The 56,421-nt window shown below is 45.5% G+C and carries 62 protein-coding genes and 6 tRNA genes (2 of these 68 cut by a window edge); 52 read left to right on the top strand and 16 right to left on the bottom strand.

Annotation, left to right across the window (positions count from 1 at the left end; all coding sequences use genetic code 11):
- The 4 genes from mreB to recJ form a co-directional block, all read right to left on the bottom strand.
- Positions 1-187, bottom strand: the beginning of a protein-coding gene (gene mreB / locus TPET_RS06365; RefSeq protein WP_004081933.1) for a rod shape-determining protein. 824 nt of this gene lie to the left of the window's left edge; only the first 187 of its 1,011 coding nucleotides appear in the window; it begins with the start codon at positions 185-187; its stop codon lies beyond the left edge, outside the window.
- Between the two features lie 65 nt (positions 188-252).
- Positions 253-328: transfer RNA gene (locus tag TPET_RS06360), tRNA-Arg, on the bottom strand.
- A complete protein-coding gene (locus TPET_RS09330) occupies positions 319-975 on the bottom strand; it encodes a RuvX/YqgF family protein (RefSeq protein WP_128080960.1) in 657 nt (218 codons plus the stop codon). Before TPET_RS09330 ends, TPET_RS06360 begins: the two co-directional genes overlap by 10 nt.
- Positions 936-3,803 (bottom strand): single-stranded-DNA-specific exonuclease RecJ, encoded by a 2,868-nt coding sequence (gene recJ / locus TPET_RS06355; RefSeq protein WP_011943748.1) that lies wholly within the window; start codon positions 3,801-3,803, stop codon positions 936-938. Before recJ ends, TPET_RS09330 begins: the two co-directional genes overlap by 40 nt.
- A 78-nt stretch (positions 3,804-3,881) precedes the next feature.
- On the opposite strand from recJ, the gene TPET_RS06350 reads away from it, so the two are divergent.
- Genes TPET_RS06350 through TPET_RS06340 form a run of 3 tightly spaced genes read left to right on the top strand, consistent with a single transcriptional unit; the run spans position 3,882 to position 7,961 of the window.
- Entirely contained in the window at positions 3,882-5,294 is a 1,413-nt protein-coding gene (locus tag TPET_RS06350; RefSeq protein ID WP_048810878.1) for an HD domain-containing protein, read from the top strand.
- Positions 5,288-7,105 carry a nucleoside-diphosphate sugar epimerase/dehydratase gene (locus tag TPET_RS06345; protein ID WP_011943746.1) on the top strand — a complete coding sequence of 606 codons (1,818 nt, stop codon included), beginning with the start codon at positions 5,288-5,290 and terminating at the stop codon, positions 7,103-7,105. The genes TPET_RS06350 and TPET_RS06345 overlap by 7 nt, the downstream gene beginning before the upstream one ends.
- Entirely contained in the window at positions 7,086-7,961 is an 876-nt protein-coding gene (locus TPET_RS06340) for a glycosyltransferase family 4 protein (protein WP_011943745.1), read from the top strand. Before TPET_RS06345 ends, TPET_RS06340 begins: the two co-directional genes overlap by 20 nt.
- Here TPET_RS06340 and TPET_RS06335 read toward each other — a convergent pair.
- On the bottom strand, positions 7,857-8,747 hold the full coding sequence (locus tag TPET_RS06335; RefSeq protein WP_011943744.1) for a DUF1385 domain-containing protein: 891 nt from the start codon (positions 8,745-8,747) through the stop codon (positions 7,857-7,859). The genes TPET_RS06340 and TPET_RS06335 overlap by 105 nt on opposite strands.
- 76 nt (positions 8,748-8,823) lie before the next feature.
- On the opposite strand from TPET_RS06335, the gene amrA reads away from it, so the two are divergent.
- From amrA to lepB, 22 genes are all read left to right on the top strand, one after another.
- Positions 8,824-9,348 (top strand): AmmeMemoRadiSam system protein A, encoded by a 525-nt coding sequence (gene amrA, locus TPET_RS06330; RefSeq protein ID WP_004081947.1) that lies wholly within the window; start codon positions 8,824-8,826, stop codon positions 9,346-9,348.
- Between the two features lie 12 nt (positions 9,349-9,360).
- Positions 9,361-10,356, top strand: a complete 996-nt coding sequence (gene amrS / locus TPET_RS06325; RefSeq protein WP_004081949.1) for an AmmeMemoRadiSam system radical SAM enzyme — start codon at positions 9,361-9,363, stop codon at positions 10,354-10,356.
- Positions 10,323-11,372 carry an FAD:protein FMN transferase gene (locus tag TPET_RS06320; RefSeq protein WP_011943743.1) on the top strand — a complete coding sequence of 350 codons (1,050 nt, stop codon included), beginning with the start codon at positions 10,323-10,325 and terminating at the stop codon, positions 11,370-11,372. The genes amrS and TPET_RS06320 overlap by 34 nt, the downstream gene beginning before the upstream one ends.
- A 5-nt stretch (positions 11,373-11,377) precedes the next feature.
- On the top strand, positions 11,378-11,728 hold the full coding sequence (locus tag TPET_RS06315; RefSeq protein ID WP_011943742.1) for a NusG domain II-containing protein: 351 nt from the start codon (positions 11,378-11,380) through the stop codon (positions 11,726-11,728).
- Positions 11,725-12,270, top strand: coding sequence for a Gx transporter family protein (locus tag TPET_RS06310; protein ID WP_011943741.1), 546 nt, complete (start codon positions 11,725-11,727; stop codon positions 12,268-12,270). Before TPET_RS06315 ends, TPET_RS06310 begins: the two co-directional genes overlap by 4 nt.
- The gene (locus TPET_RS06305) at positions 12,194-12,808 is read left to right on the top strand and encodes a Maf family nucleotide pyrophosphatase (protein ID WP_011943740.1); all 615 of its coding nucleotides are present in this window, start codon (positions 12,194-12,196) and stop codon (positions 12,806-12,808) included. The genes TPET_RS06310 and TPET_RS06305 overlap by 77 nt, the downstream gene beginning before the upstream one ends.
- Positions 12,735-13,403: a RadC family protein gene (gene radC, locus TPET_RS06300; protein ID WP_011943739.1), complete on the top strand. Its 669-nt coding sequence runs from the start codon at positions 12,735-12,737 to the stop codon at positions 13,401-13,403. Before TPET_RS06305 ends, radC begins: the two co-directional genes overlap by 74 nt.
- Positions 13,400-13,948, top strand: coding sequence for an HD domain-containing protein (locus TPET_RS06295; protein WP_012896413.1), 549 nt, complete (start codon positions 13,400-13,402; stop codon positions 13,946-13,948). The genes radC and TPET_RS06295 overlap by 4 nt, the downstream gene beginning before the upstream one ends.
- A gap of 11 nt (positions 13,949-13,959) precedes the next feature.
- Complete coding sequence (gene deoC, locus TPET_RS06290) at positions 13,960-14,706, top strand: deoxyribose-phosphate aldolase (RefSeq protein WP_011943737.1); 747 nt, start codon at positions 13,960-13,962, stop codon at positions 14,704-14,706.
- Positions 14,696-15,304 (top strand): cyclodeaminase/cyclohydrolase family protein, encoded by a 609-nt coding sequence (locus tag TPET_RS06285; RefSeq protein WP_004081967.1) that lies wholly within the window; start codon positions 14,696-14,698, stop codon positions 15,302-15,304. The genes deoC and TPET_RS06285 overlap by 11 nt, the downstream gene beginning before the upstream one ends.
- A complete protein-coding gene (gene tgt / locus TPET_RS06280) occupies positions 15,289-16,398 on the top strand; it encodes a tRNA guanosine(34) transglycosylase Tgt (RefSeq protein ID WP_004081969.1) in 1,110 nt (369 codons plus the stop codon). The genes TPET_RS06285 and tgt overlap by 16 nt, the downstream gene beginning before the upstream one ends.
- Positions 16,395-17,195 carry a hypothetical protein gene (locus TPET_RS06275; RefSeq protein ID WP_011943736.1) on the top strand — a complete coding sequence of 267 codons (801 nt, stop codon included), beginning with the start codon at positions 16,395-16,397 and terminating at the stop codon, positions 17,193-17,195. Before tgt ends, TPET_RS06275 begins: the two co-directional genes overlap by 4 nt.
- A 4-nt stretch (positions 17,196-17,199) precedes the next feature.
- Positions 17,200-18,006, top strand: a complete 807-nt coding sequence (locus tag TPET_RS06270; protein WP_011943735.1) for a mechanosensitive ion channel family protein — start codon at positions 17,200-17,202, stop codon at positions 18,004-18,006.
- Positions 17,981-18,253: an acylphosphatase gene (locus TPET_RS06265; protein ID WP_004081975.1), complete on the top strand. Its 273-nt coding sequence runs from the start codon at positions 17,981-17,983 to the stop codon at positions 18,251-18,253. Before TPET_RS06270 ends, TPET_RS06265 begins: the two co-directional genes overlap by 26 nt.
- 151 nt (positions 18,254-18,404) lie before the next feature.
- Complete coding sequence (gene ffh, locus TPET_RS06260) at positions 18,405-19,706, top strand: signal recognition particle protein (protein WP_011943734.1); 1,302 nt, start codon at positions 18,405-18,407, stop codon at positions 19,704-19,706.
- A gap of 13 nt (positions 19,707-19,719) precedes the next feature.
- On the top strand, positions 19,720-20,007 hold the full coding sequence (gene rpsP, locus TPET_RS06255; protein ID WP_004081979.1) for a 30S ribosomal protein S16: 288 nt from the start codon (positions 19,720-19,722) through the stop codon (positions 20,005-20,007).
- Positions 20,004-20,231, top strand: a complete 228-nt coding sequence (locus tag TPET_RS06250; RefSeq protein ID WP_004081981.1) for a KH domain-containing protein — start codon at positions 20,004-20,006, stop codon at positions 20,229-20,231. Before rpsP ends, TPET_RS06250 begins: the two co-directional genes overlap by 4 nt.
- Before the next feature lie 4 nt (positions 20,232-20,235).
- Positions 20,236-20,766, top strand: coding sequence for a ribosome maturation factor RimM (gene rimM, locus TPET_RS06245; protein WP_004081983.1), 531 nt, complete (start codon positions 20,236-20,238; stop codon positions 20,764-20,766).
- Complete coding sequence (gene trmD / locus TPET_RS06240; protein ID WP_004081985.1) at positions 20,766-21,503, top strand: tRNA (guanosine(37)-N1)-methyltransferase TrmD; 738 nt, start codon at positions 20,766-20,768, stop codon at positions 21,501-21,503. The genes rimM and trmD overlap by 1 nt, the downstream gene beginning before the upstream one ends.
- Positions 21,497-22,075, top strand: a complete 579-nt coding sequence (locus tag TPET_RS06235) for an RNA methyltransferase (RefSeq protein WP_004081987.1) — start codon at positions 21,497-21,499, stop codon at positions 22,073-22,075. Before trmD ends, TPET_RS06235 begins: the two co-directional genes overlap by 7 nt.
- Positions 22,076-22,077: 2 nt before the next feature.
- Positions 22,078-22,425 (top strand): 50S ribosomal protein L19, encoded by a 348-nt coding sequence (gene rplS / locus TPET_RS06230; RefSeq protein ID WP_004081989.1) that lies wholly within the window; start codon positions 22,078-22,080, stop codon positions 22,423-22,425.
- Positions 22,425-23,345 (top strand): signal peptidase I, encoded by a 921-nt coding sequence (gene lepB, locus TPET_RS06225; RefSeq protein ID WP_011943733.1) that lies wholly within the window; start codon positions 22,425-22,427, stop codon positions 23,343-23,345. Before rplS ends, lepB begins: the two co-directional genes overlap by 1 nt.
- Here lepB and TPET_RS06220 read toward each other — a convergent pair.
- The gene (locus TPET_RS06220; RefSeq protein WP_011943732.1) at positions 23,342-25,153 is read right to left on the bottom strand and encodes an outer membrane protein assembly factor BamB family protein; all 1,812 of its coding nucleotides are present in this window, start codon (positions 25,151-25,153) and stop codon (positions 23,342-23,344) included. The genes lepB and TPET_RS06220 overlap by 4 nt on opposite strands.
- 69 nt (positions 25,154-25,222) lie before the next feature.
- Here TPET_RS06220 and truA point away from each other — a divergent pair, with 69 nt between their 5' ends.
- The 6 genes from truA to prfB are packed head-to-tail and all read left to right on the top strand — an operon-like array spanning position 25,223 to position 33,004.
- Positions 25,223-25,960 (top strand): tRNA pseudouridine(38-40) synthase TruA, encoded by a 738-nt coding sequence (truA, locus tag TPET_RS06215; protein WP_011943731.1) that lies wholly within the window; start codon positions 25,223-25,225, stop codon positions 25,958-25,960.
- Positions 25,957-27,273 (top strand): PQQ-binding-like beta-propeller repeat protein, encoded by a 1,317-nt coding sequence (locus TPET_RS06210; protein ID WP_011943730.1) that lies wholly within the window; start codon positions 25,957-25,959, stop codon positions 27,271-27,273. The genes truA and TPET_RS06210 overlap by 4 nt, the downstream gene beginning before the upstream one ends.
- Positions 27,252-28,055, top strand: coding sequence for a TlyA family rRNA (cytidine-2'-O)-methyltransferase (locus TPET_RS06205; protein ID WP_004081998.1), 804 nt, complete (start codon positions 27,252-27,254; stop codon positions 28,053-28,055). The genes TPET_RS06210 and TPET_RS06205 overlap by 22 nt, the downstream gene beginning before the upstream one ends.
- Positions 28,052-29,278, top strand: a complete 1,227-nt coding sequence (locus TPET_RS06200; RefSeq protein ID WP_004082000.1) for a hypothetical protein — start codon at positions 28,052-28,054, stop codon at positions 29,276-29,278. The genes TPET_RS06205 and TPET_RS06200 overlap by 4 nt, the downstream gene beginning before the upstream one ends.
- Position 29,279: 1 nt before the next feature.
- The gene (gene secA, locus TPET_RS06195; protein WP_004082002.1) at positions 29,280-31,895 is read left to right on the top strand and encodes a preprotein translocase subunit SecA; all 2,616 of its coding nucleotides are present in this window, start codon (positions 29,280-29,282) and stop codon (positions 31,893-31,895) included.
- Positions 31,896-31,900: 5 nt separating this feature from the next.
- Entirely contained in the window at positions 31,901-33,004 is a 1,104-nt protein-coding gene (gene prfB / locus TPET_RS06190; RefSeq protein WP_011943729.1) for a peptide chain release factor 2, read from the top strand.
- Here prfB and TPET_RS06185 read toward each other — a convergent pair.
- Positions 32,996-33,931 (bottom strand): helix-turn-helix domain-containing protein, encoded by a 936-nt coding sequence (locus TPET_RS06185; protein WP_011943728.1) that lies wholly within the window; start codon positions 33,929-33,931, stop codon positions 32,996-32,998. The two genes, prfB and TPET_RS06185, sit on opposite strands and share 9 nt — an antisense overlap.
- 118 nt (positions 33,932-34,049) lie before the next feature.
- Here TPET_RS06185 and TPET_RS06180 point away from each other — a divergent pair, with 118 nt between their 5' ends.
- The 4 genes from TPET_RS06180 to TPET_RS06165 are packed head-to-tail and all read left to right on the top strand — an operon-like array spanning position 34,050 to position 37,346.
- Positions 34,050-35,195 carry an alkaline phosphatase family protein gene (locus tag TPET_RS06180; RefSeq protein WP_011943727.1) on the top strand — a complete coding sequence of 382 codons (1,146 nt, stop codon included), beginning with the start codon at positions 34,050-34,052 and terminating at the stop codon, positions 35,193-35,195.
- A gap of 10 nt (positions 35,196-35,205) precedes the next feature.
- Positions 35,206-35,649 carry a ribonuclease H-like YkuK family protein gene (locus TPET_RS06175; protein WP_004082010.1) on the top strand — a complete coding sequence of 148 codons (444 nt, stop codon included), beginning with the start codon at positions 35,206-35,208 and terminating at the stop codon, positions 35,647-35,649.
- Positions 35,650-35,661: 12 nt separating this feature from the next.
- Positions 35,662-36,744 carry a hypothetical protein gene (locus TPET_RS06170; RefSeq protein WP_004082012.1) on the top strand — a complete coding sequence of 361 codons (1,083 nt, stop codon included), beginning with the start codon at positions 35,662-35,664 and terminating at the stop codon, positions 36,742-36,744.
- On the top strand, positions 36,738-37,346 hold the full coding sequence (locus TPET_RS06165; RefSeq protein WP_011943726.1) for a ComF family protein: 609 nt from the start codon (positions 36,738-36,740) through the stop codon (positions 37,344-37,346). Before TPET_RS06170 ends, TPET_RS06165 begins: the two co-directional genes overlap by 7 nt.
- Here TPET_RS06165 and TPET_RS06160 read toward each other — a convergent pair.
- Positions 37,336-38,589 (bottom strand): glycerate kinase type-2 family protein, encoded by a 1,254-nt coding sequence (locus TPET_RS06160; protein ID WP_011943725.1) that lies wholly within the window; start codon positions 38,587-38,589, stop codon positions 37,336-37,338. The genes TPET_RS06165 and TPET_RS06160 overlap by 11 nt on opposite strands.
- Entirely contained in the window at positions 38,568-39,188 is a 621-nt protein-coding gene (locus TPET_RS06155; RefSeq protein ID WP_011943724.1) for a nitroreductase family protein, read from the bottom strand. The genes TPET_RS06160 and TPET_RS06155 overlap by 22 nt, the downstream gene beginning before the upstream one ends.
- A 420-nt stretch (positions 39,189-39,608) precedes the next feature.
- Here TPET_RS06155 and TPET_RS06145 point away from each other — a divergent pair, with 420 nt between their 5' ends.
- The 10 genes from TPET_RS06145 to TPET_RS06100 all read left to right on the top strand — a co-directional run bounded on the left by TPET_RS06145 (position 39,609) and on the right by TPET_RS06100 (position 42,969).
- The gene (locus TPET_RS06145) at positions 39,609-40,331 is read left to right on the top strand and encodes a GGDEF domain-containing protein (RefSeq protein ID WP_048810876.1); all 723 of its coding nucleotides are present in this window, start codon (positions 39,609-39,611) and stop codon (positions 40,329-40,331) included.
- Positions 40,332-40,364: 33 nt separating this feature from the next.
- Positions 40,365-40,439: transfer RNA gene (locus TPET_RS06140), tRNA-Val, on the top strand.
- A 12-nt stretch (positions 40,440-40,451) separates the two neighbouring features.
- Positions 40,452-40,527 (top strand) — tRNA-Phe (locus TPET_RS06135).
- 189 nt (positions 40,528-40,716) lie between these two features.
- Positions 40,717-40,792, top strand: a tRNA-Ala gene (locus TPET_RS06130).
- A 6-nt stretch (positions 40,793-40,798) separates the two neighbouring features.
- Positions 40,799-40,873: transfer RNA gene (locus TPET_RS06125), tRNA-Arg, on the top strand.
- 21 nt (positions 40,874-40,894) lie between these two features.
- Positions 40,895-40,970, top strand: a tRNA-Lys gene (locus TPET_RS06120).
- Between the two features lie 228 nt (positions 40,971-41,198).
- Positions 41,199-41,633: a translation initiation factor IF-3 gene (infC, locus tag TPET_RS06115; RefSeq protein ID WP_238374294.1), complete on the top strand. Its 435-nt coding sequence runs from the start codon at positions 41,199-41,201 to the stop codon at positions 41,631-41,633.
- A gap of 14 nt (positions 41,634-41,647) precedes the next feature.
- Positions 41,648-41,845 carry a 50S ribosomal protein L35 gene (gene rpmI, locus TPET_RS06110; RefSeq protein WP_011943720.1) on the top strand — a complete coding sequence of 66 codons (198 nt, stop codon included), beginning with the start codon at positions 41,648-41,650 and terminating at the stop codon, positions 41,843-41,845.
- Between the two features lie 13 nt (positions 41,846-41,858).
- Positions 41,859-42,215: a 50S ribosomal protein L20 gene (rplT, locus tag TPET_RS06105; protein ID WP_011943719.1), complete on the top strand. Its 357-nt coding sequence runs from the start codon at positions 41,859-41,861 to the stop codon at positions 42,213-42,215.
- A 10-nt stretch (positions 42,216-42,225) separates the two neighbouring features.
- Positions 42,226-42,969 carry an Mrp/NBP35 family ATP-binding protein gene (locus TPET_RS06100; protein ID WP_011943718.1) on the top strand — a complete coding sequence of 248 codons (744 nt, stop codon included), beginning with the start codon at positions 42,226-42,228 and terminating at the stop codon, positions 42,967-42,969.
- Here the strand turns inward: TPET_RS06100 and TPET_RS09610 are convergent.
- From TPET_RS09610 to TPET_RS06085, 4 genes are read right to left on the bottom strand one after another with little or no spacing between them, the layout of a single operon-like run.
- Positions 42,935-43,666, bottom strand: a complete 732-nt coding sequence (locus TPET_RS09610; protein ID WP_238374293.1) for a GGDEF domain-containing protein — start codon at positions 43,664-43,666, stop codon at positions 42,935-42,937. The genes TPET_RS06100 and TPET_RS09610 overlap by 35 nt on opposite strands.
- 23 nt (positions 43,667-43,689) lie before the next feature.
- Positions 43,690-46,611, bottom strand: coding sequence for an nSTAND3 domain-containing NTPase (locus TPET_RS06095; RefSeq protein WP_238374292.1), 2,922 nt, complete (start codon positions 46,609-46,611; stop codon positions 43,690-43,692).
- A complete protein-coding gene (locus tag TPET_RS06090) occupies positions 46,568-47,569 on the bottom strand; it encodes a DHH family phosphoesterase (RefSeq protein ID WP_011943715.1) in 1,002 nt (333 codons plus the stop codon). The genes TPET_RS06095 and TPET_RS06090 overlap by 44 nt, the downstream gene beginning before the upstream one ends.
- Complete coding sequence (locus TPET_RS06085; protein WP_011943714.1) at positions 47,570-48,367, bottom strand: purine nucleoside phosphorylase I, inosine and guanosine-specific; 798 nt, start codon at positions 48,365-48,367, stop codon at positions 47,570-47,572.
- A 49-nt stretch (positions 48,368-48,416) separates the two neighbouring features.
- On the opposite strand from TPET_RS06085, the gene TPET_RS06080 reads away from it, so the two are divergent.
- Genes TPET_RS06080 through TPET_RS06050 form a run of 7 tightly spaced genes read left to right on the top strand, consistent with a single transcriptional unit; the run spans position 48,417 to position 54,664 of the window.
- Positions 48,417-49,481 carry a lysine racemase gene (locus TPET_RS06080; RefSeq protein WP_048810874.1) on the top strand — a complete coding sequence of 355 codons (1,065 nt, stop codon included), beginning with the start codon at positions 48,417-48,419 and terminating at the stop codon, positions 49,479-49,481.
- Between the two features lie 32 nt (positions 49,482-49,513).
- The gene (locus tag TPET_RS06075) at positions 49,514-50,083 is read left to right on the top strand and encodes an RNA polymerase sigma factor (RefSeq protein WP_011943712.1); all 570 of its coding nucleotides are present in this window, start codon (positions 49,514-49,516) and stop codon (positions 50,081-50,083) included.
- The gene (locus TPET_RS06070; protein WP_148186790.1) at positions 50,064-50,426 is read left to right on the top strand and encodes a hypothetical protein; all 363 of its coding nucleotides are present in this window, start codon (positions 50,064-50,066) and stop codon (positions 50,424-50,426) included. Before TPET_RS06075 ends, TPET_RS06070 begins: the two co-directional genes overlap by 20 nt.
- Positions 50,416-51,198, top strand: coding sequence for a hypothetical protein (locus tag TPET_RS06065; protein ID WP_038052698.1), 783 nt, complete (start codon positions 50,416-50,418; stop codon positions 51,196-51,198). The genes TPET_RS06070 and TPET_RS06065 overlap by 11 nt, the downstream gene beginning before the upstream one ends.
- Positions 51,195-52,850: a radical SAM protein gene (locus tag TPET_RS06060; protein ID WP_011943709.1), complete on the top strand. Its 1,656-nt coding sequence runs from the start codon at positions 51,195-51,197 to the stop codon at positions 52,848-52,850. Before TPET_RS06065 ends, TPET_RS06060 begins: the two co-directional genes overlap by 4 nt.
- A 20-nt stretch (positions 52,851-52,870) precedes the next feature.
- Positions 52,871-53,392 carry a transcription repressor NadR gene (locus TPET_RS06055; RefSeq protein WP_008194872.1) on the top strand — a complete coding sequence of 174 codons (522 nt, stop codon included), beginning with the start codon at positions 52,871-52,873 and terminating at the stop codon, positions 53,390-53,392.
- 3 nt (positions 53,393-53,395) lie between these two features.
- Complete coding sequence (locus tag TPET_RS06050; protein ID WP_011943708.1) at positions 53,396-54,664, top strand: MFS transporter; 1,269 nt, start codon at positions 53,396-53,398, stop codon at positions 54,662-54,664.
- Here the strand turns inward: TPET_RS06050 and pyrH are convergent.
- From pyrH to TPET_RS06035, 3 genes are all read right to left on the bottom strand, one after another.
- Positions 54,661-55,356 (bottom strand): UMP kinase, encoded by a 696-nt coding sequence (gene pyrH, locus TPET_RS06045; protein WP_011943707.1) that lies wholly within the window; start codon positions 55,354-55,356, stop codon positions 54,661-54,663. The genes TPET_RS06050 and pyrH overlap by 4 nt on opposite strands.
- Before the next feature lie 61 nt (positions 55,357-55,417).
- Entirely contained in the window at positions 55,418-56,017 is a 600-nt protein-coding gene (gene tsf, locus TPET_RS06040) for a translation elongation factor Ts (RefSeq protein WP_011943706.1), read from the bottom strand.
- 1 nt (position 56,018) lies between these two features.
- Positions 56,019-56,421 carry the 3' portion of an Rne/Rng family ribonuclease gene (locus TPET_RS06035; protein WP_011943705.1) on the bottom strand. 962 nt of this gene lie beyond the right edge of the window, so 403 of the gene's 1,365 nt are visible here — the last part of the coding sequence; its start codon lies beyond the right edge, outside the window; it ends in the stop codon at positions 56,019-56,021.

The raw sequence follows: 56,421 nt of genomic DNA, 5'->3' as shown, positions 1-56,421 counted from the left end.
TTATCGCTTTGAGGCCTTCTGGAGTTTTACCGAGCATCTTCTTCGCTTCTTCTCCTATGGCGACGATTTCCCCGGTTTTTTCTGAGATCGCAACGACAGAAGGTTCGTGCAGAACAATTCCTTCTCCTCTCTTGTAAACGATTATGGATGCTGTTCCAAGATCTATTCCGATGTCACCTCTTGGCATTTTAAAACCTCCTCGTCATGATATTTCTTCTTCAAAATGTACTTTTCCTAGAAATTAAAAAAATCTGGTGTGCCTGGCGGGACTCGAACCCGCAACCTCTGGATCCGGAGTCCAGCGCTCTATCCGTTGAGCTACAGGCACACCAGTCTACCGTTTTCTTTCAGGTATTTATTCAACTCTTCGCAGTTTTTTCCAGAAATGATCAGGTCGTACTTCTTTTCCCGAAGTTCTCTTTCAACGAAGTATCCATTTTTACTGTAGAAATAAGCAAGAACCGGATTTTTCGTGACCACATCAACTTCTCTTGCTTCGATGTTCAAAGAAGGATCCGGGAACTCGTACAGGAGAACTTCTCCAGTGACTTTTTCCAGAGTCAGATCGACTTTTTTTCTTGGATCTGTGACTTTTTCACATACCGAGGAATTCTCGAAGAAAGACTGAAAAATCAGAGCAGCGCTCACGGCGTCATCTTTTTTCGAGATCCTTTCTCCTATTTTCGTGGTGAGTCTTTCGTCACAGAGATATGTCTCGTACTCTTTTGAAAATTTGAAGGCAACTGCGATTGTTTTGAACGTCTGCTGAGTGTATTTTCCACTCATCGAAAGAGGTAATCCAAAGATTATTTTATCAGGTTTCAGCTTTCTGATGAATTCCTTCAGGTTCTTTGTGGGTATAACAAGACTTTTTTGAGGGAGAATTTCTCCGAATGCGACTCCACATTTCCTTTCTCCGTAATCCACAGCGACTATCACTTTACCACCGTATCCTTGAAAAAGTTGAATATCCACTTCAGATCCTTTGAAAGAACGGAAACCGTCCTTTCGAACTGGGCTATTTCGAGCTCTCTCTCAAGCAATCTCCAAGGTATCCTTTCATCTTCCGAAAAACTCCATCTATCGAAGTTGAACCCGGATTCTTCCAGAAGGTCCAAATAAATCTTTCTCAAAGTGGCACTGCTCAGATCGTACTCGCTCTCCAAAATCTTCTCCAGTTTTTCTTTGTCTTTCAGATTCATCGCTGTGATCGCTATTTCTTTTAGCTTTTCACGATCCGGAAACAGCTTGTTGAGCTCGTATCGACGCTTTTCAATGTCGGAGGAAGAGTAGCAGAGGTTAACCACCGATTTTCTTCTCAAAAGATCCACTATTTCGTAAATGCTGAGTGGGAAGTCGTAAAAGAAGATATCGCCTTTTATGTGGGTCGGAAGCCCATCGGTGTTGCTTGTGATGATCGCTTTTCGAGCAGAACCGCTCTCCATCAAGCTGATTGCCTTTATTTTCTTTTCCACATCCATGCTTGTGTAGTAAACGACCGCATCTTTGCCAATCTTCCGATAAAGATCTGGTATGAGTTTTTTCTCAGAAACAACCACCGCGAAACTGTGAGCGTCCACAAGAGAACCTAAGTCGAAAGAATTTCTCTGATCGGAGAACAGAAATTTCTCCGGTTCGTCGGTTCTCAGCTCAACGACATCGTATTTTTCCTTTTTCAGAAACTCTTCCAGCTCTGGGTGTTCTATCGAGGCAACGAAGATGAATTTTCCTGGGTGTTTGTCGACTATGTCCAGGAAGTTTTTGACCAGTTCGCTGTCGCGATGCGCCAGAAAATCTTGGAACTCGTTCACCACAAATACTTCAAAATCATCCAGACGGTGTTTCTTCAGAAAACCTGCAAGGGTGAAGAGGACAATATCGCTTTCTTCTTCCTTGGAAAAGGTAGAATTTACAAATCCCAAGTTTTTGGAGGTGTAGTACCTCGAAAGGCACCCCAGAATGTTTTGAGTCGTGGCGTTCGTTAAAGAAACGATCGCCAGTTTTCCCTGAAGCTCTTCCTTTATGGACAGCAGAAGCTTTGTTTTTGATGGGTAAGGTACTTTTATCAGTGTTTTTTCTTCTTTAGGTCTACTCAGTATATGACTCACTTCTCTGTTTTTTACAGAAAGAATAGGCTTTACATCCAGCGAGACAAGATAGTAAGAAATTCCATTTCCCATGGGACGTAGATTCACCACAACGTCTCCTCTGGTGGGAGTTACTGGTAATGTAGAGAGAGAACTCGAGAGGTTCTTGAAATTGTATCCCACAACTTCCAGGTTCTTTTCGCCGTTTTTCAGGTGAAGGAACACGTTGCTACCGTCTTCTCCAAAGAAATGAATCTTTTCTATCAGTACGTCTTTGAAGAGAAGAACAGGTTCCGGATTTCCCTGACCGAAGGGCATGAGTTTTTTTATATCTTCAATGAAGCGATCATCAATATCTTCCATTCTGACTTCAGCATCAACGATCACCTTCTCTTCTCGTCCCTCCAGAGAAATGTTTCTGATGTATTCCCTGAACGATTCCAGTTGGTCTCTTTTCAAGGAGAAACCAACCGCTGAAGAATGGCCACCTATCTCCTCGAATATTTTGAGAATATCTTCGTTGAAAATGTTCATTATGTCATAACCGTTGTAGCTCCTTATGGAACCTTTCGCTATCTTCTCGTCCAGAGAGACGACTGCAACGGGTTTTTCATAACGATTTGCCAGTTTGGCAGCGACTATGCCGATGACTCCCACGTGCCAGTTTTCTTTTGCAACGACTATGACGGGATCTTTCCACAGATCGTTTGTCTCGATTATTTCAATTGCTTCTTTGTATATCGCCCATTCTGTTTTCCTTCTGATGCTGTTCAGCTCCATCAACCTATCCACAACACCGTCCGCTTTCGCTGGATCGTTCATTATCAGTAAATTGAAGGCGTCGTTGGCACTGCCCATACGGCCAGCGGCGTTGAGACGGGGAGCTATTTTGTAACTGATATCGTGCGATGTGAGGTTCTTCAGGCCAAGTCTTTCCAGAAGCCTCTTTAAGCCCACGCGTTTTGTGTTTGAAAGCAGTTCTATTCCTTTTTTCACGAAGTATCTGTTTTCGTCAAGGAGGGAGACCATATCAGCGACCGTTCCAAGAGCTACCAGCTCCAAAAATCTCTCGGGATGGGGATAATTGATCGCCTCAGAAATGGCCTGGACGAGTTTGTAGGTTACACCGACACCCGCAAGATCTCTGAATGGGTAGTTCTCTCCAGGTACTTTCGGGTTCACAATGGCATCGGCGGGGGGGAGGTCACCGTTCACCTCGTGGTGGTCTGTGATGATCACTTTCATTCCGAATTTTTTCGCAAGAGCGACCGAATCCAGTGCGGTTATTCCGCAGTCAACCGTTACAAGACAGGAAACGTTGTTCTCTTTAAAAGTCAAGATGTTTTCCAGCTGAATACCGTATCCCTCTTCGATACGGTGTGGAATATAAACATCAACGCGCCAGCCGTTCTCTTCGAGAAATTCCTTCAATATAACGGTGGAAGTTATCCCATCCACATCGTAGTCTCCGTGAATCAGAACGAGCTCGTTCCTGGACCGGGCTTCAAGCAGGGTTTCAACCGCTTTTTCCATATCGTTGAAGAGAAAGGGATTGTGCTGGTGGGATTCATTGATGAACAGGAAAGCCTCTACCGCTTCTCTGGTGGTGAAGCCTCTGTTCACGAGTATTCTCGATGCAATTTCATTGAGACCAAAATACTGAGAAATCTCTGACACAGCCTTCTCATCAGGCTGTGAAAGTTCCCACTTTTTCATCCTCCGCTTCTCCTTTTCTTTTTTAGTAATTTTACCATATTTCCGAGTGATACAATTTAACAGAAGGGTGGTGATAGCGTGTTTAAAAAGGTTTCAAGGGATCCTGTGCATTCGGAAATATATCTCTATCCACTGGAAATACTAGCCACCGACACGAAAGTGGTTCAGAGGCTTCGCTTTCTTTCGCAGTTGGCAGGGGCGACCGTCGTGTATCCCGGCGCGACTCACACACGCTTTGCACACTCATTGGGAACCATGCACGTTGCCGGATTGTACGCGAGGAATCTTTTCAAAGAAAGCGATCGAATAAGGATAGTGCGTCTTGCCGCTTTGCTGCACGACGTTGGACACGGTCCGTTCAGTCACCAGTTCGACGATGTGGTTTTCAAAAGATACGGTTACGAGGATGGTCACGATGAGTTCAGAAACAAACTCATAACGGAAAAGCTTCCTGAAGAGATGATGAGGGTTTTCAACTCATACAACGAAAGATTGAAACAAGCAGTAATCGAAGATATAAGAGAATCGGTGGGAGAGGTTTCCCTGGAAGACGCCTTTCAGGAGATAGCAAAAAGGGTAGTTGAGGTATACAGAGGAGAGGAAACGGGGAGTGTGGATTTCAACATCATCCAGGGACCGCTGGGAGCCGACAGGCTCGATTTTCTGCTGAGGGACTCTTACTACAGCGGAGTGGGGCATTTTGCTCCGATGAACGTGGACAGGGTGCTGAGGAATTCCCTTGTCAAAGAGGTAGATGGAAAAGAGATACTCTGTTACCACGTGAAGGTGGTTGACAACATATATTCGATACTGTTCAGCCGATTCATGATGTACAAAAATGTGTATTTCCACAAAACGTCCCGTGCTGCCGATCTCATGATTCAGGAGATACTCTCAAAGGCCTGTGAGATTCTCGATTTGGAAGAGCGCTTGAAAGATCTCGACGAATTCCTCGAATTGACGGATTATTCCATTCTCAGAGAACTCGAACTGAAGGGGGACAGTGAAACGAAGAAACTCGTGGAGCGGTTCAAAAATCGCGATCTGTGGAAGATGGTGGTTGAGCGTCCTTTCTCCGCTGAAGGGTTTGATCCATCTGAACTCAGCCTGTCTGCAGCCAGAAACCTGATCGATAAGATCGTCGAAAATATCGACCGTGTGCTGTCCAGTGTTAACGTAGAGGATTCAGACAAAAGCATTCTCGAAGAGATTCGTGATTACGGAGAGAGATTCTTCAGGATCGACACACCGTACAAACTCACCATCTTTCATCCCGATGAATTTCTCCAGAACAACGTCTTCCTTTACGACCCCAAACATGATGAGATTCTCACAGTGGACGAGTACGTGAAGAAATACCCTGCATACAGGTTGATGGTGAGCAACATGATTCAGATCGTGAGGGTGTACGTAACCGAGGATGTGCGTGAGGTACTCTTCAAGTACGGAGTTATACCGGAGGATGGGAGAAGGGTGATCACAAGATGGTAAGAAAGGCACTCCTTTTTGTAATCGACGTGGCTCTGACGTACTTTGCGGGTGTAGTGGCGCTCTTTTCGAGGTTTGGTTTTGACTTTCAGGAAATGAGCCGTTATGACGAATCCGTGATCGTATACACCGCTGTCTCGGCTGTTGTCTACATTCTGAACGGAAACTATTCCATCGTGTGGGAATACGCTAATGCCAGAGACTTTCTCATTCTCATAAGAGGAAGCGTTATCTCTTATCTTTCCAACCTTGCGTTTTTTTATGTTTACAGGGGAATAGTTCTTCCCAGATCCGTGGGGTTTGCCACCTTTCTTGGTTCGATGGCCCTTCTTGTGCTGAGCAGGATCACATGGCAGTGGCTGACTGTGAACAGGCTAAGAAAAACCTCAGGGGAGAAGAGAATACTGGTCATAGGGGCAGGAGATGCGGGAGTCTCTATTCTCGAAGAATTTGAGAAACACCCCCATTTAGGAAAAATAGTGGCCTTCGTGGACGATTCTCCCAGAAAGATCGGTCGAAAGGTGAGGGGAGTTCCGGTTTTTGGACCAATAGAGAAAACAATGGAATTCGTGGAGAAAATGAACGTGGACGAAATCGTGATAGCTATACCTTCAGCTTCCAGAGCTGAGATGGAACGAATTCTCAAAAGCATCGATTTGAAAAAGGTCAGAGTAAAGACCCTCCCCAGTGTGAGAGAGCTGATAGAAGGACGTGTCAGGATCTCCCATCTGAAGGAAATATCCATAGAAGATCTTCTGGGTCGCGAAGAAGTGAAGGTGGATTTTCATGAAATAGGAAAATTCTTGAAAGGGAAGAAAATTCTTGTGACCGGAGCAGGAGGCAGTATCGGTTCTGAGCTTTGCAAGCAAATAGCCAGGATGAATCCAGCGGAGATCTTTCTTCTGGGCCACGGAGAAAACAGTATATATCTCATAAACGAGTTTCTCACCGAACACTTTCCGGAGGTGAAGAAAAAAAGGATCATAGCGGATGTTGCCGACAGAAAGATAATGGAACACTGGTTGACCCAGCTGAGGCCGGACGTGATCTTCCACGTGGCAGCACACAAGCACGTTCCTTTGATGGAGGAAAATCCGCTTGAGGCTTTCAGAGTGAACGTTCTGGGAACGATGAATCTCGTGGAACTCTCCGAAAGGCTCGGTGTTAAGTATTTTGTTTTCATCTCGACAGACAAAGCGGTGAATCCCACTTCTGTGATGGGCCTCACCAAGAGGATAGCGGAACTCTACATCCTTTCGAGAGAAAAAAACAGCACGAATTTCTCGATCGTGAGGTTTGGAAACGTTCTTGGAAGCAGGGGAAGCGTAGTGGAAAAATTTCGCCGTCAGATAGAAAAAGGTGGGCCTGTAACGGTGACGGATCCACGAATGAAGCGCTACTTCATGTCCATACCTGAGGCCGTCTCCCTCATTCTCCAGTCCCTTCTCTTCTCTTCCGGAAAGGACCTCTTCATTCTCGACATGGGAGAGCAGATACCCATCCTGAAGCTTGTGGAAACCATGATCATGCTCTCTGGGTACACCCCTTACCAGGACATAAAGATAGTTTTCACCGGAATCAGGCCGGGGGAGAAGATGTACGAAGAGTTGCTCTACCCTTACGAGATGAAAGAGTTGACTCCACACTCGAAAATCTTCAGAGTGAAGACATCCGTTCTTCCAGGGAAAGAGAGCGTAGAACAGGCAATCAACAGAATGAAAGAAGCCTTCGAAAACAGCGACGTAAAAGGACTTCTCACCGAAATGAAAAAATTAGTCCCGGAGGCACAAATAAATGTGGGAAGCGATAATTAGTTTCTTCCTGACTTCGGTGCTGTCTGTTTTTGCGAAGAAGACGGGATTTCTCGATCATCCCGACTCCAGAAAATCCCACGGGAGAGCGGTTCCGCCGGTCGGTGGTGTTTCCATATTCCTGACGCTTCTCATCTTCGAAAGAGACAATCCCTTTTTTCTCTTTTCGATTCCCCTGTTTCTTCTTGGACTTCTGGATGATCTTTTCGACCTCTCCTACAAAATCAAACTCGCTGTGACCACTCTGGTTGCTGTCTGGTTCTCTACCGCTGTGACCATAGAGGTCAGTATCTTTGGAGCGAGGATACATCCTGTCTTTTTCGTGATCTGGTTTGTCGGTATGGTTAACGCGTTCAACGTAGTCGATGGATTGGACGGCCTTTTGAGCGGAATATCTCTATTTTCTTCGCTCATGATTGGAGAAAGGTCTCTTGCGTTTTCGATAATCGGTTTTCTTCCATGGAACCTCCCAGACGCAAAGGTTTTTCTGGGGAACAGTGGTTCGTTTCTTCTTGGAGCTTACCTCTCCACGGCATCGGTGGTTTTCTTCGAGGGAGATCTCGGATACGCCACGCTTTTCCTTGGATTTCCGTTCTACGAGATCGTGTTCAGTTTTGTGAGAAGATTGGTTGTAAAGAAAAACCCGTTCTCTCCGGATGAGAAACATACTCACCACGTGTTTTCCAGAAAGATAGGAAAATGGAAAACACTTTTGATCCTCGTTTCCTTTTCACTGATGTTCAATCTTCTTGGACTATCCCAGAAGTTCTACCTCATCCTCCTTTACGTTGTCCTCTGTTGTGTCCTTCTCTTCACCTACTGCGTACTTCAGCGCGGTGATGGCAACCTCAAGCTGTGAGTCATCTGGTTTTGCCGTGGTCAGGTATTGAAGAAGGTACCCTGGAAGATAGAGAAGCTTCACCAGTCCCTTTCCATTGAAGAAGGCTATGACTTTCAGGAGTTCGTAAGAAATCCCCGCTGCGAAGGGAAGAAGAACGAGCCTTGAAACGATCCTCGTCCAGGTGTTCATCTCCACAACGACACCGACCAGACTGAGAAGAAGGATGGCCACTATTAAAAAGATCATCAAAAAGTTGGTCCCGCATCTTGGATGTATCGTCGAATATTTTCTCACATTTTCCGGTGTGAGTTCCTCTCCATGTTCGTAAGCGTGAATTGTCATATGTTCCGCACCGTGGTACTGAAACACGCGTTTTACATCTTTGAACAGTGAGATGATCCAGACGTAGAGGAGAAAGAGTCCAACCCTTATGAATCCTTCAACAAGAGAATAGAGAAACTCTCCTTTTTTCGTCACCAGGAAATTGGTCAGAAAAATAGGTACTATCACAAAAAGACCAACGGCAAGTCCAACGGCTGTGATGAGAGAAAAGAATTTCTCGCTTTCCTTCAGTTTTTCACCGGAAGAGATTTCGGAGGAAAGATTGAGGGCTTTTATTCCAAAGTAGAGAGAAACAAAAAGCGAATAAAAACCTCTCAAGAAAGGTATCTTCGCCCAACCTGGAAACTTTACTTTCCCGAGTTCCCTGACTTCGATATTTCCATTTGGCTTTCTGACGGCAAGGGAAACCTTTCTTGCGATCATAAGCACTCCTTCTATTACCGCTTGACCACCTGCTTTCACGTTCTATCCTCTCCTTTCTCGATCTCTCAAATTCTATGATACAACAGGTGCTATAATTGTTACAGGTGGTGGGAACATGATAGGCGAGCATCCTTACGTGAAATGGGCAATAAGGGTCATAGAGAATTACGTGAGATATGGAAAAGTGATCGAACCCGATGAAAGTGTTCCTGAAGAGCTCTTCAAAAGAAGAGCAGGGGCTTTTGTGACTCTTCACAAAACGGACGGTTCTCTGAGGGGCTGTATAGGAACCTATCTTCCCACAAAGCCGAATCTCGCTCTTGAGATAAGAGATAACGCCATCGCGGCTGCCACTCAGGACCCAAGGTTTCCTCCGGTCTCGCCCGATGAACTCGACGATATCGTTGTGCACGTGGACATTCTCAGTCCTCCTGAACCGGTGAGGGATATCTCCGAGCTCGACCCGAAAAAATACGGTGTGATAGTAGTTAAGGGCTGGAGGAGAGGGCTCCTTCTTCCTGACATAGAAGGTGTGGATACGGTCGAAGAACAGCTCAGAATAGCGAAGCTGAAAGCCGGAATCCCTGAGTGGGACGACGATGTGGAGATTTACAGGTTCACAGTTGAACGCTACAAATGAGGAGGATGGGACATGGAAAGGATGGCTTTGCACTTTGAAATTCTTGAGAATGGAAAAGTTAAGTGCCTTCTGTGTCCGCATGAATGTGTGCTCGATAACGGACAAATTGGGTTGTGCGGTGTGAGAAAGAACAAAAACGGCTCTCTGGTGAGTCTGAACTACGGTGAAGTAACAGCAATCGCTATGGATCCCATAGAAAAGAAACCGCTTTTCCACTTCAATCCTGGTGAGCAGATATTCTCTGTGGGAACTTTCGGCTGTAATTTCAAGTGCGGTTTCTGTCAGAACTGGGAGATTTCGCAAGCAAAGCCAGAAACCAAAAGAGTCACTCCAGAACAGCTTGTCAAGATAGCCCAGATGAACAGAAACTCAAAAGGAATCGCTTTCACATACAACGAGCCTCTTGTCTGGTACGAGTTCGTTCTCGACACGTCTCGTGTGGCTGTGAGAGAAGGTATGTACTGCGTTCTTGTGACCAACGGTTTTATAAACGAAGAACCTCTGGAACTCCTCTTTCAGTCCGTGCATGCGATGAACATAGATCTCAAGGGATTCAACAGAGATTTCTACAGGGAGATCGGGGGAGATTTGGACGTGGTCCTCAGAAACATAGAGAAGGTTTACAACGCAGGAATTCACGTTGAGCTCACCACGCTGATAATTCCGGGAAAGAACGACGACAAAGAAGACCTGAGGAGAGAATTCGAGTGGATCGCTGATCTGGACAAAGACATCCCTCTTCATATAAGCCGCTACTTTCCAAATTACAAGTACACCATACCTCCAACGCCGATAGAAGAGCTCATCGAGATATACGAGATGGCCAGAGAGTATTTAAATTTCGTCTACCTCGGTAACGTGTGGGACGAAAGATACGAGAGCACTTTCTGCCCGGATTGCGGAAATCTTGTGATCAGAAGACAGGGATATGAAGTGGAAAAAGTGGGACTGGATGAAGAAGGGAAGTGCACAAAATGTGGCCGTCAGATAGCAACGATCATCGGGTAACCAGAAGAAACGTCATCATCTTTTCTTCACTTCTTCTAGGTTCTCTTGCGATTCTCTTGGCTTTACTCCTCATCCGAACGAAAGATCAGTATTATGAGCTCAGAGATTTCGCTCTCGGAACGAGTGTGAGGATAGTCGTTTCCTCTCAGAAGATAAATCCCAGAACGATCGCAGAAGCCATTCTGGAAGACATGAAGAGGATTACCTACAAGTTTTCTTTCACGGATGAAAGAAGTGTTGTGAAAAAGATAAACGATCATCCCAACGAATGGGTCGAGGTGGACGAAGAGACTTACAGTTTGATCAAAGCGGCCTGCGCGTTCGCAGAGCTCACAGATGGAGCGTTTGATCCGACAGTAGGAAGGCTTCTCGAACTCTGGGGGTTTACCGGAAACTACGAAAATCTCAGGGTACCTTCTCGAGAAGAGATCGAAGAAGCTCTGAAGCATATCGGATATAAAAACGTTCTCTTCGACGATAAGAACATGAGAGTGATGGTTAAAAACGGTGTGAAGATCGATCTTGGTGGTATAGCGAAAGGGTACGCCCTTGACAGAACTAGGCAGATAGCACTCTCTTTTGACGAGAACGCAACGGGGTTTGTCGAAGCAGGTGGGGATATTCGTATCATCGGGCCAAAATTTGGAAAGTATCCGTGGGTGATAGGAGTAAAAGATCCCAGGGAAGACAACGTGATAGATTACATCTATCTGAAATCCGGAGCGGTTGCGACTTCCGGTGATTACGAAAGATATTTCGTTGTGGACGGTGTCAGGTATCATCATATTCTCGATCCTTCAACGGGGTATCCTGCTCGTGGTGTGTGGAGCGTAACGATCGTAGCCGAAGATGCCACCACAGCCGACGCACTCTCCACAGCGGGCTTTGTGATGGCCGGAAAAGACTGGAGGAAGGTGGTGCTCGATTTTCCAAATATGGGAGCTCATCCGCTGATAGTTCTTGAAGGAGGAACGATCGAAAAGTCTGAGACCTTCAAGCTGTTCGAAAGAGAGTGAAAAAGGTGAGGAGCTTCTTCAGAAAAAAAGACGTGGTGCTGATCATTTTGATCTTCGTTGTCCTCATCTTTTCAATACTCGTTTCGGAGAAGAAAGGAAGTAAAGTTGTGGTTCAAGGGAAAGATTTCAGAAAGATTCTGTCGAAACCAGGAACGTACGACATAACAGAGAACGGAAGATTCCTCATGAAGGTGGAATTCCATGGGAACAGGGTCAGAGTCGTTGAGTCAACCTGTCCTTTGAAACTGTGTGTGAAAACGGGATGGGTTGGTCCAGGAGGGACCATCATCTGTGTGCCAAACGAGGTGATAATATTCTTCGAAGAAAAGACAGATTACGATACCGTGACCTGGTGAGGAGGATCACATTTCTTTCTGTTTTGACGGCTCTTTCTTCTACTTTTTATGTCCTGGAAAATCTACTTCCTTTTCCGGTGCCGTTTGGAAGATGGGGATTCTCCAACTCGGTAGTCCTCATGATAGCTTCGGAAATTGGTTTTGGAGATGCTCTGATCGTCGCATCTGCAAAGAGCATTTTGGGTGCTCTCTTTTCCGGCAGGTTTCTTTCTCCATCTTTTCTAACCGGATTCTTCGGTGCCGTTTCCGCTTCCCTGGTGGAATCGTTTCTGGCCCGGTTCGATTTTGGTTACTTGAGTTTGAGTGCAATGGGATCTTTTGTGAACAACCTTGTTCAGCTCATCGTCATATCTTTTCTGGTTGGAAGTACGAAAACCTTCTTGCTCTTTCCTTTGATGGTGATACTCGGTCTTGTCTCGGGAACAGTCAACGCCTTCCTGGCAAGCAAGATGGGAGGGATAGTGTTTGAGAATTATTCTCGCTTCTTCTTCGCCCAGAAGAAGGCAACTGATGGAATTACTGGGGATAGAGTTCGAAGTTGAAAAGCCTGATGTTGAAGAGGAATTTCTTGAAAGTCCCGAAGAGACCGTTAGAGAACTCTCGTTGAGAAAAGCGGAGTGGGTGTTCAAAAAGAGGAAGGAAGAGGAAATACTCGTCATTGGATCCGATACGGTGGTGGTTTTGGATGGTAACATACTGGGAAAGCCGGAGTCTCTGGAAGAAGCGAAAGGTATGCTGAAGAAGCTTTCTGGAGAATGGCACGTGGTTTACACGGGGGTGGCGTTCGTCTCCAGTGAAACAAAAGACGTGATCGTTTCTTCAACGAAGGTCAGGTTCAGAGAACTTCCAGAGAGTGTGATCGATTACTACGTTGAGAAATACAGACCTCTCGACAAAGCGGGGGCTTATGGGATACAGGATTTCGCGGCCGTCTTCGTTGAAAAAATAGAAGGAGATTTCTTTACTGTGGTGGGATTTCCTCTTGGAATGGTCTGGCAGTACCTCTATGAAAAGGGATGGTGGAAGTTTGCTTCCAAGAGAGAGGATGATAAAGGCGGGGCCAGAGTCGCTTTCGGTTGAAGAACTCGTCGCCATCGTGCTGAGAACCGGAAAGAAGGGGAAGCACGTTCTCGAACTTTCAAAGGATCTTCTTGAAAGGTTTGACGGCTCGTTGATAAAACTCTCGAACGCAGGTCTCGAAGAGATAGCTTCGGTCGAAGGGGTCGGTATGGTCAAGGCCATCACCTTGAAAGCTGCTCTGGAGCTTGGAAAAAGACTTCACAGAGAACTGGAAAGGATACCGGAGAAGCTGGACTCTTCCGTGAAAGTTTACAGGTACTGCCAGGAAATGGTGTATCTTGAGAGGGAAATTGTGAAGGTGATCTGTCTCGATACGAAGCTCAACGTTATAGGAGAAAACACACTCACTGTTGGAACTTCTGACAGGAGTTTGATACATCCGCGGGACGTGTTTCGGACGGCTATCAGGGCTAATGCATCTGGAGTGATCGTCGTTCACAACCATCCTTCTGGTGATCCCACTCCCAGCAAAGAAGATCGTTTGATCACGGAAAGATTGAAACAAGCGGGAGAAATCCTTGGGGTGAGTCTTGTGGATCACGTCATTGTATCGAGACGAGGATATTTCAGCTTCAGGGAGGAGGGAGAACTTTGATCAGCAGGGAAAGGGCAATGGAGTTGTTGAAAACCCACGTTAAAACGAAAAATCTTGTGAAGCACTGTCTTGCAGCGGAAGCTGTTATGAGAGCTCTTGCGAGGGAATTCAACGAGGACGAAGAAAAATGGGGTCTTGCCGGACTTCTTCACGATCTGGATTACGACTACACCAAAGATAAACCCGAGGAACATGGCTTGAAGACCCTGGAAATCCTGAAAAATGAGGACGTACCCGAAGACGTTCTCAACGCTATTCTGGCCCACTGTGAAAAGAAAACTCCAGAAACTTTGATGGAGAAGGCTTTGTATGCGGTGGATCCAACCACTGGTTTTATAGTAGCGGCCGCACTGATCAGACCAGAGAAGAAACTGGATGTTATCGATGTGGATTTTCTGCTGAGGAGATTCAAGGAAAAGGCCTTTGCGAAGGGAGCGAGCAGGGAACAGATGAAAACCTGCGAAAACTTTGGGCTCTCGCTTGAGAAATTCTTAGAAATTTCTCTCGAGGCGATGAAAACGATCGCTTCTGAACTCGGTTTGTGAGGTGATTTCTCATGATAGAGTACAGAATTGAGGAGGCAATAGCGAGGTACAGAGAGTACTACGAGTTCAAGCCCGCCAGAGAAAGCGCGGGTATCGAAGATGTGAGAAGTGCTATAGAGCACACGAATCTGAAACCGTTTGCCACACCAGACGATATAAAAAAACTCTGTCTTGAAGCAAGGGAAAATCGTTTCTATGGAGTCTGTGTGAATCCGTGTTATGTGAAACTGGCTCGTGAAGAACTCGAAGGAACCGATGTGAAAGTCGTCACCGTTGTTGGTTTTCCACTGGGAGCGAACGAAACTCGGACGAAAGCCCATGAGGCGATTTTCGCTGTTGAGAGTGGAGCCGATGAGATCGATATGGTCATCAACGTTGGCATGCTCAAGGCAAAAGAGTGGGAGTACGTTTACGAGGATATAAGAAGTGTTGTCGAATCGGTGAAAGGAAAAGTTGTGAAGGTGATCATCGAAACGTGCTATCTGGATACGGAAGAGAAGATAGCGGCGTGTGTCATTTCCAAACTCGCTGGAGCTCATTTCGTGAAGACTTCCACGGGATTTGGAACAGGAGGGGCGACCGCAGAAGACGTTCATCTCATGAAATGGATCGTGGGAGATGAGATGGGTGTAAAAGCTTCCGGAGGGATCAGAACCTTCGAGGACGCTGTTAAAATGATCATGTACGGTGCTGATAGAATAGGAACGAGTTCGGGAGTTAAGATCGTTCAGGGGGGAGAAGAGAGATATGGAGGTTGAACGCCTTTCGCTCAAAGAATTCTGCGATATGGTTGCAGAGAGAAAGCCAACTCCTGGTGGGGGAGCGGTTGGATCAGTCGTGGGAGCCATGGCATGTGCCCTCGCTGAAATGGTTGCGAATTTCACCAGGAAGAAAAAGGGTTACGAAGATGTGGAACCGGAGATGGAGAGGATAGTTGAGGCAATGGAAGAAGCGAGACTGAAACTCTTCGATCTTGCAAAGAAAGACATGGAAGCCTTTGAAAAGGTCATGAAAGCTTACAAATCCTCTGAAGGAGAGCTTCAGAATGCTCTGAAGGAAGCTGCTTCTGTACCGATGGACGTGATAAGGGTGATGAAAGACCTCGCACACGAGCTCGAGAAGCTCGCCGAATTTGGAAACAAGAATCTGGCATCGGACACGTTGAACGCCGCAGATCTCTGCCACGCGGTCTTTCAGGTTGAGAAGGTGAACGTTCTGATCAATTTGAAAGAGATTTCAGACGAGACTTTCAGGAAAAACATGCTGGAAGAGCTCGAAGAACAGGAAGCACAGATTGAAGGCTGTTATCAAAGGGTGAAGAAGATGCTGGAGGGAATCGTGTGGAGTTCGAAGTGAAAAAAACTTTCGGAAAAGCAAGACTGGGTGTCATGAAGCTTCACCACGGAGCTGTTGAAACTCCTGTTTTCATGCCGGTTGGAACCAACGCGAGCGTGAAGCTTCTCACTCCCAGAGATCTGGAAGAAGCAGGAGCGGAGATAATTCTTTCGAACACGTTTCATCTCATGTTGAAACCCGGTGTGGAGATCATAAAGCTTCACAGGGGACTTCACAACTTCATGGGATGGAAAAGACCGATACTCACCGACAGCGGAGGTTTTCAAGTTTTCAGCCTTCCAAAGATCAGGATAGACGATGAAGGTGTGGTCTTCAGATCTCCTATTGACGGTTCGAAAGTTTTCCTGAATCCAGAGATATCCATGGAGGTTCAGATCGCTCTGGGATCGGATATCTGCATGGTCTTCGATCACTGTCCTGTACCCGATGCCGATTACGAAGAGGTGAAAGAGGCAACAGAGAGAACCTATCGATGGGCTCTGAGATCTAAAAAGGCTTTCAAAACGGAGAATCAAGCACTCTTTGGAATCGTTCAGGGAGGGATCTACCCGGATCTGCGGAGAGAAAGCGCTCTTCAGCTTACATCGATTGGATTCGATGGATACGCCATAGGAGGATTGAGCATAGGTGAAGAAAGATCCCTCACTCTTGAAATGACCGAAGTCACGGTGGAGTTTCTTCCGGAAGATAAACCCCGTTACTTCATGGGAGGAGGGTCTCCAGAACTCATACTCGAGCTCGTTGATCGAGGAGTGGATATGTTCGACAGCGTCTTCCCAACCAGGATAGCAAGGCACGGAACTGCGCTCACCTGGAATGGGAAACTCAACCTCAAGGCCTCTTACAACAAGCGGTCCCTCGAACCGGTGGACGAAAGGTGCGGGTGTTATACCTGCAAGAATTTCACGCGGTCTTACATCCATCACCTCTTCGATCGAGGAGAAGTCCTTGGGCAGATACTCCTCACGATTCACAACATCAACTTCATGATCTCTTTGATGAAGGAAGTAAGGCGTTCTATAGAGAGTGGAACCTTCAAGGAACTGAAAAGCAAAGTGGTAGAAGTCTATTCTTCAGGGGGTGTGAATGTATGAAGAAGGTCTTTCTTTTGATTCTTGTGATTTCAACACTGGCGGTAGCTTCCCAGCTCGAGATTTTTTCCTCTTCTGGTGAGTGGGCTTTCTTCGAAAATCCCGCACGGCTTCTTTCCATGAACAAACAGGGAGTCATGGGTTCGTATCAGGTGTTTTCAGGCGAGGGTGAATCTCTGGGAACCTTCCTGGTTGGACTCTTCCAGACTCCCGCACCGAACATCGCTGGAGTGTTGTATTTGAAAAGAAGCACTCTAACGGAATCCAGCTACAGGACCACGATCGAATACGATGCGGTCTTTTCGCCAGAAGAAAGCTTGAATGTCGGAGCCGGTGTTTCTTTCACCATGGATCAGGAAGAAAGAAAAGAGATCGATCTCCACGGGGGTGTCTCTGGTTACCTGTTCAAAGATGTTGGTTTTGGTGCCAGCGTTCGGGATTTCACTCTCTGGAGTCAGAAAGGAAATTACATGGGAGGAACTTATCTTTTGAAGCTTTTCTACGATTCTTCCAGGAAAAACAGATTCTCCTACTCTCTGGTATTTGACCAGGAAGTGCTGGAAAACAGGATAGATTTCGCGATCGGATCGGAACAAAAAGCGGGTCTGGGAGTTTCGATGCTGAGCAACACCAAAACGAAAGAAAGCGCCGTGAAAATCTCTCTTGGTTTCTACGCAACTGTGAACAACGTCTCTGTAGGTTTTAGCACGTTCATCATCAGTTCACCCGTGAGTAGTGATCCGTTCTCGGAGTACTACTACACTCAAGGAACAGGTATCAGATTTGCTGTGAGGTGGTGAAAACTTGCTCACCAGACTGATCCTAACGGCGGTAACGGTTGTTGTTTCTTATCTGGTTTTCAAATGGCTGTTCAAGCTCATTGAAAAGAGTGTGGAAAAGCTCGGAAAAGAGCTTCAAATGAGAAACACCCTCAGATTTTTCCTGGGATTGATCATCTCTGTGATCGCGGTGATGATAATTCTCGACATCTGGGATTTAAGTCTTGCACCACTTCTCGCTGGAGTGGGTATCGGAGGTCTTGTCATAGGTCTTGCTCTTCAGGAACCGCTGGCCAATTTCTTCTCAGGGTTGTTCCTTCTAGTGTCTCGGGCTGTCAAGGAAGGAGAGGCTCTGGAGGCCGGTGGAGTCTCCGGAACCGTTGAAGTGGTGAATTTGAATCATACCGTGATCAGGACCTGGGATGGTCGAAGAGTGATGATACCGAACAAAGCCGTCTGGAACGACAAGATAATACATTTCTGGCCTTCGAACGTTAGAAGACAGGAAATTGTGGTGGGAGTTCCTTACTCGGCTGATTTGAGGAAAGTGGTGGAGATCTTCCAGAAGGCGCTGGAAGACGAAGAGACTGTTGAAAAAGATCCAGCACCAGCTATCGTTTTCTCTGCCTTCAACAGCTCTTCCATAGACTTCATTATCAGATTCTGGGTCAACCGTGATAACTTCTTCGAAGGTATGAAGAGATTGGCTTTCAGAATAAAGGATTATCTGGAAAAAGAGGGAATCTACATACCTTTCCCACAACTCGATGTGCATTTTGACGAAGAATTCATAAGGGCGTGGAAGCATGAAGGCTCTGAAAATAAGAGTTGAGGGGATTGTTCAAGGAGTGGGCTTTCGATATTTCACAAGAAGAGTTGCGAAGTCTCTTGGTGTGAAGGGTTACGTGATGAACATGGATGATGGGTCTGTTTTCATACACGCCGAAGGTGATGAAAATGCCCTTCGGCGTTTTTTGAATGAGGTAGCGAAAGGCCCACCTGCGGCGGTTGTGACGAACGTGAGTGTGGAAGAAACTACGCCTGAAGGATACGAGGACTTCACGATCAAGTATTATTAAAAACATGTGTAGTTTAGTAGGTGGATTAAGTTAAACCACCTATTCATTGAAAATAAATTGTAACATTAAGTGCGCTACTCCTTAGATGATTGGAAACCTGGTATTAATGAGAAGCGTCTAATATGAGAGAAGGTCCTTCGGAGGTGTTTCGATGTTCGAGAATCTTCAGGAGAAGCTGTCCAGAGTTTTCAAGAATCTGTCTGGACGCGGAAAGATCACAGAAAAGAATGTAAAAGACGCGATCAGGGAAGTGAAACTTTCCCTGCTCGAAGCCGATGTCAACTACAAAGTTGTGAAAGAATTCGTGGACCACGTCCTCCAGAAAGCTCTCGGAGAGGAAGTTCTCAGGAGTCTCACACCGGACCAGCAGTTCATAAAGATAGTGAGAGACGAGCTTGTAAGAATCATGGGAGAAAAGAACGAACCATTGAGACTCGTCCACAGACCAGCTCCCATAATGATGGTGGGACTTCAGGGAAGTGGAAAGACCACAACGTGTGCGAAACTCGCAAAACTCCTCAAAAAAGAGGGAAGGAATCCTTTGCTTGTCGCAGCGGATCTGTACCGTCCCGCAGCCGTTGATCAGCTTGTGAAGCTTGGAAATCAGATTGGTATAAACGTTGTTCACGATTACAACAAAACACCCGTTGAGATAGTGAAAGAAGCTGTAGACGTTGCTGAGAGTACAGGAAAAGATATTCTGATAGTGGATACCGCTGGTCGACTTCACATAGACGAAGAGATGATGAAAGAGCTGGAAGAGATAAAGAAAATCCTGAACCCAGATGAGATCCTGCTCGTCGTTGACGCGATGATGGGGCAGGACGCAGTCAATACCGCCAAGGTGTTCGATGAAAGGCTCGATTTAACAGGATTCGTCGTAACAAAGATGGACGGAGATGCAAGAGGCGGAGTCATTCTCTCCATAAAGTACGTGACGGGGAAGCCCGTCAAATTCATTGGAACGAGTGAAAAAATCGACGGTCTGGAGCCGTTCCATCCAGACAGAATCGCAAACCGAATCCTGGGAATGGGGGACGTTCTTTCACTGATCGAAAAAGTGGAAAAGGAACTCGATCAGGAAAAGATGAAGAAAAGCGCAGAAAAGTTCCTGAAGGCAGAGTTCACCCTGGAAGATTTCAAAGAACAGCTTCAGGAGATGAAAAAACTCGGACCTCTTTCTTCCATTCTTGAGATGCTTCCAGGTGCACCAAAGGTCGATGTGGAGATGAGTGAAAAGGAGCTGAAAAAGATCGAGGCCATCATAAATTCGATGACCATAGAAGAGAGAAGAAATCCCGGTATAATAAACGCCAGTAGAAAAAGGAGAATTGCACGTGGAAGTGGAACCACTGTCCAGGATGTGAACAAACTTCTCAAAAGCTATGAACAGATGAAAGCTCTAATGAAGAGGATGAAAAAAGGTAGATTCAAAATACCATTTGGATTCTGAGGAGGTGTGTTCGGTGGTAAGGATCAGACTCACAAGGATGGGAAAAAGACACCAGCCTTTCTACAGGATAGTCGTTGTTGATAGCAGGAAGAGGAGAGATGGTGCTTACATCGAGTCTCTTGGATACTACAACCCTCTGAAAGAAGGGGAAATAAAGATCGATGTGGAAAGAGCCGTGGAATGGATTCTGAAAGGAGCTCAGCCGAGCGACACTGTGAGGGATATCTTCAGAAAATTCGGGGTTATGAAGAGGGTCCACGAGATAAAGTACGGAAAGAAAGAGGAGGCCACGGCTGAATGAAGGAGCTCCTCGAGAAGATTCTTCGGGGAATAGTGAAGCATCCCGAAGAGGTTGTGGTCATGGAGTTCGACGAAGAAGGAAAGAAAGTATACGAAATCGTTGTGAACGAAGAAGATGTTGGACAGGTCATAGGAAAAGATGGAAGAACGATAAAATCTTTGAAGATACTTCTGAGTGCACTCATGGGAGATTCTAAGGAGATCACCATCAAGGTGGTCCGGTGAGAGTATGATAAGAACCATTCAAGACCTGTTGAATGAAAGAGTGGCGATTGGAAAGATCGTCAACACACACGGCCTCAAGGGAGAGGTCAAGTTCTTCCCTTACACGAACTCTGAGGAAATCGTGAAGAACCTCTCCAGTGTGGTTCTTTACAACAGCGAGAAGAAGGCGTTTTACAACCTCACCGTTGAGTCTGTGAGGAGGATGAACAAGCTCTTTCTCATCAGGTTCAAATCGATAGACACGATAGAAGCCGCAGAAAGGATCAAAGGTTGTGAAGTCTTCATAAAATACGAGGAGCTTCCAAAACTCAGCGAAGACGAATACTACTTTTACGAAATACTGGACTGCGATGTTTTCTACGAGTCGGGCGAAAACGTTGGAAAAGTAGTTGACATAATAGAAACCGGTTCGAACGACGTACTCGTGGTGAGAAAAAAGAAGAAGGAAACCCTGATCCCCATGACGAAGGACTGTATAGTTGAAATCGACAAAGGTGCGAAAAAGATCATAGCAAAGGAAATGGAGTGGATTTGATGAGAATCACAATAGTGACTATATTCCCTGAAATGGTCGAAGTTATAAAGAAGTACGGCGTCATAGCTCGGGCGGTAGAAAGAGGTATCGTGGAGATAAACGTGGAGAATTTGAGGGATTACACCACCGACAGGCACAGAACGGTTGACGATTATCAATACGGCGGCGGATACGGCATGGTGATGAAACCTGAACCTTTCTTCAGATTCTACGAAAGTTACGTAGAAAAATATGGAAAACCTTACGTTATTCTCACAAGTCCGCAGGGGAGAATTTTCAACTACAAGATAGCAGAAGAACTTTCAAAGAAGGACGACATCGTTATATTCTGTGGAAGGTACGAGGGAATAGATGAAAGAGTGATGAGCATCGTTGACGATGAAATATCCATAGGAGACTACATACTCACGGGTGGAGAGCTCCCCGCCATGGTCATAACTGACGCTGTTGTGAGGCTTGTACCGGGTGTTGTCGAGAGAGAATCCGTAGAAAGAGAATCGTTTCATCAGGGACTACTCGATCATCCCGTTTACACAAGGCCGTATGAGTACAAGGGTATGAAAGTTCCAGATGTTCTCCTCTCTGGAGACCACGAAAAGGTGGAGCTCTGGAGAAGAAAGGAGAGCATAAAGAAAACACTGGCAAAGAGGCCAGATCTTTTCTTAGCGAAGGAACTGGACGAAATGGACAAATTGGCTATAATAGAGTTGTTCAGGGAGTTGATGGAAAAATGTTAGAGAAGGTGTACGTGGCCCTGATTCATTACCCTATAAAAGGAAAAGACGGCAGCATCATATCAACGGCCGTGACAAACCTCGATGTCCACGATATAGCAAGGACTGCGAGAACGTACAACCTCAAGGGATACTACATTGTGACTAACCTCAGAGCGCAGCAGGATATGGTAAGCAAGATGTTAAAATTCTGGAGAGAAGGTTTTGGAAGCCGGTACAATCCTTCCAGAGCGGAATCTCTCAAGCTCGTGAAGCTCAAATCCTATCTGGAGGATGTGCTGGAAGACATAGAAAGTGTCGAAGGAGAAAGACCTTTGATCTTCTTCACCTCTGCGAAAAAACGCGAAAATGACATTTCTTTCGAAGAGGGAAGAAGAATAATCATAGAAACCGAAAAACCTGTTCTCATACTTCTCGGTACAGGCTGGGGTCTTCCCGATGAAATTCTCGAGATATCCGATTACGTACTGGAGCCCATAAGGGCGCAGTCTGATTTCAACCATCTTTCCGTGAGAGCGGCTGCTGCCATCATCATCGATCGGTTGATAGGAGAAAATTACGCGAGGAGGGATTGAAGATGGATCATCTTGTGAAAATCATCGAAAAGAAATATGAAAAAAAGGAGATTCCCGATTTCAGACCAGGAGACACCGTGAGGGTGCACGTGAAAGTTATAGAAGGTGACAGAGAAAGAACACAGGTGTTTGAAGGAATCGTCATCGCAAAGAGAGGTTCCGGAATAAACAAAACGTTCACAGTGAGAAGAATAGGCAGCCACGGTGTTGGAGTAGAAAGGATCTTCCCCGTCCACTCCCCGGTTGTTGAGAAGATCGAGGTTGTGAGAAAGGGTAAGGTGAGGAGAGCCAAGCTCTACTACCTCAGGAACGTCAGAGGTAAGATCAGGATCAAGGAGCGCAGAGATTGATGAACCTGAAAAAAGAATCCGTGGAATGGATCAAGGCACTACTTTACGCACTGGTTGCAGCTACGATCGTGAGGCTCTACATATTCGAGACTATGCTGATTCCAACTGGGTCGATGATCCCAACGATACAGATTGGGGATCGACTCTTCGTCGAAAAGATCACGTACACTGTACGTGAACCGCAGATAGGAGAGATTGTGGTTTTCTGGTCACCGTTCGTGGATGAAAGAGCAAGCCACATGCTTCGACTTTTCGATAAATTCATGGATCTCTTTTCTCCCAGTAAGTTCAGGGGTCATGTAAAGTACGTGAAGCGTCTCGTTGGAAAGGGTGGAGACGTCCTCGAAATAAAGGACGGAAAGCTCTACGTGAACGGTGAAATTCCGGAAGTTTTGAAGGACAGGTACTACGAACCGGAGGGAATCTTCAAGTACGAAGATTTTTACGATTGGCTGTACACGGCCAGCAAGCTGAGAAAAGACAAACAGGCGTACAGAGATTTCATATACGATATCGCGAAGAATTACGGTAGAACAGCGGCAGTTCTTGTTTTCTCCCTCATCGGGGAGGAAGGTCTAAGCTACGGAGAAGCTTTCCTCCCCGGTTTGTTGAACTATTTCGATCCATCCATGGTTTACTACGACGAGAAAACGAAGTCCTATTACATCCCGGGGATGATCTACCACGAGTTTTACGAGGAATATTATTCCAAACTCGATCTCAAGAAGTACATCGAAAAAACAGAAAATGGTACGATCAGAATAAGGGTGCCGGAAGGATTTTACTTCCTGATGGGGGACAACACAAAGGAAAGTCTTGACTGCAGATATTTCGGTTTTGTCCCTAAGGACCACATCATAGGATGGCCAATTTTGAGGATCTGGCCCTTTGAAAGATTCGGTCCTATTCAGAAATACTAAGGATGAACAGAATCGAAGAAACAGTAGAGATTTCCACTTCTGGTGACAACCACTACACGTTCTTCACCAACAACGGGTTCTACGGTACTCTCCCCGACCTTTCTTTCCCATCTTCTCTTTCCATCGAGCGTGAAGGAGTAAAGAACGCCCTCAGACACGAAGTATACGTATCCTTCCTTTGAAACAGCCACCGGAGAAGGAGTGGAAGCTGAAATGATTCTTTTCACATTACCGGAAAGGTCGATCGAGTAGATTCCATCTTCCGCGTTCACAAAAACGGTACCTTCGAAAGCTGAAAGTTGTGAATTCAGCGAGAGAGGAAGTTTCTTTTTCCAGACCACGTTACCGTTTGTTCTGTTAACGCACAACAACCAGCCTGAGTTACTTCCAGTGATCACATATCTGTCGATGATTATTGGTTTCATCGTTAGAAGATATCCTGTGCGGGTTTTCCATCTCAAGGAACCATTTGAATAGAGAGAGTACAGACTTCTCGAAGTTCCAAAATAGACGACTCCGTTTTCATCGACCGTTACACCGGTTGAAATCCACTCTTCGTCTTTGAATCGCCACACGATGGAAGAATCGTGATCGATGAAGTACACTTCGCCGCTGTCGGTGGCAAGGTAAATACCGTAGGAATTCACTTCAAAAGGCTTTGAAACATCAGCCCCAAGATCGATTTTCCACACCAGCTGACCGTTTTGAGATATGGCGTAGAGGAAGTTGTCCCAGCTCGTTACGTAGATCCTTTCCATGAAAACGCGGGGTGGTGCCGTTATGACGAAACCTGTTCTGTAACTCCAGAGTTTTCCACCGCTCATCGAGATAGCGTGAACGATTCCTTCTACATCCGCCACAACCAGCAGATTCTCAAAAATGACGGGTGAAGATCTCACCTCGGCTTCCAGATTCAGCTGCCAGATCAGATCTCCCGGTGTGTACATCTCACCCTGAGCAAGAACCGGAAAAACCCTTTGAGCTGTTCCGATCTTCTTCAGAGAGAAGACTCCCACTCTGTAGAGGTCGTTACCTTTTGTGAAGAGGATTGAATCCAGGAGTTTTACAACCGATGTGGTGTTCCCGCTTGCAATATACTCTTTGAACGCTCTGGGAGACGTCAATTTTGCCGCGTTCATGGTGATCACTTTGTTTCTGAAAAAGACGATCAGAAAGTCTTCGATCCATTCTAAGTCTTCTGCTTCTTCAAATTTCGAGAAGAAAACGACCTTCGGTGCCAAAACGTTTTCCAAATCCACCAGAAAAATCGTTCCATCGGAAGTTAAAGCGGCGAACGCTTTTTTCTCTTTGTTTACAGAAATCTTGTTTATCTCTGCCTCGGCCTCTATCTTCCAGATCTCTTCACTGTTCTTCATGAGAGAAACGTATTTTCCATGACTCACCAGCAGGTAGCCTTCGTAGAAATCGACGTCAGAAACGGATTGTTGAAAACTGATCTTGCTGTATTTGAAAGAAACGGGATCCAGAAGCAGAACCTCTTTTTCGCAGATCACCACCAAACGTTCATCGTTCCACTTCAATTTCTTTGCCGGTATTTTCAGCGATCGGATGATTTCTTTGCTCTTCAGATTGTACTCCAGAAGAGCGTTTCCGGTCGCAAAATATGCCGTATCTGAAACCACGACTCCATCGAGAGGAGAGAATGGAAAGGTGACCTCCAGGTTCTTCTTCAAGGAGTCTCCTTCCACTTCCACGAGGGAGGCGAGGTTTCCCTGGACGACCATGAGTTGTGCTGAGAAAAGGTAAGACACAAGGAAGATGCAAAAGAGGACGGTTTTTCTCCACATGTGTTTCAACTCCGGCTGTTAAAATATGATCTGGTACAGTAAAAATATAGCACGAATCGGGGTGAAAAGATGAAGCGCGTGGCGGCAGTGATCGAGTACGATGGAAGCAATTTCTTCGGATACCAGGGTCAACCCGATGTCAGAACGGTTCAGGGAGTCATAGAAGATGCCCTTGAAAGGATATTCAAACAGAGAATCTACATCCAGGCGGCGGGAAGAACGGACACCGGTGTTCATGCGAACGGTCAGCTCATCGCTTTCAACTGTCCGAACGATCGAATGACCACCGAGGACATAAGAAACGCCATGAACGCGAATCTTCCGGATGATGTTTATGTGAAAGAGGTTTTCGAAGTTCCTGTGAATTTTCATCCCCGTTTCGATGTGACAAAGAGAATCTATCACTACTTCATTCTGACTTCGAGGCAGAAGAACGTTTTCCTCAGAAAATACGTCTGGTGGTTTCCCTACGAGCTCGATCTCGATGCGATGCGAAAAGCGGTGAAGTATCTGGAGGGTACCCATGACTTCACCTCTTTCAAGACGGGGAGTGATGAAAGAGATCCTGTGCGGACCATATACAGAATCAGAATTTTGAGGTTAAAAAACGATCTTGTTCTCATAAGAGTGGAGGGAAGGTCCTTTCTGAGAAGAATGGTTCGAAACATCGTTGCCGCTCTTGTGAAAGTTGGTTTGAAGCAGTGGGAACCTGAGAAGATGAAGGAGGTGCTCGAAGCACGCGACAGGAGCGCGGCGGCTGGTACCGCACCTGCACATGGCTTGTACTTTTACAAAGTGCTGTTTTGATTCTTGCTTTCAATTACAGGATTGAGGAAAACGGAGTGCTTTACTTCCTCGGTGATGCGACGCCAACGTCGTATGAGATGGAGATCATCGAGGAATGGAAACGCCTTCCTGTGGTGACCCTTGTTTACGATGGCCCCTCTGAGTACGAAGGCGCTGTGAGAGATTTTCTTTCCGAAGAAGGAGTACTGACTGGTTCGGGAACACCCCTCATTGTCAAGATTCGAACTAAGGAAAATTACGTTGCCTTTCAGTTGATATTCGAAGAAAAGTCCGTGGATAACTTTGAAAATCTCTCAACAAAAGACACCTTCCCGGAACACTTCAGAAAAGCTATTAGGGAAATCTTTCCAGACTCTCAGCTTCCCGATGAGTTTTTCCTTATCGTTTACAGAGATGGAAAGTTTGAAAGGAGCCTTCAACCGACTTCGACTTTTCCGGGAAGAAAAGCTCCCGTGGTGATAATTCCTCAGTGGAAAGAGAAACATACTCTGGAAATAGGAAGTTACAGAAAGGTGGTTGACGAAGGGTTTTACCAGATCGGTGGGAAGATGATATACGCAGGAAGGGATATTTTCATAGAAGACGTCCCGGGGCTCTACAGAAACATCGATATGGTCTTTTTGGACGGAGAAAAAGAATACATCTATCGCGAAGGATTTCTTATGATGGGAGAAAAAACTCTAAAGGTCGAAGAGCCTGTTGATGTGGTTGATGGAATAGTGATTACCAGTCACAGGATGGGAAGTAAAGAGATCGATGATACAATTCTGTTCAGGTGGGACAATTTTGTTTTAACGGCATCGGGGTCCCTTGTGGATATAAGAGGAAAATGGTCGTGGAAAGTTTCAAATACACCGGTAGAGTTTTCCTTTCAGGGTGATGTTTTCTACGTACTCGATGTGTGCGGTTTCTTGAGAAGTTACAATCTCAAAACAAGACGGCTTCTCTGGGAGAAGAAATTCGAAGGAGCCTGGGGACTGGATTCTTCTAAGGATCGGGTTTTCCTGGGTGCTGGAGACGAAGTACTCGTTTTGAACGCGCAGGACGGAGAAACGATCGAAAGAATGGTAGCAGATGATTTCGCGGTATGGAAAGGGGAATTGCTCGTTTACAAAGATGGAAAGGTAGATGGGGAGGATATGGAAGGGTTCTTCATCAGAAACTTTGGGATGCCTCTCTTTGTTTCGGGAAAGCGAGTTGTGATATTTGGTACGGAAAAAAAGGAGTTCGAAGAAGTTGAGAAAGTACGTCTTTTTGAGTGGGGAACTGTGATAAAGGTGGGAAATGAAGTATGGCTGATAAGAAGAGATTAGACCAGCTTGTTCTGGAAAGAGGACTCGTGGAGAGCAGGGAAAAAGCGAAGGTGTTGATACTGGCGGGGAAGGTTCTCGTGAACGGAGAAAGGGTTACAAAGGCCAGTAAACTCGTTCCAGAAGATGCCAATGTCGAACTCCTGGAGGAGCCAAAGTATGTGAGCAGAGGAGGGTACAAACTCGAGTCTGCCTTCGAGAGCTTCAAAATAGACGTTTCAGGGAAAGTCGCGTGCGACATAGGAGCGTCCACGGGGGGATTCACGGATTTTCTTCTCCAGCGTGGAGCGAAGAAAGTGTACGCTGTGGATGTGGGGTACGGCCAGCTTCATTGGAAATTGAGAAACGATCCTCGGGTTGTTGTGATGGAAAAGGTGAACGCTCGTTATTTAAATCCTGATGATCTGGGAGAGAAAGTGGATGTTGTAACCTGCGATGTGTCTTTCATCTCTTTGAAAAAGATCATCCCTGCCATTTCCAGGATACTGAAGAACATCGGTGATGCTGTTTTGCTCGTGAAGCCTCAGTTTGAAGCTCCAAGAAAATTCGTAAAAAAGGGTATCGTAAAGGATCCAGGTGTTCACCTTGAAGTGCTGGAGGAAATACGAAAGAGCCTGATCGAGAACGGTTTTGTTGTGAAAGGATGCTGTTTTTCAAAAATCAAAGGAACGGAAGGGAACATAGAGTACTTTTTCTGGGTCAAAAAGGAAGGAGAGAACGCTGAAATAGACCTGAGAAAAATCGTGGAAGAAGCCTGGAGGTTTTTTGGGGAGAGGGAAAGATGAAGAAAACAGTGTTTTTTTTGCTTTTAATGGCTTCTCTGTCTTTTTCAGTACCTGTTCTGCAGAACTACGATTACTTTATTCATCTAAAGAATACCGGAGAGCTCTACTCCGCTTTGAAGAAACTGCCACTTTTTGAATTTTTGTTCTTGGAGGGTGTCGGTTACGAGGAAACGGTTGTGGAATGGGTGGAAAGTCGATTGAACGATCCCGAAGAGTTCTTTCAGGGTATCTCAAGCGAGATAGTGATCTGCGGAAAGGGAGATATTTCGAACCTCTTCACCTTGGATATCAACGAGATTCTCTCCTTATCAGAGAAGATAAATGGATTCATAGCCTTCAAGACACCGGCTCCAGAGAGGTTCATTGAGGATTTTGCAAAGGTGAAGGACCGCACTTTCATCAAAAGAGACGATCTCTATGTTCTGGGAAACACCACACCTCTTTTCTCGAAAATTTCAGGAAACTACGTCTTGATCTCCTCGACAGAGACCGTGTTCGAAAAGATAGGAGAGAGTGAAGACACGACTGATAAACCGTTCTTTGCCCGTATCAAGAAAATGAGCGTGTTTGGGAGAGAAGGTGAAGTCGAAATCGTGGGACAAGTGAAAGAATCTCACCTCACCGTTGAGATCACGCAGAAGGCCAGTCCATTCAGGGTATCAGCCAGAGAAGATATCGGTAAACTGCCGTATCTGGGAGATCTTTTTGCATTCACAAGCGATCCTGAGATCCTTAGGTGGTTTTTCATGAATATGTTCAGAGGAAGCGATGTGGAGAAGTTTTTCAACACGATTTCTTCTGAGGGGAGCTCTATGTTTCTGGTTTCTCTGTACGGAACACCACGGTTCGCTTTCCTGATGGAGAATAAAACGCTGGATGAGGTGACGTCCGATCTCGTCAGCCGTGGTGCGAAATTTGTGGGAGAAGAACTGCAGCTCGATGTGGGAGGTTTGCTTCTTCACTTTTTCAATTACAACGGGAAAATCGTTGTTTCATCCATGAAGAAAGTGGGATTTCTGCAGACTTTGAACAGAAAAAGACTCGAAAATCATCCGAGTTTCGTCTTTCTGGAAAAAGAAGTTCCTAAAAGCGTTTTTCTCGAGGTGTTCGTTGACCTTTACACGCTTTTCGACAAGCTCCTCGGATTTTCTCCAAGATCGAGCCTTCTCCTGATAGGCTATGAGGAGGATGGTCTCATAAAATACAGATTGGAGGTAATGTGAAATGATACTCTTCGATAAGAACAAGCGCATTTTGAAAAAATACGCGAAGATGGTCTCAAAAATAAACCAAATAGAGTCCGATCTACGCTCGAAGAAAAACAGCGAGCTGATAAGACTTTCCATGGTGCTGAAGGAAAAAGTGAATTCCTTTGAGGACGCCGATGAACACCTTTTTGAAGCGTTCGCCCTGGTTAGAGAAGCAGCACGAAGAACGCTCGGAATGAGGCCTTTCGATGTCCAGGTGATGGGTGGTATAGCGCTCCATGAAGGAAAAGTGGCCGAGATGAAGACCGGTGAAGGAAAAACCCTCGCCGCCACCATGCCGATTTATCTGAACGCTCTCATCGGAAAGGGTGTTCATCTGGTCACGGTCAACGACTATCTGGCCAGAAGAGATGCGCTCTGGATGGGACCCGTGTATCTCTTTCTCGGTTTGAGAGTGGGTGTGATAAATTCTCTGGGAAAGTCGTACGAGGTGGTGTGGAAAAACCCTGATCTCGCCAGAAAAGCAATAGAGGAAAACTGGAGTGTCTGGCCTGATGGGTTCAACGGAGAAGTTTTGAAAGAGGAATCTATGAACAAAGAAGCCGTTGAGGCTTTCCAGGTGGAACTCAAAGAGATAACCAGGAAGGAAGCCTATCTGTGTGACGTTACCTACGGCACGAACAACGAATTCGGCTTCGATTACCTGAGGGATAACCTCGTTCTCGATTACAACGATAAGGTGCAGAGAGGCCACTTCTACGCCATTGTGGACGAAGCCGACAGCGTACTCATAGACGAAGCAAGGACCCCACTGATCATCTCCGGTCCCTCCAAAGAGAGTCCTTCTGTGTACAGGAGATTCGCTCAGATCGCTAAGAAGTTTGTTAAAGATAAGGACTTCACGGTAGATGAAAAAGCGAGGACCATCATTCTCACCGAAGAGGGTGTGGCGAAAGCGGAGAAGATCATCGGTGTCGAAAACCTTTACGATCCGGGAAACGTGTCTCTTCTCTACCATCTTATAAATGCCTTGAAAGCGCTGCACCTGTTCAAGAAGGATGTCGATTACGTCGTCATGAACGGTGAAGTTATTATCGTTGACGAGTTCACGGGAAGACTGCTGCCTGGCAGACGCTACAGTGGAGGGCTCCACCAGGCTATCGAAGCCAAAGAAGGAGTACCCATAAAGGAAGAATCCATCACCTACGCGACGATTACCTTTCAGAATTACTTCAGAATGTACGAAAAGCTCGCCGGTATGACGGGAACAGCCAAAACAGAGGAAAGCGAATTCGTACAGGTTTACGGTATGGAAGTGGTGGTTATTCCCACTCACAAGCCCATGATAAGAAAGGACCACGATGATCTGGTCTTCAGGACTCAGAAAGAAAAGTACGAAAAGATCGTGGAAGAAATCGAAAAGCGCTATAAAAAAGGTCAGCCAGTTCTTGTCGGAACAACCTCCATCGAAAAGAGCGAACTTCTCAGTTCCATGCTGAAAAAGAAAGGTATCCCCCATCAAGTTTTGAACGCGAAATACCATGAAAAAGAAGCTGAGATCGTCGCCAAAGCCGGGCAAAAAGGCATGGTGACGATCGCCACCAACATGGCTGGGAGAGGAACAGATATAAAACTCGGACCAGGAGTGGCGGAACTTGGAGGACTGTGCATCATAGGAACGGAAAGACACGAGAGCAGAAGAATCGATAATCAGCTGAGAGGACGTGCCGGTAGGCAAGGAGATCCGGGAGAGTCCATCTTCTTCCTCTCTCTCGAAGACGATCTTCTGAGAATCTTCGGTAGTGAACAGATTGGAAAAGTGATGAACATACTCAAAATAGAGGAAGGACAGCCTATACAGCATCCGATGCTTTCAAAGCTCATCGAAAACATTCAGAAGAAGGTTGAGGGTATCAACTTCTCGATAAGAAAAACCTTGATGGAAATGGATGATGTCCTCGACAAACAAAGAAGAGCAGTGTACTCGCTTCGCGATCAGATCCTTCTCGAAAAAGACTACGACGAATATCTGAAGGATATCTTCGAAGATGTTGTCAGCACAAGGGTTGAGGAGTTCTGTTCCGGGAAAAATTGGGATATCGAAAGCCTCAAGAATTCTCTTTCTTTCTTCCCGGCTGGTTTGTTCGACCTGGACGAAAAGCAATTCAGTTCTTCTGAAGAACTTCACGATTACCTGTTCAACAGACTTTGGGAGGAATATCAGAGAAAGAAGCAGGAAATAGGCGAGGATTACAGGAAAGTGATCAGATTCCTGATGCTCAGAATAATAGACGATCACTGGAGAAGATACCTGGAAGAGGTAGAGCACGTTAAGGAAGCCGTTCAGCTGAGGTCTTACGGTCAGAAAGATCCTATCGTTGAATTCAAAAAGGAAACGTACTACATGTTCGATGAAATGATGAGGAGAATAAACGATACGATAGCCAACTACGTCCTCAGAGTTGTTAAAGTCTCGGAAAAGGATGAAAAAGAGGCCAAAGAAGAACTTGGTAAAATAAGACTCGTGCATGAAGAATTCAATCTTGTGAACAGAGCGATGAGAAGAGCCACAGAAAAGAAAAAGAAAAAAGATGGACTGCACAGCTTTGGTAGAATAAGAGTGAAGAGGTGATGGGTATGATCAGTTTTGAGACCAGAACAAGGATGGAGGAACTTGAAAAAAAGTATAAGGACATACTTTCTGTGGTTAATGAAAATGAAGTTGACAGGGAAATCGAAGAAATAGAAAAAAAGCTCACAGATCCATCGGTATGGGATGATCAAAAAAAGGCGCGTGAGTACACCCAGAAACTGAAGAGGTTGAAGAACATCTCTGAAGATTTGAAGAGAGTGAGATCTCTGTTCGAAGATCTGGAAGTTGCCATAGAACTTTCCGACGAGGATCAGGAGATGGCTCAGCACGTGGAAGAAATAGTTCAGGAGCTGGAAGGTGCCGTCAAAAAACTGGAACTTGAGATCATTCTGAACGGAAAATACGATCCGAACAACGCTTATCTGTCGGTCCATCCAGGTGCGGGTGGTACCGAGTCTCAAGACTGGGCGCAGATGCTTCTCAGAATGTACATGAGGTGGGCAGAGAGAAAAGGTTTCGATGTTGAGATTGTGGAGTTCCAACCGGGAGAAGAGGCCGGTATCAAGGATGCCACGATTCTCATAAAAGGTGAATACGCTTACGGTTACTTGAAACACGAATCCGGTGTTCACAGACTGGTCAGGATCTCACCCTTCGACGCGGCCAGAAGAAGGCACACTTCTTTCGCCTCTGTGAATGTGATTCCGGAAATAGATGACGACGTGGATATAGAGATCAGACCGGAAGATCTAAAGATAGAAACCTTCAGAGCTTCTGGACACGGTGGACAGTACGTCAACAAAACCGAATCTGCCGTGAGAATCACGCATCTGCCAACTGGGATTGTGGTCTCCTGTCAAAACGAAAGATCGCAGCACCAGAACAAACAAACCGCGCTGAAGATACTCAAGGCGAAACTGTACCAACTCGAGATGGAAAAAAAGCAAAGAGAAATACAGGAGATTCAGGGAGAGCTCAAAGACATTTCCTGGGGAAACCAGATAAGATCTTACGTTTTTCATCCGTACACGATGGTCAAGGATCACAGAACCGGAGTAGAAACGGCAAACGTTGACGCCGTTATGGATGGAGATATAGACATGTTCATAGAAGCTGAACTGGTCTATTTTGCACGCCGATCAGGTTAAGCCGTATTTCTTCATCTTGTAAGACAGGGTCTTGTAGTTCATATTCAGAACTTCACACACTTTCTTTCGATTGCCCTCGTTTTCCTCGAGGGCTTTCTTTATGACCTTTTTTTCCACGAATTCAACCAGAGAGTCAACAAATTCCTTCAGGTTCAGACCTTTTATCTCATCGATTCCGCTGGCAATTTTCATCGCCTGATCGATGGGATTCTCCAGAGTAATTATTTCATAGACCTTCTCGAGAAATTCCTGTGTGTTCCCGGGCCAGTGGTACTCTATCAGGAGCTTTGTCAGATCGTCATCGATTTTCACCGTTTTCCCCTGGAACTGAAGAGACTTTATGACCCCGTCAAGCATGTAGGGGATATCCATCTTTCTTTCTCTCAAAGGCGGTATTTCGACGAAGGGGATGTTGTTTTTCGGTGTGCTGTCCATTCCCAGTATTATCTTTCTGCCACCAAGGCCAGCAGGCGAGAAATCTGGAGGCACATCGTCGATGAAAACAGTGTGCGAATTTATGTTCAGCGGAAGATCTTCATGATAGGTGAGAGAAAGATAATTTCCACCCGTTACAAAATCTGCGTACGCGTGCCTGTGAACTCCTTTCTCTGAAACCAGCGCAAAAATTGAAAAAGAGTTGTAAAATTTCAAAACTCGGAACAGAATTTCCTTTATCTTGGCTCCCTGAAGCTCTGGGGTGTAGAGTAAAAGGTTGAATCTTGCCTTGATGGTTTCAAGATCCTTTCTGGCAGCCGCGTACTTCAAGGCAAGTTCCAGCTCCCTCAAAGACTGGACAAAAAGGGTGTCTTCCATTTCCAGAATTTTTTCACCGAAAACTACATCCCACTTTTCGGCAAGGATCTTGTCTCTGTAGTCTTCTCCTTCGTACAGGTCCCAGATCACATCGTGGGATATCTCTGATATCATATCTTTGAAGGTGTTGACAATATCCTTTCTGATGAGGACCCTCAACACGGTATCAGCCCCGTTGTCCGTTGCTTCCGTTTCAAATCTTACCACACGAAAGGGAGGAAAGAGGAACGGAATGGAGCTCAAAAAACTGGATGAAGGTCTTTTCTGGCCGGATTATGAGAACTCTATCGTCAATTTTTCAAATTCGATTCTCGAGTTGTTCGACGAAAAACCACTACATAGGCCTTTCAGGTTCCCCAAGCGAGTTCTTGAAAACGTGAGAAAAGTGATCGTTATGGTAATAGACGGCCTCAGTTTTGAGATCTTTTCGGACACGATTCATGATGACGATGTTCAGGTTTTTCCCTGTTCGGCTGTTTTCCCAACCACCACCGCTGCTGCTCTTCCCAGTCTCTACTCTGCTCTCACACCGCTAGAACACGGTTTTTTAGGTTACATTCTTTATCTCAGAGAAGTGGGAAGCCTTGTGAACATGATAGAGATGTCTCCTCCGGGCCTTCCCAGAGACAGCGTGCTCAGGTTTCACGATTTCAAGTTCACCACTATCTTTCAGAGACTTCAGAGCAAAGTGAAGAGCTTCTTTCTTATTCCAAGGTATCTTCTGGGAACGGGTTTTTCCAGAATAATGTCCCAGGGATCGGAGCAGATCGGTTTTTCGAGTTTTGGGGATATGATCGAAAGAACTCTTGAAGTGCTTGAAAAACACGACAGAACGCTGGTTTTCATCTACTGGCCAACGTTGGATTCGATAGCGCACAAAAACGGTGTTGGAAGAGAGTACATCAGAGAGCTAAGATGGATTTACAGGATCTTGAAGTCCGAACTTCTCCGCAGGTTGAAGCAGGATACGCTCTTTTTCCTCGTGAGTGACCACGGACAGATTTCGACACCTCAAGACAACGAAATATGGTGGAATTTTTCTTCTGAAGTTATGAGGTTTCTCGACAGACCCCCCGCTGGAGAACAGAGAATGATGTTTCTTTATACGAAAAAAAAGAGAGCTTTGATAGAATATCTTAAGGAGAAATACGGAGATTTTGCCGTTTTTCTCGATCCAAAAGATTTCGTCCATCTTTTTGGAACTGGAAGAAAGCATCCAGAATTTTTCAGCAGAGTGGGAGACGCTGTTCTGATAACAAGGGAGACTTTTTCTTTCAATTACAGATACACAGGAAAGGAAGAGAGCTTGTCTGGAAGGCACGGGAGTCTTTCTTATCAGGAACTGGTGGTGCCGTTGGTAGTCTACAGGAGGTGGTAGGTTCCGTTATTTGAAGAGTCCAACCTGGGGAAAAGTGGATTACAGAACGGTTCGAGAGCTCATAAAAAAGTTCACAGAAGGATACAAATACAGCGTGTTCGTCGGGACGGACAGTGATGTGAAGGACGGGAAAGTGATATACGCCACGGCACTTGTTGTGTATCGTTTTGGGAGCGGTGCCACTTACTTTTACACGGTGTACAGGGACGGAAATGGAAAAGATCTGTATTCGAGGATCTTCAAAGAAGCGGAGATGAGTCTCGAGATGGCAAGATTCGTAGAGGAGATATTGAAGCTGGGAAAACCTGTTGTGCACCTCGACATAGGTTACGAAGGTCTCACAAAAGATCTCGTGTCCAGTGTGATAGGTTACGTGAAGGGGGTTGGGTACCCCTATCAGATAAAACCTGATTCGTTCGCCGCCACGAAAATTGCGCATAAACACACCAAATAGGGAGGTATAGTTGTGAGAATCCTTCTGAGTGTCTCCAGATTCGAAGACGAACTGATCGAAATTCTCGATAGACTCGATGAAACATACGAAATCTTCGCTGATAACGATTGCTTCGAGATTCTCAAAGATAGAATCCCCAGGATAAGACCGTTTGAAAGAGACGACTTCGATCTTCTTTATCTGAACTGGAGAGATTTGCCTTCCGAGAAACGAGAGGAAAAGATACTTTCGACCATCGATGAGAACAGAACTCTCCTTTTCCTAAAGGCGATCAAGAATTATCGTGAAAAGCTTGTGGTGACCACTTTGGAAGATTTGAAACTCACCTTCTCTGAGATAGAAAGAGCGGGGGACGTTTCCCTTCAAACTAGGAGGTACCTTCTTCTCAAAGGGCTTGCACATTTTTTGAAAGTTCATTCCGAAGTTCTTGAGAGCCTGTCTGATCTATTTTTCATAAAGGATTGGAAAGCAATCGTCCTGGAAAGGTTACAAGAGGGTATCAAAGCGCCTGTCAGTCTCCTGCCAGTGAGCATTCCTCCAGAACTGGTTGAGGATATCGGTCTCGCTTCGCATCTGATAAGGTTCCTGCCCCAGAAAGCGTGCGTTCTGGTTAAAAACGGGAAGATCGTTTACGCTTCATCGACGGGTGATCTTCCAGAAATCGAGGGTGGTGTTTTCGCACTCAAAGGTGTGTTCAGAGGAGAGAAGAAGTTTGACTTCATCCTGGCAGAGGATTTCGAAGGTGATGTGGAGGGTTTGAGGATAAAGGACTTGCTCCATCAAGAAGAGGGCCTCGTTCTTTTGGGAGCGTCTGGATACCTGAGAGAACCCGTTCCAACAAACGACTTCACAGAGGTGCTCTCTATGCACCCGGTTTTCGACAGCTGCGCTGTGACGAAAGAAGGAAAACTCGTCCTTCACGTTGTGGAACTGAACAGAAGCGATGTCATAAATGCCCTTGAGAAAATTGACCTTTCGGGCACGGAGGTGGCGTTCAACTTTCCCATCTCTGATGAAGAGAAAGCCGAGCTGAAACAAAAGGGGGTAAAGAAGGTATCCTGGATAGATTCGAGAAGAATCTGGAGAAGGTGCTGAACTATCTTTTTGAGAATAACTGCCTTCTCTGTGGCAAGGAAGTGTCACCACTCAGATCTTTGTGTGAGAACTGCGAAGAGAAGGTCCTCAAAAATGGACCTTCTTTTTATCGTGAAGTTCACAGAAAATACGAGCTTTTTGTGTACTCTGACTACACGGATGAAATTGAACGCATCATAAGGCTTTACAAATATCATGGTGAAGTTTCTCTTTCCGGAACATTGGTGAAGCTTTTTCTGAAACTTTACAGTTATTTTCCCAGAGAAGCCAACCTCATCACATGGGTTCCTTCTTCGCTTGATTCTCTCGAAAACAGAGGCTTCGATCACATGAGGCTTTTAGCGAAGAGGATGAGCAAAGAGTTGGGCATACCGTTTGACGCTGTTCTGGAAAACGTGTCGGAAGGAAGACAGGTGGAAAAGAGCAAAGAAGAGAGGAAAAGAACCGGAAGATTCATCTGTAAGAAGGATCCTCCTCAGAACGTGATACTGATAGACGATGTTTTGACGACGGGAACCAGTGTAAGAGACTGCGTGGAAACCCTTTTCAGGAATGGAGTCAGCAAAGTTTTCGTTTATGTTCTGGCGAAAACTAGACGATGAGGCCTATTATCAAGTCGTTGACGTTCGTTCCCGTAGGTCCTGTTATCAAGAGCGCTCCAGATTTTTTCAGAGCGTTGTACGAATCGTTGTTCTCCAGATACTGGTAGGGGTCTTCTCCCATTGCTTTCAGCGTTTTTGCCGTGCTTCCATCCACGATTCCTCCAGCTGCGTCTGTGGGGCCGTCCGTTCCATCTGTTCCTGCTGAACACAGAATCACTCCTTCTATCCCTTCGAGGGCTATCGCTGCCGAGAGAGCAAGTTCTTGGTTTCTTCCTCCGATGCCGTTTCCTTTCACATGAACGACCGTTTCTCCACCGAAGATCAACGCGGCTGGTTTTTTCAGAGGTCTGTCTTTGAACTTGACCTCCTTCATGATGCTCGCTATGAACCTTCCCGCTTCTCTGGCCTCGCAGTCCAGAGAAGTGGTTATTATCTCCGCGTTGAACCCTTTTTCTTTTGCCAGTTTTTTAGCTTCGTCACACACCTTTTGAACGTTTCCTATCAAATCTATCTCCACGTTCGATAGATGCTTCGGTGTTTCTCGAAGGATCGCTCTTTTCACCGATTCGCTGATTTCTATTCCATACCTTTCCAGAACTTTCAGAGCGTCTTCAGAGGTGGAGTTGTCTGGCCATGCGGGACCGGATGCTATCACGTCCAATCTGTCACCGAGTACATCGGAGAGGACGAGCGCTACGACTTTAGCGGGAAACACCCTCTCCGCGAATCGACCACCTTTCACCTGCGACAGGTGTTTCCTCACGGTGTTTATCTCTTCTATGCTTGCACCACTTTTCAAGAGAGCGCTGGTTAGCTTTTGAATTTCTTCGAGAGACACTCCTTCCGCGGGCAACTCGAAGAGGGAAGAACCTCCTCCGGAAAGAAGAAAGAGGACTGTGTCGTTCTCATTCAGCTGATCAACAAGTTCGAGGACTCTCTCGGTGGCTTTTATGGTGTTTTCATCGGGAACCGGATGGCCTGCCTCGTAGATTTCAAAATCATCTATCAGTCCTTCGCTGTGGCCGTACTTTGTTACAACCACACCTTTTCTTATCTTCTCCCCAAGAACTTCATAAGCAGCTTTTGCCATTCGCCACGCTGCTTTCCCAACGGCAACGAGAATCACTCGATCGAGGTTCAACTTCGGCAGCGTTTCTTTCACTGCTCTGTCGGGAAAAACCGCTTCTATGGATTTTTTGACTATTTCTATCGCTAATTTCTTCAAGGATTCAGGATCAAACAATACGTATCCTCCTCTCTTTTTTGTATCACAGGTTCTCTTTTGAATATCTCCCGGGCTGTGAGGTACGCGTGTGACAGGGCTATTCCCAGGTCTACAGGCCTTTCCGAAGAGATGCAGAGTTCACCGCCGGTGTATTTGATTTTCCACGGCTGTCTGTTCAGGGCAGACGGTGCCAGGATCGTCATCTCAACGATTTTTACGATCTCGGGTGGAAGTTCTTCCAGGTCGTTTTCGAGAAAGGAGGTGATGGGTCTTCTCTTTCTGGTGAAATTTCTGGTCCTGGGGTATCCGAAGACGATGATGTAAGGAACGTCCGGATGGGGTGAGCGAGCCATCCAGCACGTTCCAAAACCCTGTGCTGTGAGAAAAAGGACTATTTGTTCTCCCTGAAAACCGTATTCGACGAGTTCGTCAAAATGTTTTTCAGCTTTTGCGTAAATGTAACTTGGAAATGAGGAAAGATTTATTTTCCAGTCCAGTTTCTTTGTGATAAACTTTACTAAAAGATTTTCAATATCATCTTTTACTCTCTCCGGCATTTTCCTTTCCAAAAAATCCCGCACTGAGTGCCTATTCTCGATCGCTTCAAAGATGTTCACCTCTACCACCTCCGGGGGTGAGCGACGTGAGAAAATCACTGGCTTTTTTGATTGTTTCTGTTCTGCTTTCAATTTCTTTTGGATCTTTCCTGTATCTTGTGCCGCTCTCGGTGGATTTTCCCGAGGAACTCTACGAGAGCACGGGAACCAGGTCGTTCCTTGTGAAATATTTTACTCTTTTCGAAGACGAATTCCAAAAGGGAATCGTTTTTTCTGGATGGATCTTTTCACCGAGCGATCAAGCCACAGCCACCGTGGAAGTGAAGCTCGAGGGTGAAAAAGAGCAGCACAGCTTCTCTGTGGAAGCGAAGCGGAAGGGTTTTTACCTTGTGATCCCTCCACATCTTCTGGTGTTTCCAAAGGATTTGAAGGTTTTCATTGGAAAATACGAAGTGGGGGGGGTGAGCCTCGTTGATAGAGATGATCACCCATTTAACAGCTGCTGTGCTTCTTTTCTTCTTCGTCGTTATCGTGAGAAAGTACGCGAGGAATCTGGGAAGTTATTTTCTGGAACTTGGAGTTTCTATCATAACAGGGGGGCTTTTACTTACAGAGATCAACGGAACATTTGGATATAATATCATACTTGTTGGGATAGTGGTTACCTTTTTTGGCGTAACAAAAATCTTCAAGAGATTAAAAGAAATAGCCATAAAAGACTATCTCACAGGACTTTACACGAGGTACTACTTCTTTGAGGAGTGGCTCCCAATGGAAATGGAAAGGCAAAAAAGAAAGAATGGAAAAGGCATCTCCTTTCTCATCATCGATCTGGATGATTTCAAAACCATCAACGATAAGTATTCTCATAGAATGGGCGACAAACTTTTGAAGTACGTTGCAAGTGAGATCATCAAAAACATCAGGAAAACCGATTGTGCGGTTAGATTCGGCGGAGACGAAATTCTTATTGCTTTCCCGGATACCGACAAAAAAACTGTTGAAAACATTGTGAAAAGACTTGAGAAAAAATTAATTTTCAACCCTGTGGGCCTTCCAATAGAATTTTCTTATGGAATAGAGACCTGGAAACCCGGTGAAAACGTGGAAGGAGTTGTTCAAAACGCAGATCTTCAGATGTACGCTCTGAAGAACCTGAAAAAGCAAAAGCGCGTTCTGACGGAAGAGCCAGAGGTTGACTAACTCAAAATTTTAAGGTAATATATTCAATGCGGTGGGAGCGTAGCTCAGGGGGAGAGCGCCTGCCTTACAAGCAGGAGGTCGTAGGTTCAAGTCCTGCCGCTCCCACCAGAGATGTTAGGTGGCCAGGTAGCTCAGTTGGTAGAGCACTGGACTGAAAATCCAGGTGTCGGCGGTTCGATTCCGCCCCTGGCCACCAGCTCGTACCGTTGAAACCTGGATTTTCAGCTCGGTCATTTTGACTGACCGGGCTTTTTGTTTTAAAGATCCAGATTTTCTTAAAAACAGGGGTTGAACATACTTCATGCTCATGCTATAATCTTCTTCGGCGCGTCTGAATTGGTCTTTTCAAGGGAAAAGGATTGTGTTATAATATAAATAATGAGGTGGGGCCGTAGCTCAGCTGGGAGAGCGCTACCATGGCACGGTAGAGGTCGTGGGTTCAAGTCCCATCGGCTCCACCAGCGGGGGCCCCCGTAGTTCAACGGATAGAACGGCGGATTCCTAATCCGCAAATGGAGGTTCGACTCCTCCCGGGGGCACCACTCCCGGAAGGAATCTGAGGTGGGCCGTTAGCTCAATAGGTAGAGCACCTGATTCTTAATCAGGGGGTTGCAGGTTCGAGTCCTGCACGGCCCACCAGATTTTATTAAAAAAAAAGCAAGTGGAGGCCAGCCCGGCTTCCCACCCTGGAGCAGGAGGCTACCAGGGTAAATATCCCTGAAAGATTCAGCTTCGAGGGGAAGCGGGCTTTTTGCCCGCTATTTTTTATAGTGTAAGGAGGCGATAGATATCGGTGTAAACACGGATCTCCCGAGGAATGAACAGATAAAAGCGCCAAAAGTCAGAGTAGTGGACGAAAATGGAAAGATGATAGGTGTCATACCAACCAGAAAGGCTTTGGAACTCGCAAAGGAAAAGGGGCTCGATCTTGTACTCGTTGCTCCCAACGAGAATCCACCTGTTGCCAAAATTATGGACTATGGGAAGTACAAGTACCAGTTAACCAAGAAACAGAAGGAAAACAAGAAAAAAACCGTTCAGTTGAAACAAATGAAGTTCCGTCTGAATATCGATGAACACGACTATCAAACCAAGGTGAAGCATATAAGAAGATTTCTGGAAGAAGGTCACAAAGTCAGGGTGGTTGTGATGTTCATAGGAAGAGAGATGATGTTCGCAGAAAAGGGCAAAGAAATCTTGGAAAGAGTTATCAAAGACACGGAGGACCTGGCTGCTGTGGAGAATCCTCCTAAGATGGAAGGAAGAGACATGTGGATGGTTTTGAAACCCAAAAATTCGTGAAGGAGGTACTGAATATGCCGAAAATGAAGACAAACAGGAGTGCCGCAAAGAGATTCAGGATAACAAAGAACGGTAAGATAATGAGAAATCACGCTTACAGAAGTCATAAAACGGGAAAGAAACGAAGAAATACCCTCAGGGAGCTCAGGAAGAAAGATGTTGTGTCCAGCACGGATAAATACAGAATTCTCAGACTTCTTGGGAAAAAGTGAGGAGGGATAAATCATGCGAGTAAAAAGAGCTGTGCACGCAAAGAAGAAGAGAAAGAAATATTTGAAAGCCGCTAAGGGATACAGAGGTGCTCTCAGCAGAAGGTACAAGCTCGCCAAGCAGATGTATGTAAGATCGAAATGGTACTCCTATGTTGGAAGAAAGCTGAAGAAAAGAGATATGAGAAAACTCTGGATCACAAGAATCAACATTGCTGCGAGAAACGAAGGGCTCAAATACAGTGAGTTCATTCATGGTTTGAAACTTGCCGGTGTCTCCATAAACAGAAAGATGCTCTCTGAACTTGCGGTGAACGATCCTGAAGCTTTCAGAGAATACGTGAAGATAGCAAAAGAAGCTCTCGCATCTTGAGGTGTTAAGAGTGGAAAAAACGAAGAAGATAGCTGTGATGAGCGGTAAAGGTGGCGTTGGAAAAACGACTGTAGCGGTGAACCTCGCTGTTGCACTGGCAGCTGAGGGTTACCACGTTGGTCTTCTCGATCTCGATCTTCATGGGCCCAACGTTCAAAGGATGCTCGGTGTTTCTCTGCCACCTTCCGAAAGTGAAAAGATCGTTCCAGCAAAATATGGAGATTCTTTGAAAGTCTTTTCATTAGCAATGATTCTCCAGGAAGGGGCTCCCGTCATATGGAGAGGTCCTCTCAAACACAAGGCAATTGAACAGCTCACAAGAGACGTGGAATGGGGTGACTTAGACTATTTGGTCTGTGACCTTCCACCAGGAACAGGGGATGAGGCGCTTTCCACTTTTCAAATAATAAAACCTGACGCTGTGATAATCGTTTCCACTCCTCAAAAAGTGGCTGGAGACGATGTGAGAAGGGCGATAAACTTCGTCAAAAGATTGAACGGAAGAGTACTCGGACTGGTAGAGAATATGTCTTATTTGATCTGTCCAAGCTGTGGTGAGAAGATATACGTTTTTGGAAAGGGAGAGACGGAAAAACTGTCAGAGGAATTTAGAATACCTCTTATTGCCCGAATACCCATGGATCCGGAAGTTGTTTCTCTCTCAGACGAAGGAAAACCTGCGGTGGTTTATAAGAGAGGAACCACAATAGAGGAAGAATTCAAGAAGATCGTCGAGAAAGTACTTTCTCTGTGACCACAGAGTTTTTGCCAAGAGTCTTTGCCAGGTAGAGGGCCTCATCGGCCCTCTTTATTGTTTCAAGAGGATCTTCGCCGTTTTTGTATTCTGCCACCCCAAAGCTCAGAGTAACATGGTAGATGTTCTCAGGATCTTCCATAACGGCCTTTCTTAATTTCTCTGCCACGATCTTTGCCTCTTCCAGAGAGGTTCCGGGGAGAGCTATGATGAACTCTTCTCCACCGTATCTTCCCACAAGATCACTCTTTCTCAAAACAGACCTCATCTTTCTTCCCAGCCAGTTGAGAGTTTTGTCGCCCGCTACGTGTCCAAATTGATCGTTTATCTTTTTGAAGTCATCGGCATCGCACATGATGATGGAGAGTGGAGATTTATACCTCGAAGATTTGTACGCCTCTTCCTCAAGACGTTCCATGAAGTACCACCTGGACAGAACTCCCGTGAGAGGATCCTTCATACTTCTGTCTCTGTAGAGACGTTCTCTGAGAATGGTGGTGAGAATGTTTCCAAATTGTTCGAGCGTTTCCACCAGCTCCCAGGCTGTCTTTTCGTCACATTCAAGGTTGGTCTCGACACCAACGATCATGTCGTGCTTCATATCGAGATGGAAGGACATGACTGTCCTGAAGGGTGAAATTTCGAGGAAGTCTTTTTCCATTGGTGGGGTTATTGGAGATGTTGAATATTCTTCCATCACCTTTTTCGTGGTTCTTTCGATTATTCGAATTGAAAAAACCAAAAATTTTGAATTTCGCCCCTCTCGTCTCTCCTCGTTCTTTCGATTATTCGAATTGAAAAAACCTCGTACGGAATCACCTCTGAAAGCCTTGCCGAAGCAAACTCCATCATATCAGAAAATTCCTTTTCTGTTTCTATGAAGCCTATCAATAGATAAAACGACGGTTTTTTCCCTTCAATTTGAGTTTTTTCTTCTGCCTCCAGTTTGACTGATACTTCTCTCAAACTTATCAGGTTGTAGACGAATATCGCCTTTCTGAGATAACGCTTGGCTTTGAAGGTTTCTCTGAGCGTACTGTAGAATTTGTAAAATGTTTCATAAACCAGAGCAAGTGTGAGATTTGAGGAGTTTTCGACATTTTCCCTTTCAAGTTCGAGGAGAAATTCTTCGAAGCCTTCTGGATCCAGTTTTGCTAACTTTTCCGCAAAAACGTAAGCGATTTCTTCGTTGAAAAACTTCTGGGGAGTCTCAAGCCTTTCTTTCCAGATTTTCAAGAATTCTGAATCATCCTTTGCAAGAACCATCCTTTTGAAGAAGTCGAATCCGAATCTATCGAACTCGGGCTCATCTTTTTCCAGGAGCCTTTTGGCGGATTCAATGTCTCCAGAAAACAGGTAATTTATGACCAGCCCTCTGAGTGCTCTTCTCTCTATTCCATGTTTTTCTTCCAGTTCGAGTTCTGTTCTGAAAACTTCTTCTGCTTTCTGAAAGTCTTTCCTGTGAATGTGGTAGAGCCCTTCGAGGAAATAGGTGTAAGAAAGAATAGGTGCGTTTTCAAAAAGTCTTGCCTGTTTTCTAAGCCTCTCAAGCTGAACAAAGAAGTTTGTTATTTTTCCCTCATAGAGCAAGCTCCATGTCAAGTTGCTTTCGTCCACAATAGAAAGCGATGGATCTATTTTTCTTGAAAGTTCTAATGAGTGATTGAAATAGTAGTTACTCATCGCTCTCGTTCTTGAAAGAAGTCCCAAAGCTCTGTAACCCATCACTTGAAGATCGAGAAAACCTTCCGAGGAAGCGATGTTCATCATATCTTTCAATGTTTCGCGATCTTCAGTCAAGGAGAAGAGCTCGTAGAGAAGATGAGCTTTCAGATAAAGCCTTTCTTTTGTGGAGAAATCTTTCTCTTTGAGCTCTCTTTTGATAATGTTGAGAATTTCCTGGGGGACTTTTTTTCCTGCTCTTCTGCAGGAACGGGAAAGAACGACGAGATTGTAGAGATCATAATAAGACAGCGAGCCTTTTTGCAAGATTGAGTTGATATCTGCTTCTCCGAGAGTTTTGAACCTTCGAAAGTGGAAGTTCTCCTTTTCTGTACCCAGAGGATCTATCCTGAAAACGAGCTTCATCTTCAGGCTTTCTATGGAATAATATGACTTTTTGAAGGATTCTTCCAGTCTTTTCAGATATTCAATGAGTGACCTGGTTTTTTCGTAATCCCAGAAGTGTTTTCTCACGTATCTCAACACGTAGAAGAATCTTAATTTCGGATCTTCCAGAGATAGGGCGTGTTTTATTGCGAGGTCGTCCGGGAGATTTTCGAACAGTTTTTCGTGGAGTTCTTTCTTTTTGATCTCTGAAAGCTTATTGTAGTAGTATTTCCAGAATTCTCTAAGTGTGAATCTGTAGAGCCCTTCTTCTGTCGTTATCACACCAGAATCGTACGCAGACATCAAAGTATCATGGTAGTCTTTTCCTGTTATCTTTTCAAGAACATTCAATTCACTTCCAGTGAACTTCTGTCCCAGAACGCTCAGTTCTCTGATTTCTACGGAATCCAGCTCTCGAAGAAGAGGTTTGAAGATTCCAACAATGTTGTCTCTGAGATTGGATTTGTTGAAGAATTTCAATAGTTCCACCATGTATCCTGGTAGTCCTTTACTGAGACTGTGCATTAGTTTTACCTGATCTTCACTGGTCTTTCCAAACGCTCTCTCGAGAAAGATCTGAGTCTCTTCGAGTGTGAAAGGAGGGAGTCTGTACACCCTGTGAAAGAACCGAAAAACCTTTGTGGAAGTCGTCAAAACGATTATTCTGGTACTGGTAGTGAGTCCAAAAAACTCCTCAAGAAACGATAGCAAGTCCGAACCTTCGAGCAGGTCGTCGATTAAAATCACTTTTTTTTGACCGTCATCGAACTTTGTGAGAAGATCGAGTTCATCTGAAGCGTCGTACCATACGCGGAGGTCTTCGAGAGAAGAAATCTGATGAATCAGGTATCCTTCCTCTCTTAACTCATCAACGAGAACAGAGGCGAGTTTCGTCTTTCCCACTCTCTGTTCACCTGTGATCAAAATGAAGAGAGGAAATTTTTGAGCGGCTTCTATGTCTCTTTTTATCAATATTTCTTCCTTCCTGTGAATGTAAGGAATTCTGATTTCTTTGGACTCAAAAGAGAACTCTCTGTCCTCCAAATGAGGTTCTATTCCGTGAATTTTCAAAAAACGTCTGCACACTTCTTCAGTTGCCTGGGGGGTTTTCTTTTTCGAAAAAACAACGCCTTTCACATCCTCAGAAAGGTCCGAGATGAGCGCGGGAATCAAAAAAACACCGTCGTTCACCAATACGTCGTCCATCCCGAGCGCGGGAATAGTAACGCCCGCTCTCGAGAGGAAGCGAAACAACCTGAAAAGCTGCTTTGCGACCTGTTCACTCAAATTTTCGAGAGGTGCAAGGTTGTGGTAGTAGGGATAGAACAGCAGGAACTTTCCTTCAGAGATTTTCAACTTTTCAGGCAGTAGAACATTTGGTAACTTGAAACGTTTCAATTTCGCGTATTCGTTGAAGAAGAAAGATCTATCCACGGGAACTCTAACGATTTTCAAAACTTGATCTTCACCGTCATCTTCTATGAGAAATTCATCCCCCCAGTACGTTTCCCTCAGAAATTTTTTCACTCTCACTTTCCACACCTTCTTTGAACTTCTTCAAGAGATGATTTATAACCTTAGGAATCACTTCTTCTATTTTCTCCCCCTCAAAGGTCACCCCCGCCGCTCGCGGGTGCCCTCCTCCTCCAAGCTCGAAGGCAACCTCGTTTACATTGAACCAATCTTTTGATCTCATGCTGACGTGTATTTTACCACGTGGGAACTCCATGAAGAGCACAGCCACTTCCACACCCCTTATAGAACGAAGCTCCCCAACGAATCCCGCACTGTCCTCATCGGTGCAGTTGTGTTTGAGATATGTGTCGTAGTCAATGTAAGAATAGGCTATCTTCCCATCTTCGAGCAGTTGAAGCCTTTCAAGGACTTCAGCGAACAATTTAAACTGTTCGAATCTTTTGTTCTCCAGGATTTCTTTGGCAACAAAATGGGCATCTGCTCCCATCTTCACCAGTTTGTAGGCGTCTTCGAACACTCTGACATCTGCGTTGGAGTGCCTGAAGAACCCTGTGTCGGTTGCGATCCCAAGGTAGTTCAGAGTGGCAAGCTTCGAATCATACTCTACACCGAGTGCTTCGTTGATTCTGAATATCATCTGAGCGGTGGCCGCAAAGGATGGATCCACCCAGTTCCAGTTTCCGAATTTCACGTTCGTTGAATGGTGATCGATAACAACAGAAGGAACCTTATCCAGGAAATCCTGGAACTTTCCGATTCTGTCGGGAGAAGAGACATCAACCACCACAAGAAGTTCCGGATCAAAATTCAGATTCTCTTCTATTTTATCTATGTGAGGGAATTTCTCGAATACGTAAGGAATTTTGTAATCTACAGCAGCCTTCACTTCTTTTCCTAATTTTTCCAGTCCGAGTGTGAGGCTCAGAACGGAACTCACACAATCACCATCGGGCATTATGTGTCCTACAACGAGTATTTTATCGTGTCGGGAAAGCACTTTGACGATCTCGTCCACTTAGAACACCTCCACTGTAGTGGTGAGAGCTTTTTCTATTTTACCCTGTGCCATTTTCGTTGTTCTCACCACTTCTTCGTGTGACAGCCTTCCGTGGGTGATACCAGCCGCCATGTTCGTCACGCAAGAAAACACAATCGCTTTTAACCCACAATGTTTTGCAGCGATCACTTCTGGAACGGTTGACATTCCAACAAGATCGGCTCCGAGCTTTTCAAAGGTGCGTATTTCAGCTGGCGTTTCGTAACTTGGCCCAAGAACACCGATGTAAACTCCTACCTTCAGGCCGAGTCTTTCCTGGATTTTCCTCGCCCATTCAGGATCAACAACCGAGGACATATCAGGAAACCTTGGACCTATTCTTTCATCGTTGGGGCCTCTGAGAGGATTTCTGAACATGAAGTTTATTATGTCTCTCACCAGAATGATTTCTCCAGGTTTGTACTCCGGATTTATCGCACCGGCAGCGTTTGTTACAACCACACCTTTCACTCCCATGTACTTTGCCACATACACAGGAAAAGCTACCGTTGCTGGATCGTGGCCCTCATAAAGGTGAAACCTTCCTGCCATGATCATAACAGGCCTGTCGCTTATTCTTCCAAAAACAAGTTTCCCGCTGTGGCCTTCCACGGTAGGTTGTGGGAAGTGAGGAATATCTTTATAATCTATAGTAACAGGGTCTCCCACTTTTTCTATGAAAGACCCAAAACCGGATCCCAGGATGATCAAAATCTCCGGTGAAAGGTTCGTTCTTTCACTTATAAACGTCCTTGCTTCTTCGATCTTTTTCATCATAACTTGTGATCACCTCCACGTAACTATTCTACTATAAAGCGAGGTGTTGATGGTGTATCCCAGGCTTCTGATAAATCTAAAAGAGATAGAAGAAAACGCAAAAAAAGTAGTCGAAATGGCCTCCAGAAGAGGTATAGAAATAGTCGGTGTTACCAAGGTAACCCTTGGTGATCCCCGTTTTGCGGAAACGCTCAGGAAAGCGGGTATCAAGATACTGGGTGAGTCCAGGATAAAGAACGTTCTCAGAATGAAAAAAGCGGGAATCGAGGGACCGTTCATGCTCCTGAGACTTCCCATGATGAGTGAACTTGTTGAAGATGTGAGGCACTTCGATTACATCATGGTCTCCGATCCTGATGTGGCAAAGAAAGTGGATGAGCTCTCCAGAGAGATAAAGAGAAACGTGAAGATCATATATATGATAGATGTGGGAGATCTCAGGGAAGGTGTCTGGTTTGAGAAAGCCGTTGAAGAAATTGCTCAATGCAAAGGGACCAACGTTGTGGGAATTGGTGCCAATTTTGGATGCTACGGTGGTATCATACCAACGAGAGAAAAGTTTGAAATCCTGCTCGATATAAAGGAAAAGCTGGAAAAAAATCACGGATTCAACATAGAGATAGTCTCCGGTGGAAACACTCCGGCGCTCTACGCACTGGAGAACGACGAGATCCCTGAAGGAATAAACCAGCTCAGGATAGGAGAAGCCATTGTTCTGGGAAGGGACATAACGAACAATCGAGTCATAGACTGGCTTTCTCAGGACACCTTTCTGATCGAGGCTGAAGTGATAGAGGTGAAGGAGAAACAATCCGTTCCTCTTGGAAAGAAGGGACTCGATGTCTTTGGAAGGAAGATTGAGTTCGTGGACAGGGGCATAAGGAAGAGAGCGATCTGCGCTCTTGGAGAGCAAGATATAGACAGCAGAGGTCTCATTCCCGTGGACAAAGGAGTTGAGGTACTGCACGCTTCGAGCGATCATATCGTCCTCGATGTTACGGATTTTGGAGATGTGAAAGTCGGTGACGTGTTCAGGTTCAGAATGACTTACTCCTGTCTTTTGAAGGCTATGACTTCTCCATTCGTGGAGAAGGTGTATGAACCCTCAATTTGAGGGGAAAGTCTTAATACGAGGAGGAAGCGGTTTTGAACGAAAAAAAACTCGTTGAAGCCCTCAAAAGGAAAGAAGACTGGGCATACGAGATTCTATACAGAGAATTCGCTCCAAAAATAGGAAGTATAGCAAAGAGCTTTTTGAACACCGACGATGTGGATGATGTTGTTCAGGATGTTTTTTTGAGGATTTTCAAAGGGATAAAGAAATTCAGAGGCGATTCGAAGCTCTCTACGTGGATCTACAGGATAGCCGTGAATGTCTGTAAGGACTATCTTCAGAAGTACAAGAAGAGAAACGAGTTTTTGACGGATTTCCAGGAGAAAGACAACGAAGAGGAAATCTACATCCAGCCGGAAGCGAAAGAGGATGTGTTCGATGAAGTGCTTCGATCGATCACTGCTGAGAGGGTTCAAAAGGCTCTGGAAAAGCTCTCACCGGAGGACAGGCTGCTCATAAAACTGAGGGATATAGACGGGTTGAGCTATGAAGAAATAGCGTCCGTTTTGCAAAAACCTGTTGGAACTGTGAAAAGCCGTCTTCACTACGCAAGAAAGAGGCTGGGAAACTTGCTGAAAGAGGGTGGAACTGTTGAAAGATGACAGATTGAACAGGATTCTTGACGGTGAAGAACCCATAGAGGGGCTTCCTGAGGAACTCCTCAGAGATTACCGAATCTACAGAGAAGCTATCACTCTCTTCAGAATACGATGCGAGTACGTTCCAAGTGAACGTCTGATGAGGAAGATCATGAAAAAAAGGCGGAAGAAACTTGTTCTTTCAACAGTTTTCGCTGGGATCGCAGTTTCCCTGCTGCTTCTTTCTGTAGTCCTCGACATTTTCCCGGTTTCTCCGTCTCGAAAAGTTGTTCAAAAACAAAATCCTGTTGTTAAAGAGTTAATAGATTACATAAAAACAGTGGAAGTAGTGAGCGATGGATGGTGATAGTGTGAAAAAATACGTTCTGGTAGTTTTGTTTTTCCTCGCAGCCACGATTTTTGCACTACCTGAAATCGTGGAAAAATGGATGTACGCAAACTATTACGCGAAGAGGATAATGGTTGAAATTGGTTTGAAAAGCCGTTTCAGATACGAAGAGGTGTACAAGTGGGGAGCAGACAAGATGGTTCTGGTACACGAACCCGTCAGTGTGAACTGGGTGAGACTGGGTCAGAGCTGTTACATGGGATCCGGTACCACCTTGAAGAGATCTCCCATGCTCATTCTCGATCTTGAGGATCTTGCCTTCAAAGAGATTCTGCAGGGAAGAGATCTGAAAATTGAAGAAACAAACGAAGGGTACGAGATATACATTCATGACACGGGAGAATACCGCGTGCTTCTCTCATCCGATGGGTTTCCAAAAGAGATCGAAAGAAACTACATGGACACGAAGAGCAAGCTGATTTACGAAGAAGTGAAACCACTTTCTGCCGATAAGAATGAAATTTTGAAAGACTACACTCTTGTGGACTCTGGAGTGGAATTTCCAAAAGAACTGGTTGACATCCTGAGTAACTTTCGTTTCCTCATAATCAGAGAAGGAACATCGGGGCTCGAGATAGAAGGTATCTACAAAAACGGTCAGAAGGTAGAGATATTCATAGGAAACGACCTTCCAAAGGGTGGTTTGCAAATCAGCATCAACGGGCTCAAGATAGCCATCGTTGCCGATGAAAAAACTCTTGAGGAGATAAAGGTGATTCTTGGACAATGAGAGCGCTCATAGTGGACGGTTACATAGACGAACCTGCCGCTTTCGGTGTCCCACCTTATGTGAGTCCGTACATCAGGTACCTCGCAGGTGCACTTGTGGTTCATGATGTAGAAGTCGATTATGTCACCATAGACAGGATGAGAAAGGAATCACTCTGGGAAATTGCGAACGAATACGACTTTCTTTTTGTTTTTGGTGGAATCACCGTGCCAGGTCGATACAAGGGCGGAACACCTCTCACCCTTTCAGAGCTTCAGAGGATTCTCAGCATCACAAGAAGGCCCACCAAAATAGTGGGAGGCCCAATAGTTGGGGGATATTCACTCAGAGGGGGATCTGTGGCAAGACGATTTGACATACAGGCGGATTATCTGGTGAGTGGAGATATGGAGGCTTTTGTAGTCTCCTATTTTCGAGGTGTACCCGATCCAGAGGCAAAAAGCGATTATGAGCTGATCGATGCGGTGGCACCTTATGGGGCCGTTGTCCTTGAGAAACATCCGAACTTTCCGCATGTCATATGCGAAATAGAAGTCTCGAGGGGTTGTGAAAGAAGAACGTTCTGTTCTTTTTGTACAGAGCCGCTTCTCCACGGAAGGTTGAAATCTCGAGATGTACAGGCCATACTGAAAGAGATAGAGTCCCTCTACAGAGCTGGATGCAGAGCATTTCGCTTCGGAAGGGCTGCAAATATCTTGGCGTTTGGATCTGACAGAAACGGAGGGAAGCCTTCCCCAGAGATCTTGGAAGAGCTGTACTCGGGTACCAGAGAAGTAGCTCCTCATCTGGAAGTTCTCCACACAGACAACGCCAACCCATCCTACCTTGTTACATACGAAAAGGAATGTAGAAAGATAGTTGAAACCATTGTCAGATACAACACACCAGGTGATGTGTTCTCCTTTGGAGTGGAGTCCTTCGACGAAAATGTTCTGAAGAAGAACAACGTTCAGGGTTCGCCGGAAGAGTTTTTGAAAGCCATCGCTGTTGTGAATGAGATAGGTGGAGTGCGGGTAGATGGAATACCAAAACTCCTTCCCGGTGTGAATCTGATCTTCGGTCTTCCGGGGGAAACGGAAGAAACCCTCAAAAAGAATTATTCATATCTGAAGCGCATTCTCGATGAAGGTTATCTTCTGAGAAGGATAAACATCAGAAAACTTCTCGCCTATCCGGGAACTCCGGTATACGAGTATCTGAAGAATAAAAAGCACAGAATCAAAAGCCATCTTCATGAACAATGGAAAAGAAAAATAAGAGAAGAGATAGATCGTGAAATGCTGAAGAGAGTCTTCCCTGCCGGCACTGTTCTAAAAAAGGTGATAGTTGAGTACAGAGAAGGAAAAACCTCTTTTGGAAGACAGCTGGGGAGTTATCCAATACTCGTCGGCATTCCGGGAAATCACAGCGGTGTGCTGGACGTGGTTGTAGTTTCCCATGGCGAACGATCGGTGACTGCCCTGCCTTACCCTTCCTTCATAAACTCCATGTCACTGGAAGAACTCACAGCGATCCCAGGGATTGGAAGTGCCCTCGCCAGAAAGATCATCTTGAATCGTCCCTTCAGAAGCTGGGAAGATCTCAAGAAAGTAGTTCCCGCCGAGACAGTGAACTTTCTCAGAAAGCTTGGCATTTCTTTACAGCAGGTGTAAAATATACTCGGGTGAGGGATATGAAGACCGTTAGACAGGAAAGATTGAAGTCTATCGTAAGGATTCTCGAGAGATCAAAAGAACCCGTCAGTGGAGCTCAGCTGGCAGAAGAACTCAGTGTGAGTCGGCAGGTAATTGTCCAGGATATCGCCTACTTGAGAAGTCTTGGTTACAACATCGTGGCCACGCCAAGGGGATACGTGCTTGCGGGTGGAAAATCCGGAGTCTCGAGGCTTGTAGCTGTGAAGCACGCGCCAGAAGAGATAAAAGAAGAATTACTCTGTGTGGTGAGAAACGGTGGAAGAATAGTCGATGTGATTGTGGAACATCCGGTTTACGGTGAAATAAGAGGTATCATCGATGTTTCCTCCGAGGAAGAGGTCTTGAAATTTGTAAACTTGATGGAGATGGCAAAGACAGAACCTCTCTTAACTCTCTCTGGAGGAGTTCATCTTCACACCATAGAGGCACCGGATGAAGAAACAATGGAAAGAATCATGAGAGAGCTGAAGAAAAAAGGTTTCCTGATAGAGGAGGGATAAAAGATGAGAATAGACGAAATAGTTGAAAAATACGTGGACAGAAAAACTCAGAGAAGGTTTCTCATCCTCACTTCTATCGCCTGGATGTTCGACGCTGCCGGTGTTATGCTTCTTTCTTTTGTGCTTCCTTACGTGATAAAGGAATGGAATCTCACCTCTACTCAGGGAGCTACCATAGCGAGTGCTACCTTCCTTGGAATGCTTTTTGGAGCGCTTTCTGTGGGGTTCGTGGCTGACCTTCTTGGAAGGAAAGTTTCCAATCTGTTCTTTTTCATCGTAACGATCACCTTCACTTTTCTGTCCGGCTTTTCCTCATCGTTCGAAACTCTTTTAGTTCTGAGAGGCCTTTCGGGTTTTGGGTATGGAGGCTTGATGCCTTCGTTCAACGCGTATCTTGCAGAATTCACGAGTATCAGACTCAGGGGAAGGTATCTTGTGCTTCTGGAGTCGAGCTGGGCGGTTGGGAGTATACTGATAGGACTCTTCGCAGTGAATGTTCTCCCGAACTGGAGATGGGTCTTCTGGATCTTCTCCATCGGGTACCTTTTTGTTCCGGTGTTTCTTAGGATGCCCGAAACTCCAAAGTACGCGTTTTTGAAGGGTGGAAAAGAAGCGCTGGAAAGGTCTCTGGGTAAAAGAGTGGAGGAAGAGGTGGAGCTTCCAAAAAAAGAGAAAGTTCCCATCCTGGCTCTTTTGAAGAGGGAACATTTGAAAGACACAGTTGTGATCTGGATAGCGTGGTTCGTTGTGAGCTTCGTGTATTACGCTCTGTTCACCTGGGCTCCCAGGATCTTCTCCTCGCTGGGTGTGAGTGTTGTCAAATCTTCCTGGTTCACATTCTACATGATGGTGGCACAGCTTCCCGGGTACCTTTCGGCAGCCTACTTCATAGAAAAATGGGGAAGAAAGGCTTCTCTTGGTGTTTACTTCATAGGAACAGGACTTGTCGCTCTGCTGTGGGCCAACGTGAGAGGAGATGCTTCGCTTCTTGCAGCTGCTTTGGTCCTTTCTTTCTTCTGTCTTGGAGTGTGGGGACTGGTCTATGCCTACACACCGGAGCTGTATCCCACGCCGCTCAGGGGGACTGGAAACGGAGCAGCGGGAGTATGGGCAAGGATAGCGGGTATAATAGCTCCTTACTACACAGGCTTCATGATGGAGAAAGGAAAAAGCATCGCGGAAACCCTCGCATGGATCTCCGCGATGGCAATGTTTGCCGGTGTGATCGTTCTGATGTTTGGAAGAGAAACAAAGGGGAAATACGTGGATTAATCTGGAACAACGGTGCTTCCCACGTCTTCTCCCTTCAGCGCTTTCAGAAGAGTTCCTGGTTCGAAGAAATTGATCACTTTCACTGTGATCCCAAGCTTCTTACACAGTGCGAAGGCTTCGGCGTCCATGACCTTGAGCCCCATTTTCATCGCTTCTGAGAACGTGAGATGAGGGATCTTCTTAGCATCGGGAAATTTCTTTGGGTCTTTATCGTACACACCATCCACTTTTGTGGCTTTCACCACCAGTTTTGCTTTCATCTCCTGGGCTCTCAGAACGGCTGCCGTGTCCGTTGTGAAAAATGGATTGCTCGTACCTCCAGCGAAGATCAGAATGCTGTTTTCTCTTAGGGCAGATTCTATAGAATCGTAGTTCACCCTTTCCACATCCGGAAGATTCACTATCTGTGAATAAATTCGAGCTTTCAATCCGGATCTTTCGAAGATGTCTTTCAAATATACGGAATTCATCACCGTCCCGAGAAGACCGATCTGATCGGCCCTTGCCATGGTGAGATTCTTCAGCTCGACACCCCTGAAAAGATTTCCTGCTCCCACAACGATACCTATTTTGAAACCCTCTTCAACGACGCTTTTGATCTCTGTAACTATATAGTTCACCCTTTCTGGATCGAAGCCTCTGCCTCCTTCTCCCGAGAGTGCTTCCCCACTCAGCTTCACCAGTACTCTCATGATCCATACCTCCAAAAAAAGGGTGAGCCTTTCGCTCACCCTTGTTTATGTGTATTGTTGATCAATCTTCATAGCCCTCTCCTATCTCGTATCTTGTAAACCTTGAAACCCTTATGTTTTCTCCTGTTTTCGCTATGAGTTCGTTTATGAGATCTTTTACCTTTTTTGTATCGTCGAATATGTAGGTCTGTTCGTAGAGACACACCTGTTCGAAGTATTTTTCAAGCTTTCCTTCCACGATCTTTTCAACGATGTTTTCAGGTTTATCCTTGATCTGGGCCCTGTAGATTTCTTTCTCTTTCTCTATGACTTCTGCGGGAACGTCCTCTCTCCTGACGTACAGAGGCTTCATCGCGGCAACCTGTTTTGCGAGATTGTAGGCGAGTTCTTTGAACTCATCGGTTCGCGCCACGAAATCTGTTTCGCAATTCATTTCGAGCAGAACACCTATTCTTCCGTTGAAATGAACGTAAGCAACGATGATTCCTTCTTTGGTAGTTCTTCCGGCTTTCTTTTCTGCTGTTGCAGCACCCTTTTTTCTGAGAATCTCCACCGCTTTTTCCATATCACCGCCGGCTTCTTCGAGGGCTTTTTTACAATCCAGAATACCTGCTCCCGTCATCTCTCTGAGCTTTTTGATTAGGTCCATGGATATTTCCATGTCACTTTCCTCCTTTCTTGGTCTTCGCCTTGATCTCGTAAGAATTTGGATCATGCCAGCCATAATCCAGGTTCAGTTTTACTTTGAATTCCTTCTGGAGCTTTTTTATATCTTCCCTTTTGAAGTATCCAGACATGTTCGGATGAACTTTCAATGTTACTTCCTCAAAATTCTTCAATTTTTTCAAATCTTCTCTGATCCTCTTGAGCAGGATCTTTTGAGAAAGCACCTTCCCTGTTCCCGAACACACGGGGCACCGGGTGAAAAGAAGTGTATCCAGAGGTCTTGTCGTTCTTTTTCTTGTTATTTCCAGAAGCCCAAGATTTGTGAATCCAAAGATTTCGATTCTTGTTCCGTCTCTTTTTGCAACCTCTTTGAATCGTGAAAGAAGCTTTTCATAACTC

It is taken from the genome of Thermotoga petrophila RKU-1, assembly GCF_000016785.1.
Classification (GTDB): Bacteria; Thermotogota; Thermotogae; order Thermotogales; family Thermotogaceae; genus Thermotoga; species Thermotoga petrophila.
Note: the sequence above shows the minus strand (reverse complement) of the source record. Positions and strands in the feature narration are given on the sequence as shown.

What these genes read in the sequence shown, in the direction of transcription:
- recJ (WP_011943748.1), bottom strand. Translation starts at nt 3,803, where the DNA reads ATGAAAAAGTGGGAACTTTCACAGCCTGATGAGAAGGCTGTGTCAGAG.
- TPET_RS06345 (WP_011943746.1), top strand. Translation starts at nt 5,288, where the DNA reads ATGGTAAGAAAGGCACTCCTTTTTGTAATCGACGTGGCTCTGACGTAC.
- TPET_RS06340 (WP_011943745.1), top strand. Translation starts at nt 7,086, where the DNA reads ATGTGGGAAGCGATAATTAGTTTCTTCCTGACTTCGGTGCTGTCTGTT.
- amrA (WP_004081947.1), top strand. Translation starts at nt 8,824, where the DNA reads ATGATAGGCGAGCATCCTTACGTGAAATGGGCAATAAGGGTCATAGAG.
- amrS (WP_004081949.1), top strand. Translation starts at nt 9,361, where the DNA reads ATGGAAAGGATGGCTTTGCACTTTGAAATTCTTGAGAATGGAAAAGTT.
- TPET_RS06320 (WP_011943743.1), top strand. Translation starts at nt 10,323, where the DNA reads ATGTGGCCGTCAGATAGCAACGATCATCGGGTAACCAGAAGAAACGTC.
- radC (WP_011943739.1), top strand. Translation starts at nt 12,735, where the DNA reads ATGAAAAGGGATGGTGGAAGTTTGCTTCCAAGAGAGAGGATGATAAAG.
- deoC (WP_011943737.1), top strand. Translation starts at nt 13,960, where the DNA reads ATGATAGAGTACAGAATTGAGGAGGCAATAGCGAGGTACAGAGAGTAC.
- TPET_RS06285 (WP_004081967.1), top strand. Translation starts at nt 14,696, where the DNA reads ATGGAGGTTGAACGCCTTTCGCTCAAAGAATTCTGCGATATGGTTGCA.
- TPET_RS06275 (WP_011943736.1), top strand. Translation starts at nt 16,395, where the DNA reads ATGAAGAAGGTCTTTCTTTTGATTCTTGTGATTTCAACACTGGCGGTA.
- TPET_RS06265 (WP_004081975.1), top strand. Translation starts at nt 17,981, where the DNA reads ATGAAGGCTCTGAAAATAAGAGTTGAGGGGATTGTTCAAGGAGTGGGC.
- ffh (WP_011943734.1), top strand. Translation starts at nt 18,405, where the DNA reads ATGTTCGAGAATCTTCAGGAGAAGCTGTCCAGAGTTTTCAAGAATCTG.
- TPET_RS06250 (WP_004081981.1), top strand. Translation starts at nt 20,004, where the DNA reads ATGAAGGAGCTCCTCGAGAAGATTCTTCGGGGAATAGTGAAGCATCCC.
- rimM (WP_004081983.1), top strand. Translation starts at nt 20,236, where the DNA reads ATGATAAGAACCATTCAAGACCTGTTGAATGAAAGAGTGGCGATTGGA.
- trmD (WP_004081985.1), top strand. Translation starts at nt 20,766, where the DNA reads ATGAGAATCACAATAGTGACTATATTCCCTGAAATGGTCGAAGTTATA.
- TPET_RS06235 (WP_004081987.1), top strand. Translation starts at nt 21,497, where the DNA reads ATGTTAGAGAAGGTGTACGTGGCCCTGATTCATTACCCTATAAAAGGA.
- rplS (WP_004081989.1), top strand. Translation starts at nt 22,078, where the DNA reads ATGGATCATCTTGTGAAAATCATCGAAAAGAAATATGAAAAAAAGGAG.
- lepB (WP_011943733.1), top strand. Translation starts at nt 22,425, where the DNA reads ATGAACCTGAAAAAAGAATCCGTGGAATGGATCAAGGCACTACTTTAC.
- TPET_RS06220 (WP_011943732.1), bottom strand. Translation starts at nt 25,153, where the DNA reads ATGTGGAGAAAAACCGTCCTCTTTTGCATCTTCCTTGTGTCTTACCTT.
- truA (WP_011943731.1), top strand. Translation starts at nt 25,223, where the DNA reads ATGAAGCGCGTGGCGGCAGTGATCGAGTACGATGGAAGCAATTTCTTC.
- TPET_RS06205 (WP_004081998.1), top strand. Translation starts at nt 27,252, where the DNA reads ATGGCTGATAAGAAGAGATTAGACCAGCTTGTTCTGGAAAGAGGACTC.
- TPET_RS06200 (WP_004082000.1), top strand. Translation starts at nt 28,052, where the DNA reads ATGAAGAAAACAGTGTTTTTTTTGCTTTTAATGGCTTCTCTGTCTTTT.
- secA (WP_004082002.1), top strand. Translation starts at nt 29,280, where the DNA reads ATGATACTCTTCGATAAGAACAAGCGCATTTTGAAAAAATACGCGAAG.
- prfB (WP_011943729.1), top strand. Translation starts at nt 31,901, where the DNA reads ATGATCAGTTTTGAGACCAGAACAAGGATGGAGGAACTTGAAAAAAAG.
- TPET_RS06185 (WP_011943728.1), bottom strand. Translation starts at nt 33,931, where the DNA reads ATGATATCAGAGATATCCCACGATGTGATCTGGGACCTGTACGAAGGA.
- TPET_RS06180 (WP_011943727.1), top strand. Translation starts at nt 34,050, where the DNA reads ATGGAGCTCAAAAAACTGGATGAAGGTCTTTTCTGGCCGGATTATGAG.
- TPET_RS06145 (WP_048810876.1), top strand. Translation starts at nt 39,609, where the DNA reads ATGATCACCCATTTAACAGCTGCTGTGCTTCTTTTCTTCTTCGTCGTT.
- infC (WP_238374294.1), top strand. Translation starts at nt 41,199, where the DNA reads ATGATAGGTGTCATACCAACCAGAAAGGCTTTGGAACTCGCAAAGGAA.
- rpmI (WP_011943720.1), top strand. Translation starts at nt 41,648, where the DNA reads ATGCCGAAAATGAAGACAAACAGGAGTGCCGCAAAGAGATTCAGGATA.
- rplT (WP_011943719.1), top strand. Translation starts at nt 41,859, where the DNA reads ATGCGAGTAAAAAGAGCTGTGCACGCAAAGAAGAAGAGAAAGAAATAT.
- TPET_RS09610 (WP_238374293.1), bottom strand. Translation starts at nt 43,666, where the DNA reads ATGGAAGAATATTCAACATCTCCAATAACCCCACCAATGGAAAAAGAC.
- TPET_RS06085 (WP_011943714.1), bottom strand. Translation starts at nt 48,367, where the DNA reads ATGATGAAAAAGATCGAAGAAGCAAGGACGTTTATAAGTGAAAGAACG.
- TPET_RS06080 (WP_048810874.1), top strand. Translation starts at nt 48,417, where the DNA reads ATGGTGTATCCCAGGCTTCTGATAAATCTAAAAGAGATAGAAGAAAAC.
- TPET_RS06065 (WP_038052698.1), top strand. Translation starts at nt 50,416, where the DNA reads ATGGATGGTGATAGTGTGAAAAAATACGTTCTGGTAGTTTTGTTTTTC.
- TPET_RS06060 (WP_011943709.1), top strand. Translation starts at nt 51,195, where the DNA reads ATGAGAGCGCTCATAGTGGACGGTTACATAGACGAACCTGCCGCTTTC.
- TPET_RS06055 (WP_008194872.1), top strand. Translation starts at nt 52,871, where the DNA reads ATGAAGACCGTTAGACAGGAAAGATTGAAGTCTATCGTAAGGATTCTC.
- TPET_RS06050 (WP_011943708.1), top strand. Translation starts at nt 53,396, where the DNA reads ATGAGAATAGACGAAATAGTTGAAAAATACGTGGACAGAAAAACTCAG.
- pyrH (WP_011943707.1), bottom strand. Translation starts at nt 55,356, where the DNA reads ATGAGAGTACTGGTGAAGCTGAGTGGGGAAGCACTCTCGGGAGAAGGA.
- tsf (WP_011943706.1), bottom strand. Translation starts at nt 56,017, where the DNA reads ATGGAAATATCCATGGACCTAATCAAAAAGCTCAGAGAGATGACGGGA.